49 protein-coding genes are annotated in these 50,098 nt (G+C 71.6%); 25 read left to right on the forward strand and 24 right to left on the reverse strand.

The window, feature by feature from the left end:
* Nucleotides 1-78 precede the first annotated feature (78 nt).
* The 6 genes from LQ222_RS19310 to LQ222_RS19335 are packed head-to-tail and all read right to left on the reverse strand — an operon-like array spanning nt 79 to nt 5,643.
* The gene (locus LQ222_RS19310) at nt 79-666 is read right to left on the reverse strand and encodes a DUF882 domain-containing protein (RefSeq protein ID WP_230168478.1); all 588 of its coding nucleotides are present in this window, start codon (nt 664-666) and stop codon (nt 79-81) included.
* A gap of 3 nt (nt 667-669) precedes the next feature.
* The gene (locus LQ222_RS19315; RefSeq protein WP_230168479.1) at nt 670-2,223 is read right to left on the reverse strand and encodes a murein L,D-transpeptidase; all 1,554 of its coding nucleotides are present in this window, start codon (nt 2,221-2,223) and stop codon (nt 670-672) included.
* Nucleotides 2,224-2,281: 58 nt separating this feature from the next.
* The gene (locus tag LQ222_RS19320) at nt 2,282-3,652 is read right to left on the reverse strand and encodes an NAD(P)/FAD-dependent oxidoreductase (protein ID WP_230168480.1); all 1,371 of its coding nucleotides are present in this window, start codon (nt 3,650-3,652) and stop codon (nt 2,282-2,284) included.
* On the reverse strand, nt 3,649-3,945 hold the full coding sequence (locus LQ222_RS19325) for a (2Fe-2S)-binding protein (protein WP_230168481.1): 297 nt from the start codon (nt 3,943-3,945) through the stop codon (nt 3,649-3,651). The genes LQ222_RS19320 and LQ222_RS19325 overlap by 4 nt, the downstream gene beginning before the upstream one ends.
* Nucleotides 3,926-5,041, reverse strand: coding sequence for an FAD-binding oxidoreductase (locus LQ222_RS19330; protein WP_230168482.1), 1,116 nt, complete (start codon nt 5,039-5,041; stop codon nt 3,926-3,928). Before LQ222_RS19330 ends, LQ222_RS19325 begins: the two co-directional genes overlap by 20 nt.
* Complete coding sequence (locus LQ222_RS19335; RefSeq protein WP_230168483.1) at nt 5,038-5,643, reverse strand: glutathione S-transferase family protein; 606 nt, start codon at nt 5,641-5,643, stop codon at nt 5,038-5,040. Before LQ222_RS19335 ends, LQ222_RS19330 begins: the two co-directional genes overlap by 4 nt.
* Before the next feature lie 104 nt (nt 5,644-5,747).
* Between LQ222_RS19335 and LQ222_RS19340 the strand changes: the two genes are divergently transcribed.
* Nucleotides 5,748-7,085: an aspartate aminotransferase family protein gene (locus tag LQ222_RS19340; RefSeq protein WP_230168484.1), complete on the forward strand. Its 1,338-nt coding sequence runs from the start codon at nt 5,748-5,750 to the stop codon at nt 7,083-7,085.
* A gap of 138 nt (nt 7,086-7,223) precedes the next feature.
* Here LQ222_RS19340 and LQ222_RS19345 read toward each other — a convergent pair whose 3' ends face one another.
* The 3 genes from LQ222_RS19345 to LQ222_RS19355 form a co-directional block, all read right to left on the reverse strand.
* The gene (locus LQ222_RS19345; protein ID WP_308071647.1) at nt 7,224-8,114 is read right to left on the reverse strand and encodes a transglutaminase family protein; all 891 of its coding nucleotides are present in this window, start codon (nt 8,112-8,114) and stop codon (nt 7,224-7,226) included.
* Between the two features lie 10 nt (nt 8,115-8,124).
* Nucleotides 8,125-9,003, reverse strand: coding sequence for a transglutaminase family protein (locus tag LQ222_RS19350; protein WP_230168485.1), 879 nt, complete (start codon nt 9,001-9,003; stop codon nt 8,125-8,127).
* A gap of 179 nt (nt 9,004-9,182) precedes the next feature.
* On the reverse strand, nt 9,183-9,932 hold the full coding sequence (locus tag LQ222_RS19355) for an SDR family oxidoreductase (RefSeq protein ID WP_230168486.1): 750 nt from the start codon (nt 9,930-9,932) through the stop codon (nt 9,183-9,185).
* A gap of 104 nt (nt 9,933-10,036) precedes the next feature.
* Between LQ222_RS19355 and LQ222_RS19360 the strand changes: the two genes are divergently transcribed.
* The 5 genes from LQ222_RS19360 (at nt 10,037) to LQ222_RS19380 (ending at nt 15,544) form a co-directional block, all read left to right on the forward strand.
* Complete coding sequence (locus tag LQ222_RS19360) at nt 10,037-11,446, forward strand: amidase (protein ID WP_230168487.1); 1,410 nt, start codon at nt 10,037-10,039, stop codon at nt 11,444-11,446.
* 18 nt (nt 11,447-11,464) lie between these two features.
* Nucleotides 11,465-12,250: an enoyl-CoA hydratase gene (locus tag LQ222_RS19365; RefSeq protein WP_230168488.1), complete on the forward strand. Its 786-nt coding sequence runs from the start codon at nt 11,465-11,467 to the stop codon at nt 12,248-12,250.
* A gap of 5 nt (nt 12,251-12,255) precedes the next feature.
* On the forward strand, nt 12,256-13,128 hold the full coding sequence (locus LQ222_RS19370) for an SDR family oxidoreductase (RefSeq protein WP_230168489.1): 873 nt from the start codon (nt 12,256-12,258) through the stop codon (nt 13,126-13,128).
* A 98-nt stretch (nt 13,129-13,226) separates the two neighbouring features.
* Nucleotides 13,227-14,336 (forward strand): LLM class flavin-dependent oxidoreductase, encoded by a 1,110-nt coding sequence (locus tag LQ222_RS19375; protein ID WP_230168490.1) that lies wholly within the window; start codon nt 13,227-13,229, stop codon nt 14,334-14,336.
* Nucleotides 14,337-14,395: 59 nt separating this feature from the next.
* Nucleotides 14,396-15,544 (forward strand): iron-containing alcohol dehydrogenase, encoded by a 1,149-nt coding sequence (locus tag LQ222_RS19380; RefSeq protein WP_230168491.1) that lies wholly within the window; start codon nt 14,396-14,398, stop codon nt 15,542-15,544.
* Between the two features lie 41 nt (nt 15,545-15,585).
* Here LQ222_RS19380 and LQ222_RS19385 read toward each other — a convergent pair whose 3' ends face one another.
* Nucleotides 15,586-16,836: an FAD-binding oxidoreductase gene (locus LQ222_RS19385; RefSeq protein WP_230168492.1), complete on the reverse strand. Its 1,251-nt coding sequence runs from the start codon at nt 16,834-16,836 to the stop codon at nt 15,586-15,588.
* Between the two features lie 105 nt (nt 16,837-16,941).
* Between LQ222_RS19385 and LQ222_RS19390 the strand changes: the two genes are divergently transcribed.
* From LQ222_RS19390 to LQ222_RS19405, 4 genes are read left to right on the forward strand one after another with little or no spacing between them, the layout of a single operon-like run.
* Nucleotides 16,942-17,823, forward strand: a complete 882-nt coding sequence (locus LQ222_RS19390) for a TauD/TfdA family dioxygenase (RefSeq protein ID WP_230168493.1) — start codon at nt 16,942-16,944, stop codon at nt 17,821-17,823.
* Complete coding sequence (locus LQ222_RS19395) at nt 17,820-18,713, forward strand: fumarylacetoacetate hydrolase family protein (protein WP_230168494.1); 894 nt, start codon at nt 17,820-17,822, stop codon at nt 18,711-18,713. Before LQ222_RS19390 ends, LQ222_RS19395 begins: the two co-directional genes overlap by 4 nt.
* Before the next feature lie 15 nt (nt 18,714-18,728).
* Nucleotides 18,729-19,718: a tripartite tricarboxylate transporter substrate binding protein gene (locus LQ222_RS19400; protein WP_230168495.1), complete on the forward strand. Its 990-nt coding sequence runs from the start codon at nt 18,729-18,731 to the stop codon at nt 19,716-19,718.
* A gap of 60 nt (nt 19,719-19,778) precedes the next feature.
* Nucleotides 19,779-20,201, forward strand: coding sequence for a nuclear transport factor 2 family protein (locus tag LQ222_RS19405; protein WP_230168496.1), 423 nt, complete (start codon nt 19,779-19,781; stop codon nt 20,199-20,201).
* 71 nt (nt 20,202-20,272) lie between these two features.
* Here LQ222_RS19405 and LQ222_RS19410 read toward each other — a convergent pair whose 3' ends face one another.
* Nucleotides 20,273-20,650 carry a nuclear transport factor 2 family protein gene (locus LQ222_RS19410; protein ID WP_230168497.1) on the reverse strand — a complete coding sequence of 126 codons (378 nt, stop codon included), beginning with the start codon at nt 20,648-20,650 and terminating at the stop codon, nt 20,273-20,275.
* Between the two features lie 103 nt (nt 20,651-20,753).
* On the opposite strand from LQ222_RS19410, the gene LQ222_RS19415 reads away from it, so the two are divergent.
* From LQ222_RS19415 to LQ222_RS19430, 4 genes are read left to right on the forward strand one after another with little or no spacing between them, the layout of a single operon-like run.
* Nucleotides 20,754-21,722 (forward strand): tripartite tricarboxylate transporter substrate binding protein, encoded by a 969-nt coding sequence (locus LQ222_RS19415; RefSeq protein ID WP_230168498.1) that lies wholly within the window; start codon nt 20,754-20,756, stop codon nt 21,720-21,722.
* Between the two features lie 12 nt (nt 21,723-21,734).
* A complete protein-coding gene (locus LQ222_RS19420; RefSeq protein ID WP_230168499.1) occupies nt 21,735-22,616 on the forward strand; it encodes an oxaloacetate decarboxylase in 882 nt (293 codons plus the stop codon).
* Nucleotides 22,613-23,329, forward strand: a complete 717-nt coding sequence (locus LQ222_RS19425) for a haloacid dehalogenase type II (protein WP_230168500.1) — start codon at nt 22,613-22,615, stop codon at nt 23,327-23,329. Before LQ222_RS19420 ends, LQ222_RS19425 begins: the two co-directional genes overlap by 4 nt.
* Nucleotides 23,330-23,332: 3 nt before the next feature.
* Complete coding sequence (locus tag LQ222_RS19430) at nt 23,333-24,511, forward strand: class I SAM-dependent methyltransferase (protein ID WP_230168501.1); 1,179 nt, start codon at nt 23,333-23,335, stop codon at nt 24,509-24,511.
* A 4-nt stretch (nt 24,512-24,515) separates the two neighbouring features.
* Here the strand turns inward: LQ222_RS19430 and LQ222_RS19435 are convergent, their stop codons facing one another.
* Nucleotides 24,516-25,502: a tripartite tricarboxylate transporter substrate binding protein gene (locus LQ222_RS19435; protein ID WP_230168502.1), complete on the reverse strand. Its 987-nt coding sequence runs from the start codon at nt 25,500-25,502 to the stop codon at nt 24,516-24,518.
* A gap of 106 nt (nt 25,503-25,608) precedes the next feature.
* Here LQ222_RS19435 and LQ222_RS19440 point away from each other — a divergent pair, with 106 nt between their 5' ends.
* From LQ222_RS19440 to LQ222_RS19455, 4 genes are all read left to right on the forward strand, one after another.
* Nucleotides 25,609-26,328: a DUF1028 domain-containing protein gene (locus tag LQ222_RS19440; protein WP_230168503.1), complete on the forward strand. Its 720-nt coding sequence runs from the start codon at nt 25,609-25,611 to the stop codon at nt 26,326-26,328.
* 57 nt (nt 26,329-26,385) lie between these two features.
* The gene (locus LQ222_RS19445; RefSeq protein WP_230168504.1) at nt 26,386-27,462 is read left to right on the forward strand and encodes a tartrate dehydrogenase; all 1,077 of its coding nucleotides are present in this window, start codon (nt 26,386-26,388) and stop codon (nt 27,460-27,462) included.
* Nucleotides 27,463-27,540: 78 nt separating this feature from the next.
* Nucleotides 27,541-29,049 (forward strand): amidohydrolase family protein, encoded by a 1,509-nt coding sequence (locus LQ222_RS19450; protein WP_230168505.1) that lies wholly within the window; start codon nt 27,541-27,543, stop codon nt 29,047-29,049.
* A 12-nt stretch (nt 29,050-29,061) separates the two neighbouring features.
* Entirely contained in the window at nt 29,062-29,751 is a 690-nt protein-coding gene (locus LQ222_RS19455) for a cyclase family protein (RefSeq protein ID WP_230168506.1), read from the forward strand.
* 63 nt (nt 29,752-29,814) lie between these two features.
* Here the strand turns inward: LQ222_RS19455 and LQ222_RS19460 are convergent, their stop codons facing one another.
* Nucleotides 29,815-30,612 (reverse strand): enoyl-CoA hydratase/isomerase family protein, encoded by a 798-nt coding sequence (locus LQ222_RS19460; RefSeq protein WP_230168507.1) that lies wholly within the window; start codon nt 30,610-30,612, stop codon nt 29,815-29,817.
* A 79-nt stretch (nt 30,613-30,691) separates the two neighbouring features.
* On the opposite strand from LQ222_RS19460, the gene LQ222_RS19465 reads away from it, so the two are divergent.
* Nucleotides 30,692-31,660: a Gfo/Idh/MocA family protein gene (locus LQ222_RS19465; protein WP_230168508.1), complete on the forward strand. Its 969-nt coding sequence runs from the start codon at nt 30,692-30,694 to the stop codon at nt 31,658-31,660.
* On the opposite strand, the gene pobA is transcribed toward LQ222_RS19465, so the two are convergent.
* A complete protein-coding gene (gene pobA / locus LQ222_RS19470; RefSeq protein WP_230168509.1) occupies nt 31,648-32,823 on the reverse strand; it encodes a 4-hydroxybenzoate 3-monooxygenase in 1,176 nt (391 codons plus the stop codon). The two genes, LQ222_RS19465 and pobA, sit on opposite strands and share 13 nt — an antisense overlap.
* Before the next feature lie 117 nt (nt 32,824-32,940).
* On the opposite strand from pobA, the gene LQ222_RS19475 reads away from it, so the two are divergent.
* Nucleotides 32,941-34,470, forward strand: a complete 1,530-nt coding sequence (locus tag LQ222_RS19475; RefSeq protein WP_230168510.1) for an ABC transporter substrate-binding protein — start codon at nt 32,941-32,943, stop codon at nt 34,468-34,470.
* Between the two features lie 151 nt (nt 34,471-34,621).
* Here LQ222_RS19475 and LQ222_RS19480 read toward each other — a convergent pair whose 3' ends face one another.
* The 9 genes from LQ222_RS19480 to minC all read right to left on the reverse strand — a co-directional run bounded on the left by LQ222_RS19480 (nt 34,622) and on the right by minC (nt 43,358).
* On the reverse strand, nt 34,622-35,569 hold the full coding sequence (locus LQ222_RS19480; RefSeq protein ID WP_230168511.1) for an ABC transporter ATP-binding protein: 948 nt from the start codon (nt 35,567-35,569) through the stop codon (nt 34,622-34,624).
* Complete coding sequence (locus LQ222_RS19485) at nt 35,566-36,537, reverse strand: ABC transporter ATP-binding protein (protein ID WP_230168512.1); 972 nt, start codon at nt 36,535-36,537, stop codon at nt 35,566-35,568. The genes LQ222_RS19480 and LQ222_RS19485 overlap by 4 nt, the downstream gene beginning before the upstream one ends.
* The gene (locus LQ222_RS19490; protein ID WP_230168513.1) at nt 36,534-37,385 is read right to left on the reverse strand and encodes an ABC transporter permease; all 852 of its coding nucleotides are present in this window, start codon (nt 37,383-37,385) and stop codon (nt 36,534-36,536) included. Before LQ222_RS19490 ends, LQ222_RS19485 begins: the two co-directional genes overlap by 4 nt.
* Nucleotides 37,386-37,396: 11 nt before the next feature.
* Nucleotides 37,397-38,314, reverse strand: a complete 918-nt coding sequence (locus LQ222_RS19495; protein ID WP_230168514.1) for an ABC transporter permease — start codon at nt 38,312-38,314, stop codon at nt 37,397-37,399.
* A gap of 47 nt (nt 38,315-38,361) precedes the next feature.
* The gene (locus tag LQ222_RS19500; RefSeq protein ID WP_230168515.1) at nt 38,362-39,969 is read right to left on the reverse strand and encodes a gamma-glutamyltransferase family protein; all 1,608 of its coding nucleotides are present in this window, start codon (nt 39,967-39,969) and stop codon (nt 38,362-38,364) included.
* Nucleotides 39,970-40,006: 37 nt separating this feature from the next.
* Complete coding sequence (locus LQ222_RS19505; protein ID WP_230168516.1) at nt 40,007-40,984, reverse strand: tripartite tricarboxylate transporter substrate binding protein; 978 nt, start codon at nt 40,982-40,984, stop codon at nt 40,007-40,009.
* Nucleotides 40,985-41,369: 385 nt separating this feature from the next.
* Nucleotides 41,370-41,657 carry a cell division topological specificity factor MinE gene (gene minE / locus LQ222_RS19510; protein ID WP_230168517.1) on the reverse strand — a complete coding sequence of 96 codons (288 nt, stop codon included), beginning with the start codon at nt 41,655-41,657 and terminating at the stop codon, nt 41,370-41,372.
* Nucleotides 41,657-42,475 carry a septum site-determining protein MinD gene (gene minD / locus LQ222_RS19515; protein ID WP_230168518.1) on the reverse strand — a complete coding sequence of 273 codons (819 nt, stop codon included), beginning with the start codon at nt 42,473-42,475 and terminating at the stop codon, nt 41,657-41,659. Before minD ends, minE begins: the two co-directional genes overlap by 1 nt.
* A gap of 127 nt (nt 42,476-42,602) precedes the next feature.
* Nucleotides 42,603-43,358 carry a septum site-determining protein MinC gene (gene minC / locus LQ222_RS19520; protein ID WP_230168519.1) on the reverse strand — a complete coding sequence of 252 codons (756 nt, stop codon included), beginning with the start codon at nt 43,356-43,358 and terminating at the stop codon, nt 42,603-42,605.
* Between the two features lie 391 nt (nt 43,359-43,749).
* On the opposite strand from minC, the gene LQ222_RS19525 reads away from it, so the two are divergent.
* The 5 genes from LQ222_RS19525 to LQ222_RS19545 all read left to right on the forward strand — a co-directional run bounded on the left by LQ222_RS19525 (nt 43,750) and on the right by LQ222_RS19545 (nt 47,427).
* Nucleotides 43,750-44,655: an ABC transporter substrate-binding protein gene (locus tag LQ222_RS19525; protein WP_230168520.1), complete on the forward strand. Its 906-nt coding sequence runs from the start codon at nt 43,750-43,752 to the stop codon at nt 44,653-44,655.
* A 4-nt stretch (nt 44,656-44,659) separates the two neighbouring features.
* Complete coding sequence (locus LQ222_RS19530) at nt 44,660-45,097, forward strand: thioesterase family protein (protein WP_230168521.1); 438 nt, start codon at nt 44,660-44,662, stop codon at nt 45,095-45,097.
* Nucleotides 45,098-45,158: 61 nt separating this feature from the next.
* Nucleotides 45,159-46,121, forward strand: a complete 963-nt coding sequence (locus LQ222_RS19535; protein ID WP_230168522.1) for a D-2-hydroxyacid dehydrogenase family protein — start codon at nt 45,159-45,161, stop codon at nt 46,119-46,121.
* Nucleotides 46,118-46,957: an alpha/beta hydrolase gene (locus tag LQ222_RS19540; RefSeq protein ID WP_230168523.1), complete on the forward strand. Its 840-nt coding sequence runs from the start codon at nt 46,118-46,120 to the stop codon at nt 46,955-46,957. The genes LQ222_RS19535 and LQ222_RS19540 overlap by 4 nt, the downstream gene beginning before the upstream one ends.
* Entirely contained in the window at nt 46,954-47,427 is a 474-nt protein-coding gene (locus LQ222_RS19545; RefSeq protein ID WP_230168524.1) for an MOSC domain-containing protein, read from the forward strand. Before LQ222_RS19540 ends, LQ222_RS19545 begins: the two co-directional genes overlap by 4 nt.
* Before the next feature lie 48 nt (nt 47,428-47,475).
* Here LQ222_RS19545 and LQ222_RS19550 read toward each other — a convergent pair whose 3' ends face one another.
* The gene (locus LQ222_RS19550; protein ID WP_230168525.1) at nt 47,476-49,377 is read right to left on the reverse strand and encodes a BTAD domain-containing putative transcriptional regulator; all 1,902 of its coding nucleotides are present in this window, start codon (nt 49,375-49,377) and stop codon (nt 47,476-47,478) included.
* Between the last annotated feature and the right edge of the window lie 721 nt (nt 49,378-50,098).

A 50,098-nucleotide genomic window follows, 5' to 3' on the forward strand; every position in this document is an offset into this window, starting at 1 on the left:
GCGCAGCGCCCGGGTGGCGGGCGGCGCGCGCCAGCCCTGCGCCGCGGCCGGCGGGGCGTGGCGCGGCGTGCGGCCGGCCTACCAGCGCCGGGCCGGGCCGCAATCCAGGTGGACGAAGCCGTCGCGCCGATATAGCCCGACGCCGCCGATCTGCATGTCCGCCGCCGCCCGCGCGATGCCCATGGATTGCGTGCCCGGCAGGCGCACATCCGCCGCCATGCCCGACATGTGCAGCGACACGCGTGAGACGCGGCGGGACTGGCGCGCCCGCGCGGCGTTGGTCTCGGGCGCGCGGTAGCCGCTGATCACCTCGTAGTATTCATCCGAGCCGACGTGGCGGGCGATGGTGAACAGCACGTCGAACAGGCGGGGGTCCATGGGCGTCGTCTCGTCCATGGAAGGGTCGCGGAACAGCACGTCGAGCCGGCGCAGCGCGTCGCGGTCGTAGCGGCCATCGCGCCAATAGACGCCCGAATAGGATTCGCCGGTCTGCACGCGGCGGATGCGGACGGTGCGGGCCCCCGATGCCACCGCCTGCGCCTGCGCGGCGGCCGGCAGCCCGGCCAGCGCAACGAGGCCACCGAGGCCGGCGCGCAGCACTTCCCGCCGCTTCGCGACCACGGGATCGCAGCACGGGCAGCACAGCCCGTGGAACATGCGCGCCATGGGTCAGCGTGCCGCGGCGCCGCGCGCGTTGCCCCCTTCGGCGGAGGCGACGCGTTGCGGGGTCCCGCGGTCCATCGCGCGGGCGTAGTCGGCATCCAGGCCGTAGATGTCGGAGCGCATGATCACTTGGCCTCCCTCCACGATGACGGTCGTGTAGTGCAGCCGCACCGGGACCGAGCGCGCGATCGGCGTGCTCACGGTGGCGCGACTGGCCAGGGTGCGGTCGACCCGCGTCCTGTCCCAGCCCGCTGTGCCCGAGAGCGCCTCGGAAAGCAACTCCATCGGCCGTTCGAGCCGGATGCAGCCGGAGGAGAAGGCGCGCTGCCCGCGGCTGAACAGATGCCGGTCGGGCGTGTCATGCATGAAGATGGCGTCGCTGTTGGGCATCACGAACTTGATGCGGCCCAGCGCGTTGCGGTCGCCGGCATCCTGCCGCACGAAATACGGGAAGTGGTTGCGGTTGTAGTTGGCGAAGTCGAGCGTGGTGGCATCGACCGGCACCACCTCCCCGTCGACGCGCTGGAACAGGCGATACCCGGCGGCCTGCATGCCGGCGGGGTCGCGGCGGAAGCGCGGCAGCAGGTCCTCGCGCGCATTGCGGTCCGGTGCGCCCCAGGGCGGGTTGAACTGCACCGCGGTCATGCGGACATCGAGCATCGGCGTCTGCCGGTCGCGCCGGCCGACGATCACCGCCATGTCCTGCACCACGCGCCTGCCATCGAGCAGCTGCAGCCGGTAGTGCGGGACATTGACCTCGATGCGGCGCTCGGCGCGCGCGGCGGGCTGCGCACGCCGCATGTCGAGCGCGACGCGCAGCTGCGTGATCTTGGTATCGACCGGCGTGTTCAGCACGTCCCAGGTGATGGCGCCGACGCGGCCATCGGGCTCCAGCCCCTCGCTCGCCTGGTACAGCCGCACGGCGGCGAGCAGGCGGTCGTCATAGAGCGGGTTGGCCGCGGCCGGGCCTTCCACCAGCCCGGGATCGAGCGCCGCGAGGCGCGCGCGCAGCTGCGGCACGCGCGCCGCATCCATGGTGCCCGGTTCCAGCGTGCGGCGGGTATCCCCGGTGATGCGCGGCCAGCCGCCGGCGGCGGCGATGGCGCGGTAGCGGGCGAGCTCCGCCTTCAGCGCGCGGGCATCGGGCGGCAGGTCGGCGGCACGGTCGATGACGGTCGCGGGCTCCGGCGCGGCGGCGAGCTCCGCCACCCAGGCGCCGAGCTGCACCGCGGAGGGATCGCGGCGCAGGTCGACGCGCCCGCGCAGCGGGCCGGCGCGGCCCAGCAACAGGTCGGCCAGGGCGGCCTGGGCGGCGCGCAGCGTCTCGGCCCGGTAGCGCGCCGGGTCGGCGTCGGCGAGGCCGGCGGCGGGCACCTGGTACCAGCGCGGGTCGAGCCCGTCCTCGGCCAGGCGCGAAAGGCGGTCCGCCAGGCGCTGCACGGCGGCGTCAGAGGCGGCGGCGGTGGCGAGCGCCTGGGCATCCGCGGTGCGTACCAGGCCAGGGGCCGGCAGGGCGAAGGCGGTGACCGCCAGGAGGGGCAGGGCAAGAAATGCGCGCATGAAAGTGATGTAACGCAGCCCTGCCGGCGCGCCAATGATTGTGTGCGGTGGCGCAGCGTTATTGCGGGGGCTGTTGCGCGGATTCCGCACTCGCAGCCAGTTGCCCGACCGTGATGGGCTTGTAGGGCGCGCGCGGGCGCAGCGGCGCGATGGTCTCGGGCGGCACGCCGCGGACCTCGGCGATCAGCGCGGCGACGCTGGGCGCGCAGATGCGCCCCTGGCAGGGGCCCATGCCGCAGCGCAGGTAGGCCTTCATCTGGTTCGGGCCGGTGGCGCCGAGGCGCGCGGCGGCGCGGATGGCGCCGGCGGTGACTTCCTCGCACCGGCAGGCCAGCACGTCGTCGGGCGGTGCCAGCACCGAGGCCGGCGGCGCGTAGAACGCATCCAGCAAGGGGCGCAGCGCCAGCGCGGCACGGCGCGCGGCCAGTGGCGCGGCGGAGCGCGCGGCGACTCCGGCCGCGTCCAGCGCATCGAGCCGCCGGGCGGTATCGAGCGCGGCGAGCCGCCCCGCCGCCACCGCGGCCTCCCAGCCGCCGATCCCCGCGCCGTCGCCGGCGATGGCGATGCGGTCATGCGATGACGCGCCGAAGCCGTCCGTCACCGGCCGCCAGCAGGCCTGCCCGGCATCCCAGGCGTGATCCACGCCGATCGCGCGCGACACATGGGTCTGCGGGATCACGCCCTCGTGCAGCAGCAGCGTGTCGCAGGGGGCGGCGCCGCCATCCCAGGCAATGCGTTCGACGCGGGTGGTGCCCTCGGCGCGCAGGCCGCGCACGGGTCGCACCACCCGCACGCCGCGGCGGCGCGCCTCGGCCATCAGCGCCAGGCCCTTGGCGAGCAGTCGCCGGCCCGACCACAGGCCGCCCTGCGACAGCGCCGCGGCAAGGCCGGTGCTGCGCGTCTCGAGCAGCAGCGGGGCCGCGCCCGCGCGCGCCAACTGCACGGCCAACAGCCAGACCAGCGGCCCCTGCCCGGCCAGCACCGTCCGCCCCGCCGGCACCGCGCCAGTGGTCTTGAGCATGATCTGCGCGGCCCCCGCCGTCATCACGCCAGGCAGCGTCCAGCCGGGGATCGGCACCGCGCGTTCCTGCGCGCCGGTCGCAAGCAGCACGCGGCGCGCGCGCGCTTCATCGACGCCCTGCGGGCCGGCCAGCGACAGCAGGCCTTCATCCGGGTCGAGGTGCCACAGCGTCGTCGCCGGGCGGTATTCGGCGCCGCTGGCCCGGAAGGCGGCGATCAGCGCGAGGCCGGGTGCGATCTCCGGCCCGACCGCGGGATCGGGCGCGGCCGCCTCGGCGGCGCGGAACACCTGGCCGCCGGGGGCGGGGTTGTCATCGACCACCAGGACGGACAGGCCGCAGGCGCGCGCCTCGACCGCCGCCGCCATGCCGGCCGGGCCGGCGCCGATGATCGCCAGGTCATGGATCACGGCCGCGCCGCCCGCGCGCCGTGCTGGCGCGCGATCCGCATGCCGGGCGCGACCGGCACCATGCAGGCCTGCCGGTTCGCCACGCCGTCGATCTCCGCCAGGCAATCGAAGCACACGCCCATCATGCACAGCGGCAGGCGCGGGCTGCCGGAGACCGGGGTTTCGCGGATCGCGGGCAGGCCGGCCAGCAGCACGGCAGCGGCGGCCGAGGCGCCCGCGGGGACCAGCACCGGGGTGCCGTCGACCAGCACCTCGATGGTGGCGGGGCGGGCGTCAGGCCGCGGTCTGAACATCGAAGCGCTTCGCGGTGAAGGGGGCGAGGACGGGATCGAGCGCGCCGGCCGCGATCATCGGCGCCAGCAGCCGCGCATGGGCGCCGGCCAGCGTCACGCCGGAATGGCAATTCGCCGTGAAGGCGCCGGGGAAGCGGTCGGACTGGTCGTAGATCGGCAGGCCGTCCGGCGCCATGACGCGCAGCGCCGACCAGGCGCGCACGATGTTGAGCTCGGCGATCCAGGGGAAGCACAGCGCGGCGCGTTGCGCGATCTGCGCCATCACCGGCGGCGCCTGGCGGGTGTCGAAGCCGGCCTCCTCCATGCTGTCGCCGAGCATGATGGTGCCCTCGCCGGTCTGGCGGATGGTGGTGGTGGGCATCGGCAGGATCGTGCCGGCGCGTTCGGTCACCAGGATCTGGCCGCGCTGCGGGCGCACCGGCGTATTGAGGCCGAAGACCGGCGCGAGGTCGGCATTGCCGAGCCCCGCCGCCAGCACGATGCGCGGCGCGGTGAAGGCGCCGGCGGCGGTCTCCACGCGGAAATCGTGCGGCGCCGCGCTGCCGCCGGTGACCTTGGCGTTCGGGATGTAGGCCCCGCCGGCCTCGGTGAAGGCGCGGTGCAGCGCCTGGAGCAAGGCGAGCGGGCTGGCATGGCCATCATAGGGCGTGAAGGACGCGCCGACGACCGACGGGCCGAGGCCGGGCAGCATGTCGTCCAGCTCGCCGCGGCGGATCATGCGGTGGTCGAAGCCGTGGTTGCCGGCCTCGGCCTGCATCCGCGCCATGCGGGCGGCACGGTCGTCGAACTCGGCCTCGCTGAGGCACAGGTGCACGCCACCGGGCTGCTGCAGGGCGGTGTCGATGCCGGTGCGCGCCGCGAGGTCGGCGGCAAGGGCGGGCCATTCGCCGGCCGACCCGCGGGTCCATTGCTGGTACCACGGCGCGCCGAAGCCCTTCGACTGCACCCAGACCAGGCCGAAATTGCCGCGGCTGGCGCGGAAGGCGACGTCGCCCTCATCGAGCAGCACCGTGTCGAGCCCCTGGCCGCGCAGGCCATGCGCGATGGCCGCGCCGACCAGGCCGCCGCCGACGACGATGGCGTCGCGGGCGGTCATCGGCGTGGCAGCGTGACGATGCCCGGCAGCGCGGCCAGGCGCGCCACCCAGGCCTGCACGCCAGGCCAGCGCGCCAGGTCGAAGCCGCCCTCATGCGCCACATGCGTATAGGCGAACAGCGCCAGGTCGGCGACGGTCGGCCCCGCATCGGTCAGCCAGTCATGCGATGCGAGGCGGTGTTCCATCGCATCCAGCGCGCGCGCCCCGCCCTCGTCGCAGCGCGCCAGGCGCTCGGCGTTCTGCGCGGCGGTGCCCTGGTAGGCGCGGATGTTGCGCGCCACGGCGATGAAGGGCTCGTGGCTGTATTGTTCGAAGAACAGCCATTCCATCACGCGGGTGCGCGGCAGGCCGGGGGCGGGCAGCCAGGGCGTGCCTTCCGCGACATGCAGCAGGATGGCGTTGGATTCCACCAGCACCGTGCCGTCGTCCAGCTCGAGCACCGGCACCTTGCCGAAGGGGTTGCGCGCCAGGAATTCGGGCGTGCGCGTCTCGCCGCCATTGGTGTCGACCTCGACCCAGCGGAAGGGCGTGCCGGTGAGGCGCAGGATCTGCGCGACCTTCCAGCAATTGCCGGAGGGCGCCATGCCATGGACGGTTGCCATGGCGCGAAGGGTAGCCGCGCCGGGCGCCGCCGCAAGCCCGTTTCGGGTTGACGCCCCGATGCCCCGGCGCGAGCCTTCGCCCACCCCGCCGGAGCCAGACGCCCATGAGCCCCCTCGACGCCCCGCGCGACCCGCGCAATTCCGACCTCGAGGCCGCGTTGATCGAGGCGCGCGAGGCGTATTCGAACGCACGCCCGAAAAGTGCCGCGATCCACGCCAAGGCGCGCGAGGTGATGCCCGGCGGGAACACCCGCACCGTGCTGTTCTACACCCCCTTCCCCACCGCCATGGTGCGCGGCGAGGGCGCGCGGGTGTTCGATGCGGACGGGCGCGAGTATGTCGATTTCTGCGGCGAATACACCGCGGGTCTGTTCGGGCATTCCGAGACGCGCATCCTCGATGCCGTGAAGGCGGCGATGGACCGCGGCATCAACCTGGCCGCGGTGGGCGAGAACGAAGGGAAGCTCGCGGCGCTGATCTGCGGGCGCTTCCCGTCCGTGCAGCAGCTGCGCTTCACCAATTCCGGCACCGAGGCGAACATCATGGCGCTGGCCGGCGCGCGCGGCTTCACCGGGCGCACCGATGTGCTGGTCTTCCGCGGCGGCTACCATGGCGGTGTCTTCACCTTCCCGGTCGGCGTGCCGGTCAGCCCGGTCAACCTGCCCATCCCGATGCGCTTCGCCGACTACAACGACCCGGCGGGCGCCGCGGCCGCGATCCGCGAGGCCGGCGCCGCGCTGGCCGCGGTGATCGTGGAACCGATGCAGGGTTCGGGCGGCTGCATCCCGGCGACGCGCGAATTCCTCGCCGCGCTGCGCGAGGCCACGACCGAGACCGGCGCGCTGCTGGTCTTCGACGAGGTGATGACCAGCCGCCACGGCTTCGGCGGGCTGCAGCAGCGCATGGGCATCACGCCGGACATGACCACCTTCGGGAAATACATGGCGGGCGGGATGTCCTTCGGCGCCTTCGGCGGCCGCGCCGACATCATGGCGGTGTTCGACGGCCACCGGCCGGGCGCGATGCCCCATGCCGGCACCTTCAACAACAACGTGCTGTCGATGGCGGCCGGCTGCGTCGCGATGGGCGAGATCTTCGACGCCGCCGCCGCCGAGGCGCTGTTCGCGCGCGGCGAGGCGCTGCGCGAGGCCTGCAACGCCGCCTGCGCGAAGCATGGCGTGGCGATGCATTTCACCGGCGTGGGGTCGATGATGAGCCCGCACTTCCGCCCCGGCCCGATCACCGCCGCCTACGAGGCCAGCGCCGCCGAGGAGCAGATGCGCGAACTGTTCTTCTTCGACCTGCTGGCGGGCGGCATCTACCTGGCGCGGCGCGGCATGTCGGCGCTGATGCTGCCGGTGACGGATGCCGATTGCGCACGCTTCGTGGCCGCCGTCGATGAATTCTGCGCGGCGCGCAGGCCGGTGCTCACGCCGGCCTGACCCGGCGCGGCGGCGGTCACCGGCGGCCGGCAGGCATGCGTGCCGCCGGCCGGGCGGCTCCCCTCCGGATGGGCTCAGCCGGTCGGATGGAGATGACCCGACAGCAGGCAGCAGGACGCGGTGCTGCGCGCCGGGACGCTACGCCGTCACCTCGTCGGTGAACACGCTGAAGCCGGCCAGCGTGCAGGGGCCGAAGGTCGTGGCGATCGCCACGTCGGTCGCGTCGCGCCCGCGCGCCATCAGGATGCGCCCGATGCGCGGCTGGTTGTTGCGCGCATCGAAGGTGTGCCAGCGATCGTCGAGGAACACCTCGAACCAGGCGGCGAAATCCATCGGGCCGTAGGGCGGCGGCATGCCGATGTCGCCCAGGTAGCCGGTGCAGTAGCGCGCCGGGATGTTGACGCAGCGGCACAGCGCGATCGCCAGGTGCGCGTAGTCGCGGCACACGCCGCGCCGTTCCGCGAAGGCCTCGGATGCCGTGCGTGTGGCGCGGGCGTGCTCGTAGCCGAAGGCGATGTGGTTGTGCACGTAGTCGCAGATCGCCTGCACGCGGTCCCAGCCGGCGGGCCTCTGGCCGAACAGCGACCAGGCGACATCCGACAGGCGATCGGTGTCGCAGTACCGGCTGCCGAGCAGGTAGATCAGCATCTCGTGCGGCAGGTCCTCGATCGCGCGCTGCCAGGCGGCGCGCTCCACCGGGTCGGGCAGCCCGCTGTCCTCGACCAGCAGTCGCGTCTCGATGGTCAGCCGTCCCGGCGGGGCGACGATGCGCGTGCAGGCATTGCCGAAGCTGTCGATGTAAGGCGTGGCCGGGATGGGCGGGTCGAAGCCGATATGGTGCGGGCCCACCAGGTCCGCGGCGCGGGATGGATGTGGCGTGACCATGAGCAGCATCGGCGTCGGTTGCGGGCAGTCATAGGCGATCTGGCAGCCGGCGCTGATCTGCATGGAGACATCCTTGTTGAGGCGGTGCGACGCATCGCCCGGCGGTTCGTGATGCATGACGCAGGCGGGCCATGCAGGTTTCACGCCGGAGGGGTCACGATCCTGTTTCGGCGTCGGTGACGCTCACCCGGACGGTCATGCCGAGGTCGTCGGAGGGAAACCCGGTCCATGTGCCATGCAGCGGCAGCACGTGCCGATGGTCGCGCGCGACGGCGACGCGGATCAGGTCGCGATTGCCGATGATGCCGTTGGTCGGGTCGAGTTCGACCCAGCCGGCGCCGGGCACATAGACCCGCAGCCAGGCATGCGTCGCGCCGCCGCCGATCCGCCCGCCGCGCGCGCCGCTGTAGACATAGCCCGAGACGAAGCGCGCCGCGAGGCCGAGCGCGCGCAGCGCCTCGATCAGGAAGACCGCGAAATCCCGACAGGTGCCGCTGCCAAGGCGCAGCGTCAGCAGCGGTTCCTGCACGCCGCGCTCGGAGCGCGCGATATAGGTGAAGCGCTGCCGCACCCCGTGGGTGATCGCCGAGAGCAGGTCGCGCGTGCCGGTGGTGCCGTCGCGCCGCACGAAGCCGCGTGCCCAGCGTTCGATGGCGTGGTCTGGGTCGGGGTATTGCCGTTCGATCGACCGCGCGAGGTCGGGCAGGTCCTCGACGTCGTAGGCGAAGGGATAGGTCTCGGCATCCTGGCCGATGGGTTCATCGAGCGCATTCGCCGGCGTGTGGTCCAGCAGGACGCGGCTGTCGAAGCACAATTCCCGCGCGCGCCCGCTGAAGCGCGCGATGCCGACGCTGTTGCCAAAGACATCGTGCTGCCAGCGCAGTTCGGCGGGTTCCGGCGTGATCGTCAGGGTCGACCGGATCAGGCGCTGGTCATGGCCCTCGCGCGGGCGGAACATCATCCGGTGCTCGCCGAAGGCGACCGGCTGCCGGTAGCGATACGTCGTCACGTGATGGACGCCGAGGACAGGCATCGCGTTCCTTCAGGGCTTGGCCGTGGCCGCAGCTGAGGCACGCGGGGAAGTTCGGGCAGGGATGGCGGGTGCCGCGCGGCGCCACGTCGCGGGCCGCCGCGGCTCGTCCCGCTTCAGTTGAGGTGGGCACTGCAAGGCGCGGTTGCAAGCCGCCCTGGCCTTGATGGGCGCGGGTGGCGCTACCGCGCCCCGCCGATCGGCAGCCGTGCCCCCGAGACATAGGACGCGGCATCGGAGGCGAGGAACAGGATGCATTCCGCGACCTCCAGCGCCGATCCGCCGCGCGCCATCGGCACGCCGGCGGACAGGCGCTGCACGCGGTCTGGCATGCCCGCGGCGGCGTGGATCTCGGTGTCGATCAGGCCGGGATTGACGGCATTGACACGAATGCCCTCGGCGCCGACCTCGCGCGACAGGCCGACCGTGAGCGTGTCGACCGCGCCCTTGCTGGCGGCGTAGTGGACCCATTCGCCGCCGCCGCCGATCTCGCTGGCGCGGGAGGAGACGTTGACGATCGCGCCGCCCTTGCCGCCGCGCTTCGTCGACATGCGGCGCACCGCCTCGCGGCAATGCAGCGCCACGCCGATGACGTTGGGCGCCATGACGCCGACCCAGTCGGCCAGGGTGGTGTCGGCCAGCAGGCGCTTGGGGCCGGTGATGCCGGCATTGTTCACCAGCACGTCGAGGCCGCCGAAGGTCTCGTCGCAGCGGTTGAAGGCGGCGAGGATGTCGGGCTCGGCGCCGGCATCGCCCTGCAGCAGCACCACGCGGGCGCCACGGGATTCGCAGGCGCGGGCGGTGGCCTCGGCGCGGGCCGTCTCGCTGCGATAGGTCAGCAGCAGGTCGTAGCCGCGTTCGGCCGCCAGCAGCGCGGTGGCCGCGCCGATGCCGCGCGATCCGCCTGTCACCATCATCACGCGCCGTGCCATGGCGTTCCTCCTGGTTGCGCGCATCCTCGCGCAAAGGGGCGGTGCTGTCAGCCTTGCGGCGCATCGTGGCGCAGGCAAGCATGGTGCAGCCGAGGAGACGCCCCATGCCCCTGCCCGCACCGCAGACGTACACGCCCGAGGGCTTCCGCCCGCTGACCTTCCACGATGCGGTGCCGGGCTTCCTGGAGGGCACCGACACGCCGCGCGCGTATCTGGAACGCTGCCTCGCCACCATCGCGGAGGTCGAGCCGCAGGTGATGGCCTTCGCGTCGCTGAACGAGGCCGGCGCGCGGGAGGCGGCCGATGCCAGCACGGCGCGCTACAAGGCCGGCGCGCCGCTGTCGGCGATCGACGGGCTGCCGATCGGCATCAAGGACCTGCTGGAGACGCGCGACCTGCCGACCGAGATGGGCAGCGCCTTCTACAAGGGGAACCGGCCGGGGCGCGACAGCGCGCTGGTGCAGGCGCTGCGCCAGGCCGGCGCGGTGATCGTCGGCAAGACGGTCACGACGGAGCTGGGCATGTCGCATCCCGGGCCGACGCGCCATCCCTTCGACCTGCGGCGCACGCCGGGCGGGTCGTCATCCGGCTCGGGCGCGGTGATCAGCGCGCGGATGCTGCCGGCGGCGATCGGCACGCAGGTGCTGGGCAGCGTGATCCGCCCGGCATCCTTCAACGCGAACTGGGGGCTGAAGCCGACCCAGGGCGGCATCAATCGCGGCGAGCGCCAGGGTTTCAGCCAATCCACCGTCGGCATCCATGCCGGCAGCGCACAGGACATGTGGGCCATCGCGGTCGAGATCGTGAAGCGCGTCGGCGGCGATCCGGGCGCGCCGGGGATGTATTTCACGCGCGAGGACCCGCCGGCGACGGTGGTGCCGCGGCGCCTGGCGGTGCTGGAGACGGAAGGCTGGGCGGTGGCCGAACCCAAGGCAATCGCCGCCTTCGAGCAGGCGCTGGAGGCCCTGCGCGCGCAGGGCGTGGCGATCCTGCGCCGCGGCGACCATCCGCTGCTGGAGGCGCTGGAACAGCGCGTGATGGGCGCGATGGGCCTCGCCACCGACGTCTGTGCGTATGAAAGCGCCTGGTCGGTCGCCAACATGATGGCGAAGAACCCCGATGCGCTGTCCGACAGCCTGAAGGCGCGCTTCGAACTCGGGTGTTCCGTCACGCTGGCGCAGTACCGCATGCGCCTGCTGCAGCGCGAGGAGATGCGGCGTGCCCAGGCCGCGCTGGCCGGCGAGGTCGATGCCTTCATCGGCCTGCCCGCCTGCGGGCCCTCGCCGATGCCGGGCGATACCGGCGGGTCGTCCAACCGCATCCTGCATACCACCGGCAATCCCATCATGAACACGGCGTCGTCGGGGCTCGGCTGCCCGGTGGTGACGGTGCCGCGCATGGCGGTGGAGGGGCTGCCGCTGGGCATCTCGATCACCACCCAGCCGCACCAGGATGAACGGGCCGTCGCGATTGCGCGCTGGATTGCGGCCGCGGTTCCGCCGATCATGGTCTGAAGACCACCGGAGGAAACCATGAGCGAGATCGACGTCACCGACGATGCCGGGCTGCGGACCATCCGCATCGCCCGGCCGGAGAAGAAGAACGCGCTGACGCGGGACATGTATGCCGCCATGGGCGCGGCGCTGCGCGATGCGGCGGGGGCGTCCGGCGTGCGCGCGGTGCTGATCACCGGCGGGACGGAGTGCTTCACCTCCGGCAATGACGTGGGCGACTTCAAGGCGCGCGGCGACCAGGCGGCGGATGTGCCCTCCCCGGCGCGGGAATTCCTGGCGGCGCTGCGCGCCTGCCCGAAGCCGGTGGTGGCGGCGGTGGCGGGCTACGCGGTGGGGATCGGCACCACGATGCTGCTGCATTGCGACTTCGTCTATGCGGCGGAGAACGCCGTCTTCCGCATGCCTTTCGTCGATCTCGGCCTGTGCCCGGAGGGCGGGTCCTCGCTGCTGGTGCCGCAGCGTGGCGGGCAGCTGTTGGCCAATGAACTGCTGATGCTGGGCGATGCCTTCCCGCCCGCCACGGCGCTGCGCGCAGGCATCGTGAACGCCGTGGTGCCGGTCGGTGAATTGATGGCGACGGCGCAAGGCGTGGCGCGCCGCCTGGCCGCCAAGCCGCCGGCCGCGATGGCCACCACCAAGCGCCTGCTGCGCCAGGCCGGCGAGGACGCGCTCTCCGCCCACATGACCGAGGAATTCGCCCGCTTCGGCGCCTTGCTGCGCGGACCGGAAGCGGCCGAGGCCGTCGCTGCCTTCCAGGAGAAGCGCAAGCCCGACTTCACGCGCTTCCACGCCGCGGCGGAGTAGCCGCGATGTTCCGCGAGGGTCTGTTCGACGGCGCGCGCGTGCTGGTCACCGGCGGCGGCACGGGGCTCGGGCGCATGATGGCGGAGCGGCTGGTCGCGCTCGGCGCATCCGTCGAATTGTGGGGCCGGCGCGGCGAGGTGGTGGCGGCAACGGCCGCCGAGATCAACGCCCGGCATCCCGGCCGCGCGACATCGCGCGCGGTCGACATCAAGGACCCCGCCGCGGTGGACGCCGCGGTCGCCGCGATGTGGGACGAGGGGCGGCCCGCCACGCATCTGGTGAACAACGCCGCCGGCAATTTCATCAGCCGGACCGAGGACCTCTCGCCGCGCGCCTTCCACGCCATCGCCGACATCGTCTTCCACGGCACCTTCCAGGTGACGCAGGCGGTGGGCAAGCGCTGGATCAAGGACGGCACCGGCGGGTCGGTGGTGTCGATCATCGTGACCTGGGTGCGCACGGGCGCGCCTTTCGTCGTGCCCTCCGCCATGTCCAAGGCCGGCATCGACGCCATGACCAAGTCGTTGGCGGTGGAATGGGGGCGGCATGGCATCCGGCTGAATGCCATCGCGCCCGGCACCATCCCGACCGAGGGCATGTTCGCGCGGTTGCGGCCCGGGGAGAACAACCCGGCCGAGCGCGCCGCACGGGCCAACCCGATGCGGCGCGTCGGCACGCCCGAGGATATCGGCGACCTGGCGGCCTTCCTGCTGAGCCCCGTCTGGATCAATGGCGAGACCATCGCGCTGGATGGCGGCAGCTGGCTGACCGGCGGCGGTGGCTTCCAGGACTACCTGGGCTGGAGCGATGACGACTGGGCCGCCGCGCGCGAACGCATCAAGGCACGCAACGCGGCCGACAAGTCGCAGCGCGGCTGATCTCACAGCCTCGCGCGCCACTCGCTTTCCGGTTGCATGCCGGCGCGCGACCATCGGATGCTTCCCCCAACGACAAGACCAGCAGGAGGAAGCACCCGATGGAATTCGGCTATTTCGCCATGCCGTCCCACCCGCCCGAGCGCGGCCTGAAGCAGGGCCATGACTGGGACCTGCAGGTGCTGCGCTGGCTGGATGAGATGGGCTACAGCGAGGCCTGGATCGGCGAGCACCACACCGCGCCGTGGGAACCGCACCCCTCGCCCGACCTGCTGATCGCGCAGGCGCTGTTGCAGACCAAGCGGCTGCGCATCGGCCCTGGCGGCTTCCTGCTGCCCTATCACCACCCGGCGGAACTCGCGAACCGGGTCGCGATGCTGGACCACCTGTCGGAAGGCCGGCTGAACTTCGGCATCGCGGCCTCGGGCCTGCCGTCGGACTGGGCGATGTTCAACGTGGACGGCATGTCCGGCCAGAACCGCGACATGACGCGCGAGGCGCTCGACATCATCCTGAAGATGTGGACCGAGGACGGGCCCTGGCACCATGACGGCAAGTACTGGAAGGTCGACAAGCCGGACACGATGTTCGGTTTCCTCAAGCCGCACATCAAGCCGTTGCAGGCGCCGCATCCGCCGATTGGCGTGGCTGGGCTGTCGAAGAATTCCGACACGCTGAAGCTGGCCGGCGAACGCGGCTACCTGCCGATGTCGCTGAACCTGAACCCGGCCTATGTCTCGTCGCATTGGGACAGCGTCGAGGCCGGCGCGCGCAAGTCCGGCCGCACGCCCTGGCGCGGCGATTGGCGCCTGGTGCGCGAGGTGTTCGTGGCCGAGACCGACGAGGAAGCCTGGCGGCTTTCGGTGGGCTCGCACATGGGGCGCATGATGGGGGAATACTTCCTCCAGCTGCTCGCGCAGTTCGGCTTCAAGGACTACCTGAAGCACGATCCGTCGGTGCCGGATTCCGACGTGACGGTGGACTATTGCGCGCACCACAACTGGATCATCGGCAGCCCCGCGACCGTCGCCGAGAAGATCGAGCGCATCTACGAGGAGGTCGGCGGCTTCGGGCAGCTGCTGGTCTTCGGCTTCGACTACCTGGAGAGCCCGGAGGCGTGGAAGACGTCGCTCGGGCTGCTGCAGACGGAGGTCGCGCCGCGGGTGAAGCACCTGGTGCCGAAGCGCCAGGCGGCGCTGGCGGCGGAGTAGGTTGCCGGCGCGCGCCCGCCGCCGCATCCTGCCGCTTCCCTGACGGAGGGCCCCGGGCGATGGGCGCGCACCTGCATCAATGGCCGGCCCAGGGCCGCGTCCACCATGGCGCGGCGCTGGCCGAGACGTTGCCACGCGAGGTCGCGGACGCCGCGCGCATCGTGCTGGTCACGACGCGCTCGCTGGCCGGCGGCGCGCTGGTCGCGGCCGCCACCACGGCGCTCGGCGCGCGGCTGGTCGGCACCTTCGCCACCATGCGCGCGCATAGCCCGGTCGAGGACGTGCTCGCCCTGGCGGCGCTGCTGCGCGAGAAGGATGCCGACCTGGTGGTGGCGCTGGGCGGCGGGTCGGTGATCGACGGGTCGAAGGTGGCGTGCCTGGCGGTGTGGCGCGCGATCAGCGATGCCGGCGAGCTGGTCGGCGCGGCGGCATCGCGCGGCGCGGCGCCGGGGAACTGGGACGGCGCGCCGCCCGGCCCGCGCATGGTGGCGATCCCGACCACGCTCTCGGCCGCGGAATTCGCGCCGCATGCGGGCTACACGGATCTCGCGGCGGGGCGGAAGTATCGCGCACTCGACCCGTGGATGGTGCCGCGCGCGGTGATCCTCGATCCCGCCGCGACGCTGGAGACGCCGGCGGAACTGCTGCTGTCATCGGGCATCCGCGCGCTGGACCATGCCGCGGAACGCTGGTGTTCGACGGCCCCGCAGGCCTTCTCGGATGCCGTGTCGCATCGCGCGATGCTGATGCTGGCCGAAGGGTTGCCGCGGGTGCGCGCGCATCCTGACGACCTGGCGGCGCGCGCGCTGTGCCAGCAGGCCATGTGGCTGTCGGTGATGGGCGGCTGGTCGGGCGTGCCGGTCGGCGCCAGCCACGGGCTCGGCTACATCCTGGGCGCAGCGCGCGGGGTGCCGCATGGCATCACGTCGTGCCTCATGCTGCACGCCGTGATGCGCTGGAACGCGCCGGTGAACGAGGCGCGGCAGCGCGACATCGCGCACATCTTCGGCGGCGAGGAGGCCGGCCCGGCGATCGAGGCCTTCGTGCGTGGCCTCGGCCTGCCGACGCGGCTGTCGGAGCAGGGCATCGCCGCGGCCGACATCCCTGGGCTGGCAGCGCGGTGGAACGGAGATGCGCCGATCGCGACCAACCCGCGCCCGGTGCGCGGGACGGCGGACCTCGAGGAGATCCTGCAGTTGGCGGCGTAGCGGCGCGTCGCCGGGCTGGGCCGGCACGGTCGCGACGTCGTTCAGAAGCGTTCGACGGCGAAGGGCGCGAAGTCGAAATTCGGGTTCTCGCCGGCGATCGCGGAGGCGACGAGCGCGCCGGTCGGCGCCGATCCGGTCAGGCCCAGGTGCCCATGGCCGAAGGCGCACCACAGCCCGCCCCAGGCCTTGACCGGGCCCATCACCGGAAGGCTGTCCGGCAGGCAGGGGCGGTGGCCCATCCAGGTCGTCGCACCCGCGGTCCGCGCCTGCGGGAACACCGCGCGCAGGTCACCCAGCAGCAGCTGCGCGCGGGCTTCGTTGGGCGGCGCGTCCAGCCCGGCAAATTCGACCGACCCCGCGACGCGCAGCCCATCCTCCATCGGCGTGATGAACACCTTGCGGTCGGCGGGCGAGAGCACGCGGCCGACCTGCACGCCGCTGTCGGGCAGCATCACGTGGTAGCCGCGCTGCGTCTCCAGCGGCACCTTGATGCCGAGCGGCGCGAGCAGCCGCGCCGACCAGGCCCCGGCGGCCAGCACCACGCGGTCGGCGGGGATGTCGCCGTCATCGGTGGTGACGCCGGTGACGCGGCGGCCCTCGGTGGTGATGGTGCGGATCTCGGCCTCGCGGATCTCGCCGCCCATGCGGCGGATGCCGGCGGCAACCACCTCCGCCAGGCGCGCGGGATTCACGCAGGACCCATGGTCGGGCAGGAAGACGGCGCGGGTATAGGCGGGCGCGACCTCGGGCTCGAACGCGACCAGCCCGGCGCGGTCCAGCACCTCCATCCGCAGACCGTGTCGGCGGCGCAGGTCCAGGCCCGCTTCATCCTTCGCCATCTGCGCATCGTCGCGGTAGAGGTACATCTGCCCCTGCGCGCGCAGCAGGTCGAGCGCGCCTTCCTCCTCCAGGATCTCCCGGTGCCGTTCCGGCGCGCCATACAGCAGGGACGCCAGCGCGGTGGCCGCTGCCTCGACCTGCGCAGGCCGCGCTGACGCCACGAAGCGCAGCAGCCACGGCATGGCGCGCAGCCAGTAGCGCGCCGGAATGTGCAGCGCGCCGGCGCGGTCGGTCAGCATCTTCGGCACCTGGCGCAGCACGCCGGGCATCGCCAGCGGCGCGACCGACCCATGGCTGATGGCGCCCGCATTGCCGGCATAGGCGGCGTGCGGCTTGCGCGCTTCGACGACGATCGGCTTCAGCCCGCGCCAAGCGAGGTGCCAGGCCACGCAGAGCCCGACGATGCCGCCGCCGACCACGACGATGCGCGGCTTGTCCAGGGTGTTCCACATGCCGCCATGCTGCCCTGCCCGCGCGCCGGGCGGAAGGCGTCCCGGCGCGTTGACGAGGCGCGTGCGGCGTCGCACCTTCCGCGCAAGCAAGCCGAGGAACGTCCCATGCAGATCACCCCGAACAATGCCGGGCTGGGCGCGCGCGTGGAGGGCATCGACCTTGCGCGCGCCCTGTCGCCGGAGGATTTCCGCACGGTGCTGCGCGCGCTGGGTCAGTACGGCGTGCTGTGCTTCCCGGGGCAGGACATGGATGCCGCGGCGGTCTCCGCCTTCGGTTCGCGCTTCGGCGAGCTGGAAGTGAATGTCGCGAACCTGTTCCACGCCGAGGGGCATCCGGAAGTGATGCACCTGTCCAACATGAAGGACGCGGCGGGCAAGCCGATGGGCCTGTCGGATGCCGGCCAGGGCTGGCACACCGACATGTCCTATTCGAAGGAGATCGCGCTGGCCAACGTGCTGCACGCCAAGCGCGTGCCGCGGCGCGACGGCAAGGCCATCGGCTGCACGCAGTTCCGCAACATGCATGCCGCCTATGACGACCTGCCGGCGGAAGTGAAGCAGCGCATCGAGGGCCGCACCGCCATCCACGACTTCACCAAGTTCTGGGACATGATGCGCATCCGCCCCGGTTCCATCCGCGGCCCGCTGACGCCCGAGCAGCGGGCGAAGAAGCCGCCCGTCTCGCAGCCCATGGTGCGCGTGCATCCGATCACCGGGCGGCGCGTCCTGTATTGCAACTCCGGCTACGCGATGTTCGTCGAGGGCATCGACCGTACGGAATCCGACGCGCTGCTCGACTACCTGTTCCGCCACCAGGCGCAGGCGAAGTTCTTCCACGAGCACGCCTGGAACGAGGGCGACGTGCTGATGTGGGACAATATCGGCACGCTGCACAATGCGGTGGCCGACTACGGCCCGGACGAACCGCGCTTCATCCTGCGCGTGCAGGTGATGGCGAGCCTCGACTACGCGGCGCTCGCGGCATGAGGCTGGTCACGCTGGACGGCGGCGTCCTGGGCGGCATCATCGGCGACGGCGTGGTGGCGCTGCGCCCCGCGCTGGCCGCCGCGCAGCGCGCCGCCGGGGAAGACCCGCGCGACACCATCCCCGACGACATGGTGGCGCTGATCGGCGACGAGGCGGCGATGGTCGCGGCCGGCCGCGCGCTGGCCTTCGCGGCGCGGGCGGAGAACGGGGCGTTGCGGGCGCCACTGTCTGAAGCGCGGCTGCTGGCGCCGCTGAAACCCGGAAAGATCCTCGGCGTCGGGCGCAACTACGGCGACCACGCGAAGGAAGCCGGCGGCCCGAAGCTCGAGATGCCGAAGATCTTCCTCAAGCCGACCTCCTCGGTGGTCGGGCCGGGGGCCGCGGTCCGCATTCCGCCGGCGGTGAAGAAGGCCGATTGGGAGGTCGAGCTCGGCGTCGTCATCGGCCGGCCTGCGCGCAACGTCTCGGAAGGCGTCGCCCTCGACTACGTCGCCGGCTACACCGTGCTCGACGATATCAGCGCGCGCGAATTCCAGTTCGACGTGCCGCTCGCCATGACCTCCTTCGCCAAGGGCATGGACGGCTTCTGCCCGATCGGCCCCTGCATCGCGACAGCGGACGAGGTGGGCGAGCCCTGGGCGCTCGATGTCCGCTGCTGGCTGAACGGGGAGGAAGTGCAGCACGGCAATACGCGCGACCTGATCTTCCCGGTCGCCACGCTGATCGCCTTCCTGTCGCGCTACATGACGCTGGAACCGGGCGACGTGATCGCCACCGGCACGCCGGCCGGCGTCGGGCATTTCCGCGACCCGCCGCGCTACCTGACATCCGGCGATCGGCTGCGCATGGAAGTCGAGCGGGTCGGCGTTCTCGAACACACGATCGCATAGCAGGGAGAGACAAGAATGATCCGCAGGACGCTGCTCGGCGCCGCCTTCGCGCTTGCCGCGCTGCCGGCGCTGGCCCAGCCGGCGCGCGCACCCGGCACCGACTATCCCAACAAGCCGGTGCGCGTGATCGTCGCCTTCGCCGCGGGCGGCAATGCCGACATCAATGCGCGGCTGATCTCGGCGGCGCTGTCGCAGCGGCTCGGCCAGCAGTTCGTGGTCGAGAACCGGCCTTCCGGCGGCGGCACCGTGGCCTTCGAGACGGTCGCGCAGACCCAGCCCGACGGCTACACGCTGCTGGTCGGCGCGCTCGGGTCGCATACGCTGAATGTCGGCCTGTATGGCGACCGGCTGCGGGTGCATCCGCTGACCGGCGTGGACCACATCACCATCTCCTCGCATTCGCCGATCGTGCTGGCGACGCATCCCTCGATGAATGTCCGCACGCTGGCGGAATTCCGCGCGGCGGTGGCGGCGGGCGGCGGCACGGTGGCCTATGGGTCGTCGGGCAATGGGTCGACCGGGCATATCGCCTCGGCGCTGCTGCTGCACCTGGCGGGCATCCAGGCGACGCACGTGCCCTATCGCGGGTCGGCGGCGTCCTTCCAGGACCTGATGGCCGGGCGGATCATGTTCCAGTCCGACACCATCTCCTTCATGGCCGAGCACATCCGCGCCGGCACGGTGCGCGGCATCGTCATCGGCATCCCTGCGCGCAGCCCCATGGCGCCCGACGTGCCGACCGCGGCCGAGGCCGGGCTGCCCGGCTGGCAGGCCACCACCTGGACGCCGTGGTCCGCCACGCTCGGCACGCCCGCGCCGATCCGGCAATTCCTGTACGAGCACATCGCCGCGATCCTGCGCACGCCCGAGGTGCGCGACCGGCTGATCGCCCTGGGCAACACCATCCCCGAGGGCATGACACCCGACGCCACGCGCGCCTTCATCGCGGCCGAGATCGACAAATGGGTGCCGATCGTCCGCGCCTCCGGCGCGCGGGTCGATTGAAGGCTTGATCGCCGGCGCGCCGGGCGCGAGCCTCCGTTGCTCAACCGGACGGAGGCGCGCATGACGACCGAGGCGACACGGACGACGATCGCCGCGCTGTACGATTCCTATCGCGCCGGCGACATGCCGGCCGTCATGGCCGGCCTGGCCGAGGACATCGCCTGGCTGTCGGCCGGCGAGGCACCGCTGCCCTGGTGCGGCCGTTGGCGCGGGCGGGAGGGCGTGAGCGCCTATTTCACGGCGCTGGCCGGTATCTGCCAGGTCACCGCCTATGACATCGAGCGCATCCTGGCGGATGGCGACTGGGCCACGGTGCTGGCCTCCATCCGCCTGCGCTACCACGCCGATGGATCGGAATGCGCCTATACCAAGGTGGATGTGCTGCGCCTGGATGGCGGCCGCGTCGCGGAGTTCCGCGAATACTACGATACCGCGGCCATGGAACGCGACCTGGGCCGCGCGAACACCGGCCGGCCGGGCTGACGCGAGGGGCGGCCTGCGCGCGCGCCCGGTGGGGCCGCCGCACGCCGGACACGCCCACCCGTCGCGGGCCGTCAGTCGCGCGTGTCGGTGCGGAACACCTTGCTGACGATCCGCCAGCCCTGCTGCGTCTTCAGCAGCACCAGGTAGTCGGTGAAGTAGCGCGGCGGGATCTGGCAATTCACCTTGGCCATCGCGAGCTCCGGGCCGGGCTGGTCGATCATCAGCACGCGGTCCGCGCGCGCCAGGCCCTGCGCCTTCGCGCTCGGGCGGTTGCGCACCCAGTCGAACCACTGGTCGCGCGGCAGGTCCTGCACCACGCCGTCCTTGTCGGAATACAGATGCGCGCAGGGGTGGAAGGCGGCGTCGAGCTTCGCGGTGTCACCTTCGTGCAGGCCGTCGAAATAGGTCTGCAGCACGGCCTCGATGGCGGCGATGTCGGTGGCGGGCATGGGGCGTGTCCTTGCGGTGTGGCGCGGCGCATCCTGGCGTGGAACGCGGGGCGTTTACAGGGGCGGCGCGGCGGGGGAATGTCCGCCCCAAGGGAGAACCGCCATGCACCCGCGCCGCCGCCACCTGCTGCTTGCCCCCGCCGCCCTGGCGCTGCCCGCGCCGCTGCGCGCGCAACCCGCCTGGCCGTCGCGCCCGGTGCGCGTGATCGTACCCTACGCGGCCTCGGGCGGGACGGATATCCTGACACGCGCGCTGGGCGAGGCGCTGCGCCCGACCCTGCCGCAGCCCTTCGTCGTCGAGAATCGCGCCGGTGCCGCCGGCGTCGTGGGGTCCGAGGCCGTCGCGCGCGCCGAACCCGACGGGCACACGCTGCTGGTGGTGGTCAGCACGCATGTGATGAACCGCTACCACCTGCCCTCGATGCCTTTCGACGCGGTGCGCGACTTCACGCCGATCGCGATGCTGACGCGCAATACGATGGTGCTGGTGGCGGGTGCCAGCCAGCCCTTCGACAGCCTGCGCGCGATGATCGACTACGCCAAGCGCAACCCGGGGCGCGTGGGCACCGGCAGCACCGAGGCGCTGTCCTCCTTCATCGGCCAGGAACTCGCGCGCCGCGCGGGGGTGGAGATGCCCGATGTCGCGTATCGCTCGGGCGGGCAGTTGATGAACGACATCGTCGCGGGGCACCTGCCCACCGGCTGGACCAGCACGGTCAGCGCCGCGCCGCACATGCAGACCGGGCGCGTGCGCATCCTGGCGGTGTCGACCGCGCAGCGTTCGGCCTTCTTCCCCGACGTGCCGACCGCGGCCGAACAGGGTGTCGCGGAATTCGACCTGTCGGGCTGGGTCGCGATGCTCGCACCGCCGCGCATGGACCCGGCGCTGGCGGCGACGATCGGCGCCACCGTGCAGCGTGTCTTCGACGACGCGGCGTTCCAGCAGCGCCTGGTCGCGCTGGGTGTCGAGCGCGATTTCCGCCCCGCCCCCGCGCTGCTCGAGGCGATGCAGCGCGATGACCGCATCTGGGCCGCCGCCGCGCAGGCCGGCCACATCCGACCGCAGCAGTAAGGACTGAACAGCATGGCCAATCCCGCCCTCCGCAAGGCGTTCGAACAGAAGAAGTTCATCGTCGCCCCCGGCATCTTCGACATGATCTCGGCCAAGGTCGCCGATGGCATGGGGTTCGACTGCCTGTATGGCACCGGCTTCGGCACGGTGGCGTCGCATCTGGGCGTGCCGGATGCCGGCATCGCCACCTACGCCGACATGGTGAGCCGCATGGGGCAGATGGCGCGCGGCGTGCGCACGCCGATGATCGCCGATGCCGATACCGGCTATGGCGGCCTGCTGAACGTGCGGCACACGGTCATGGGCTACGAGGCCGCCGGCATCTCGGGCATCCAGCTGGAAGACCAGGAGATGCCCAAGAAGTGCGGCCACACGCCCGGCCGCCGCGTCATCCCGGCGGAGGAGATGGTGCTCAAGATCAAGGTCGCGGCCGAGGCGCGCACCAGCCCCGACTTCCTGATCGTCGCGCGTACCGATGCACGCACCACGCTGGGACTTGAGGAAGCGATCCGGCGCGGCCGCATGTTCGGCGATGCGGGGGCCGACGTGGTGTTCATCGAAAGCCCCGAGAGCGAGGAGGAGATGCGCGCCATCGGCCGCGCGATCGACAAGCCGCTGCTGGCGAACATGGTGGAAGGCGGCCGCACGCCGCTGCTGCCGGCGCATACGCTGGCCGAGATCGGCTACGCCATCGCGATCTATCCGGCGGTGGGATTCCTGGCGATGGCCGCGGCGATGGAGCGCGTCTACGGCCACCTGAAGCAGCATGGCGACAGCATCGCCATCGGCGAATCCTACGGCTTCAAGCGCATGACGGAGCTGATGGGCTTCCCCGAGGTGTGGGACTTCGAGACGCGCTGGGCGCAGCCGCAGCCCGCGAAGGCCGCGGAATGAGCGCGCTGCCCGGCGTGAAGGCGCTGGTCTTCGACACCTTCGGGACCGTCGTGGACTGGCGCAGCGGCATCGCCCGCGATGCGCGGGTGTTCCTGGCCAAGCATGGGCGGCCGGACGTCGATGCGCTGGCCTTCGCCGATGCCTGGCGCCGGCGCTACCAGCCGGCGATGGAGGCGGTGCGCTCAGGCGCGCGGCCCTTCACGCGGCTCGATGTGCTGCACCGGGAAAACCTCGATGCCCTGCTGGCCGAACACGGCATCGCGGCGGACGAGGCCGAGCGCGACTGGCTGAACCGCGCCTGGCATCGGCTCGACCCATGGCCGGATGCGATCCCGGGGCTGTTGCGGCTGCGCGCGAAGCACTTCATCGCGCCGCTGTCCAACGGCAACATCCTGCTGCTGGCGAACATGGCGAAGCGCGCGGGCATTCCCTGGGACGCCATCCTGGGTGCCGAGCCGGTGCAGGCCTACAAGCCGCAGCGCGAGGCCTATACCCGCACCGCCGAAATTCTCGGCCTGGCGCCGGCCGAGGTGGCGCTGGTGGCCGCGCATAACGGCGACCTGGCGGCGGCGCGCAAGGCGGGCCTTGCCACCGCCTTCGTGCTGCGTGCGCATGAACACGGCCCCGACCAGGCGACCGACCTGCGCGCCGATGCCGACTGGGACGCGATCGCCGGCAGCTTCGAGGAGTTGGCGGACCAGCTTGGCTGCTAGTGGATGACCTTCCCGCACCAGGACCCCTTCTGGACGGCGCCGGCGCGCCTGGTGCGGGATCGTGCATCGCCGGGTGCGCGCATCCTCGCGCCCGACATCTTCTGGTGGGTCTTCCCGCGCATCCATCGCTACGCGCGTACCGCCATCGTGCCGGACGAAACCCATGACTGGGCGATCCTCCACAAGGGGATGCTGGGCGAGGTGACGCGCGACGCGCTGCGGCGCATCACCACCACGATGCACCCGGTGCTGGCCAACGAGGTCTTCGTGGTGTTCGGCCCGGCGGCGCCTGATAGCGAGGCGATCCGCGCCACCGACCATTTCCGCGCCTTCCAGGACGCGCTGCCCGCGCGCCTGGAGCAGCCCGACCCCACCGGCGCGAGCGAGGACGATCCCGTGCTGCCCGAACCCGGGATCATCGCGCAGTTCCCGGCCATGTCGGATGCCGAGCTGCGGCATGCCATGGACCGCTTCTGGCGCCACGGCGGCTACATGTACGAGACGCTGCGCGACCGCACCTACTACGCCGAGCTCGACCGGCTGATCGCCGGATATTGCGGCGCGGCGGCGGGCGAGCAGGTGCTGGACCTGTGCTGCGGCACGGGCCGGCTCGGCGCCTTGCTGCCGGGCGCGGCGGCGATCACGGGCATCGATATCTCGACGGTGGCGCTCGGCATCGCGGGGGCGCGCCATGCGGGCGATCCGCGCCAGCGTTTCGCGGCGATGGCGGCCGGCAACCTCGGTTTCCCCGATGCATCCTTCGACCGCGTGCTGTTCGTCGATGCGATCGAACACGTGCGCGACCCCGCGCAGGTGCTGGCCGAGACGGCGCGCGTGCTGCGCCCGGGCGGCGCCGCGATGCTGACCGTGGCGAACAGCGACGGGCTGAACCAGCGCATCGCGCGCAGGCTCGGCACCGGCGCGTTCGTCACGAACTACCAGCACCTGCACGAATTCACCTGGGGCGAGACGCAGTCGATGCTGCGTGCCGTCGGGCTGCGCGCCGAACGCGCCGACGGCATCTTCCTGTATCCGTATTGGGGCGTGCCGGGCGTGGACGACGCTGTGCGCCACCTGACCGACGACGATCCGGAGATCGTCGCCGCCATGCTGGAACTGGGCCGCCGCGCCGGGCCGGACTACGCCTATGCCTTCGCGGTGCTGGCGCGCAAGGAGAGCTGACGGATCACTCCGCGCGGATATTGCCGTCGCGGATCACCGGGCCCCACTTGGCGATGTCGCCGGTGACCAGCGCGGCGAATTCGGCGGGCGTGCCGGCCACGACTTCCGCCGCCTGGCGGGTCTCGACGAAGGACTTCACCTCGGCGCTGGTGATGATGGCGCGGAAGGCGGCGTTGATGCGCGCCACCAGCGCGGGATCCATGCCGGCGGGGCCGGAGATGCCGTGCCAGGTCATCGCCTCGAAGCCGGGGAAGCGGGCGGCGACGGCCGGCACGTTGGGCAGCGCCGCCACCGCGCGCGGCGTGCCGATGGCGATGGCGCGCACCTTCTCGTCGCGGATGAAGGGCAGCGCGGTCGAGACCGAGGGGAAGGAGAACTCCGTCTCGCCGGCGATGACGCTGCGCAGCACGTCGGCGCCACTGCGGTAGTGCACCGCGGTGAACTTCACGCCGGCCTTCTGCGCCAGCAGCTCCGACGCCAGGTGGCTGACATGGCCGACGCCCGGCGAGGCATAGGGAATGCCATCCGCGCGCGACCGCGCCAGCGCCGCCAGGTCGTCCAGCGTGCGCACGCGGCTGGCGGCCGGCACGATCACCACGATCGGCAGGTTCACCAGGTGGATGATCGGCGTGAAGGCCGTGGCGGGGTCGTATGCCAGGCCCGGCTGCAGCAGCTTGCCGATCGCATTGGCACCCAGGTCGGCCATCATCAGCGTCTGGCCGTCCGGGCGCGCCTGCGCGGTGAACTGCCCCGCGATGGCACCGCCGGCGCCGGAGCGGTTCTCGACCACCATGGGATGGCCGTTGGAATGCGGGCCGAAGGCGTTCGCCACGGCGCGCGAGAGCGTGTCCACCGCGCCGCCCGCGCCGAACGGCACGACCAGGCGCACGGGTCCCGACGGCCACGCCGCGGCCTGCGCGTGCGCCAGGCCGGGTGCGGCGGCGGCGACCGCAAGGCCGGCCAGCGCGCGGCGATGGAACTGGATGGTCATGGCGTTGTCCTCCCGTGGATTGCGCCTGTCATCGACGGGCCGGCGCCCTGCTGTCAACAGCGGCGCGACGGTGCAGGATGCAGGCGCATCCCGGAGCCCTACGCCCATGACATGGTCCATCGTCGCGCATGATCCCCCGACCGGCGCCTTCGCCGTCGCGGTCACCACCTGCAACCTGGCGGTCGGCGCGGCCTGCCCGTTCATCCGCACGGGGGTGGGCGCGGTCTCCACGCAATCCATGAGCAACCGCTACCTGGGCCCCGCGGTGCTGGAGGCGCTGGCGCGTGGGCTGTCGCCGCGCCTGGCGCTGGACAGCGCGCTGGCCGGCGACGAGGGGCGCGGGCTGCGGCAGATCCATGTGGTGGATGCCGCGGGGCGCGTGGCCGCGCATACCGGCGACAATTGCGTCGAATGGTGCGGGTCGATCGCGGGTTCGGGTTTCTCCGTCGCCGGCAACATGCTGGCCAATGGCCGCGTGATCGCGGCCACTGCCGAGGTCTTCGCCACGCGCGGCGACCTGCCCTTCGCGGAACGCCTGATGGCAGCCCTGCACGCCGGCCAGGCCGAGGGCGGCGACAAGCGCGGCCGGCAATCCGCCGCGCTGATGATCACCACCACCGAGGACTTTCCCGACATCAACCTGCGCGTGGATGACCACGCCGACCCGCTGGTGGAACTCTCGCGCCTGCTGGCGCTGTGGCGCGTGCAGGCGGAACCGACGCAGCACACCCGCCCGTCGCGCGCCAACCCCGCGGGGCTGATCGACCTCGATGCCATCGAGGCGGGTTGGCGGGCGCGCGGTGCCGACCTGCGCCTGCGTCGCTGAGGACTTGCGCGGCGCGCCCGCGCGCGCGACACGGGCGCCGTCACAGGAGGAAAGCACATGCGCCAGCACAGGATTGCCGCGATCGGCGGCGATGGCATCGGCCCCGAGGTGATCGCCGCGGGCTGCCGCGTGCTGGAAGCGACCGCCGCCGCGCAGGGCGGCTTCTCCGTGGCGTTCGAGAATTTCGACTGGGGCAGCGAGATGTACCGCCGCACCGGCAGGATGATGCCCGACGGCGGGCTGAAGGCGCTGGAGGGCTTCGACGCCCTCTTCTTCGGCGCCGTCGGCGCGCCCGACATTCCCGACCACATCACCCTGTGGGAGCTGCGCCTGGCGATCTGCCAGGGCTTCGATCAGTACGCCAATGTCCGCCCCACGCGCCTGCTGCCCGGCGTGCGCGGCCCGCTGCGCGAGGATCTCGGCAAGCAGATCGACTGGGTGATCGTGCGCGAGAATTCCGAAGGCGAATACGCCGGCGTGGGCGGCCGCGCCCATCGCGGCCTGCCGATCGAGGTGGCGATGGATGTCGCGGTCTTCACGCGCGAGGGTGTCGCGCGCATCTGCCGTCATGCCTGCGAGGTCGCGATGTCCCGCCCCCGCAAGCTGCTGACCGTGGTGACGAAGTCCAACGCGCAGCGCCACGGCATGGTGATGTGGGACGAGGTCTGCGCCGAGGTCACCGCGCAATACCCCGCGCTGACCGTGGACAAGATGCTGGTCGATGCCATGACCGCGCGCATGGTGATGAAGCCGGGGTCGATCGACACGGTGGTGGCGACCAACCTGCATGCGGATATCCTGTCGGACCTCGCTTCCGCGCTGGCCGGATCGCTGGGCATCGGCGCCACCGGCAACATCGACCCGCAGCGGCGCAGGCCGTCGATGTTCGAACCGATCCATGGGTCGGCCTTCGACATCACGGGCAAGGGCATCGCCAATCCGCTCGGGTCGTTCTGGACCGCGGCAATGATGCTGGAACACCTGGGCGAACCGGCCGCCGCGCAGCGCCTGATGCGCGCGGTGGAAGCGGTGACCGCGCGCGGCGACGTGCTGACGCCCGACCTGGGCGGCAGCGCGACGACCGCGCAGGTGACGGATGCGGTGATCGCGGCGCTGGCCGGGGCGAACGCGTAGCGGCTTGCGCGCGGCGGCGTTTCGTCATCCGCTGCGCCGGAGCGGCGCCGGCGCGCCGCGGCAAGGAGGGCAGCCAGCATGGCCGCGACCGAACCCGGCACCATCGTCATCCGTGGCGCGCTGCTGGCCGACGCCGGCCTGCGCCGCGCCGCCCCCGCCGATGTGCTGATCCGCGACGGGATCATCGTCGAGGTCGGCGCCGGCATCGCCGCGCCGCCCGATGCGAAGGTGGTCGATGCCGCGGGCTGCCTGATCCATCCCGGCCTGATCAACGCGCATACGCATGGCCATGGCGGCCTGGCGCGCGGGCAGGGCGACAAGTGGACGCTGGAATTGCTGCTGGCGGCCGCGCCGTGGATCGGCGGGTCGCGGTCCCTGCAGGACAAGAAGCTTACCACGCAGATCGTGGCGGCGGAGATGGTGCTGAAGGGCTGCACCGCCGCCTACGACCTCTACTACGAATTCCCGATGCCGTCCGCGGACGGGCTGGACGCGGTGGCCGAGGCCTACCACGGCATCGGCATGCGCGCGGTGATCGCGCCGATGGTCGCCGACCGCACCGCCTACGAAGCCATCCCCGGCCTGTACGACGCGCTGCCCACGCCACTCCAGGCGCGCGTCGACAAGCTGCGCCTGCCCGCCTGGGAACGCACCCTGGAGTCCATGCGCGGCGTGCTGGCGAATTGGCGCTGGACCGGCCACGACATCCGCGCCGCCGTCGCACCCACCATCCCGCATCATTGCTCGGACGCCTTCATGTGCGGCTGCCGCGATCTCGCGCGCGACTACAAGGTCGGCCTGCACAGCCATGTCGGCGAGAGCAAGGTGCAGGCGCTGACGGGCATCAAGCGCTACGGCAAGACGCTGGTGCAGCACATGGACAGCCTGGGCCTGGTCGGGCCGGACTTCGTCGCCGCGCACGCCATCTGGCTGGATGATGACGACCTGAAGATCCTGCGCGACCGCGGCGCTTCCATGGCGCACAACCCGGGCAGCAACATGCGGCTGGGCAACGGCATGTTCCGCTTCCGCCGCGCGCGAGATGTCGGCGTGAATGTCGGCATCGGCACCGATGGTGCGAACTGCTCCGACAACCAGAACATGTACGAGGCGATGCGCTATGCCTCCATGCTGTCGAAGGTACAGACGCCCGACCCGCGCCATTGGGCGGGCGTGGAGGAAATCTACACGGCCGCCACGCAGGGGTCCGCGCGCGCGCTCGGCTTCGACGACATCGGGGCGATCGCGCCGGGCAAGAAGGCGGATATCGTCTTCCTCGACCTCGCGAGCATCAACTGGATCCCCCACAACTGGTCGGTCAACCAGGTGGTGCACACCGAGGACGGCACCGGCGTGCGCCATGTGATGATCGGCGGGCGCTTCGTGGTGCAGGATCGCAGGCTGCTGACCATCGACCTGGCGAAGCTGGCCGTGGAAGCGGAGGCGGCGCGCGACCGGCTGGAAGCGCTGAACGCCGAGTTCAAGGACCTTTACGACAAGCTCGAACCCGTCGTTTCCTCCTTCTGCCCGGCCTTCGCGGCGCAGCCTTATCACCTGCGCCAATACCTGTGCGACGCGCCGGCCTGAAGGAACGCAGCCATGGACATCGTCGATCTCAGCCGCGAGATCTTCCACCGCACGCAGACCCACCCATCCCACCCGCCGGTGGTGATGACCGTGTGGAACGACCACAGCGAGAAGAAGCACGCCGGCAATACCACCTTCAGCAGCAAGGCGATGTACCTGTCGCTGAGCGACCACGCCGGCACGCATGTCGATGCGCCGGTGCATTTCGACCCGCGCCCCGGCGCGCAGTCGGTCGACGAAATGCCGCTGGAGAAATTCTACACCAGCGGCTTCTGCATCGACCTCTCGCATATCCCGCTCAAGACAGCGGCGACACTGGAGGACGTCCAGGCCGCCGTCGCGAAATCCGGCCAGACCATCCAGCCTGGCGACACGGTGCTGGTCTGGATGGCGACCAACGAGCGCCTGCTCGGCAAGCCCGGCTACCTGCACGACTTCCCGGGGCTTTCGCTGCCCGCCATCCACTGGCTGGCCGACCAGGGCATCGGCATGTTCGGCGTGGAAGCCATCAGCCCCGCCCCCGAGGGCGAGCCCAACTTCCAGGCGCACATGGCCTGCGCCGAACGCGGCATCACGCACATGGAATGCCTGGCGAATCTCAACAAGCTGATCGGCCGCGGGCGCTTCCGCTTCATCGGCTTCCCGCTGAAGATCCGCGGCGGGACCGCGAGCCCGATCCGCGCCGTCGCGATCTTCGAATAGGCACGCGCGGGGACCAGGCGACTGCCCGACGATGCCGGCGGTCGCGGGGCCGCGCGCGCCCAGTCAGCCGGCCCAGGCCGGCGGGCGCTTCTGCTGAAAGGCGGCGATGCCCTCCTTCGCCTCCGCCCCCGCCGCGCATTTCGCGAAAGCCTGCGCGCCGGCCTCGGCATAGCCATCGGGCGAGAGCGGGCCCAGGGCCGCGATCAGCACCTTCGTCTCCGCCAGCGCCATCGGCGCGCCCTGGCGCAGGTCCGCCAGCACATCGCCGATCGCGGTATCGAGCGCCGCCGCATCGGGCACCACCTGATGCACCAGGCCGAGCCGCACGGCCTGTGCCGCATCGATCACGTCGCCGCGCAGCACCATGCGCGTGGCGGCGCTGCGCCCCATGCGGCGCGCCAGCCACGGCAGGATCTGCGCCGGCACCAGGCCGCGCCGGACCTCGGGCGCGCAGAACCGCGCATCGGCGGTGGCGATCGCGATATCAGCCGCACAGACCCAGCCGAGCCCGCCCGCATGCGCCGACCCCTGGATCGCCGCCACCACCACCTGCGGCAGGCGCGACAGGCGTTCGAAGCGGATCCCGGTGCGCCGGTTGCGCGCCTGCTGCGCGGCGAGCCGCTCGGCCTCGGTGCCGCCCGACGCCACTTCCGACAGATCGAGGCCCGCGCAGAAATGCCCGCCGGCACCCGACAGCACCACCACGCGCGCCTCGCGATCCGCCTCCAGCGCATCCAGCGCCGCGTCGAGCGCCACGCCCATCGCGTTGCTCATGGCGTTGCGGCGATGCGGGCGGTTCAGCGTGAGGCGCACGACCGGCCCCTCGCGCGTGATCAGCACCGGCGTCTCGGTCTCGGACATGCGCTTCCCCTTGTCGGCGAGGGGCAGGATAGACCGCGCCGGCGCGGGCGGCGATACAGGCGGCGGCAGCAGGTGGGGAATGGGGATGGTCACGCTCGGCATCGTGGGCTTCGGCATCATGGGCGAACGGCTCGCGCGCTTCGCCGCGGGGCATGGGCAGGTGCGCATCGCCGGCGTGTGGGACCCGGCGCCGCACGCGGCGGCGCGGCTGGCGGCGGCGGCACCCGGCGTGCCGTTGCTCGGCTCCGCCGAGGCGGTCATCGGCGCCTGCGACTGCCTGTACGTGGCCTCCCCGCCCGCCTTCCACCTGGCGCATGCACAAGCGGCCTTCGCGGCCGGCAAGGCGGCCTTCCTGGAGAAGCCGCTGTCGGTCGACACGCAGGCCGCGCGGGACTTCGTCGCGGCCGCCGAACGCACAGGCGCGCGCGGCGCGGTGAATTTCCCGATGGCCTCCTCCCCCGCCGTCGCGCAGCTGGCCGCCTGGCGCGATGCCATCGGCACGCCGCGCGAGGCCGCCATCACCATCGCCTTCGCCGCCTGGCCGCGATCCTGGCAGCGCGATGCCGCCGCCTGGCTGGACCGCCGCGAGCAGGGCGGCTTCACGCGGGAGGTGGTGTCGCACTTCCTGTTCCTCACGCGCCGGCAGCTCGGCCCGATGGTGCTGGACGCCGCGCGCGCGCGCTTCGATGCGCCGGGGCGCTCGGAGACCGCCATCGCCGCGCGGCTCACCGCCGGCGGGATTCCGGTGGCGCTGTCGGGCGGTGTCGGCACCACGCTCGCCGACGACCACAATGCATGGCGGCTGGAGGGTCCGTCCGGCGCGATCCGCCTGCGCGACTGGTCCTTCGCGGAGCGCCGCGGCGCCGATGGCGTGTGGTCACCGGCGCCGGATGCGCTGCCCAACGACCGCATGCGGCCGCTGGTCCTGCAACGCCAGCTCGACGGCGTCGCGGCGATGACGCGCGGCGAGCCGCATCATCTCGCGACGCTGCGCGAGGCGCTGGAGGTGCAGGAGGTGGTCGAGGCGATCCTCGCTCAATCCGCGTAGGGCAGGCCCACGTAGTTCTCCGCCAGCGTGGTCTGTGCCGCGGTCGATCCGGCCAGGTAGTCGAGCTCGGCGATGCGCACGCGTTCCTCGAAGGCATCGCCGCCATCGTAGCGGTGCAGCAGCTGCGTCATCCACCAGGAGAACCGCTGCACCTTCCAGATGCGATCGAGGCAGGTGGCGGAATAGGCGTCCATCAGGTCGCCCCCCTCCCCGGCGAAGAAGGCGTCCAGCGCGCGCACCAGCACGCGCACATCGGCAATCGCGAGGTTCATGCCCTTCGCACCCGTGGGCGGCACGATGTGCGCGGCGTCGCCGGCCAGGAACAGGCGCCCGTGGCGCATCGGCTCCGCCACGAAGGACCGCATGGCGGTGACGCCCTTCTGCAGGATCGGGCCTTCCTCCAATTCGCCGTCACGCGCACCCAGGCGCGCGCGCAACGCTGCCCAGATGCGGTCGTCCGACCACGTCGCGAGGTCTTCCTCCGGCGTGCATTGCAGGTACAGGCGGCTGACGCTGGTGCTGCGCATGGTCGCCAGCGCGAAGCCATCGGCGTGGCGGGCGTAGATCAGTTCCTCCGACATCGGCCGCGACTGCGCGAGGATGCCGAGCCAGGCGAAGGGATAGACGCGGTCGAAGATGCGAAGATCGGCCACCGGGATCGATGGGCGGCAGATGCCGTGGAAGCCGTCGCAGCCGGCGATGATGTCGCAGTCCAGCACCTGGTCGCGCCCGCCGTGGCGGTAGGTGATGCGCGGGCGGGTCGTGGCGATGTCGTGCAGCGCGACGTCCGAGACCTCGAACAGCAGCGGCAGGCCATCGGCGATGCGCGCGGCGACCATGTCCTTCACCGCTTCCTGCTGGCCGTAGATGGTCACCACCTTGCCGCCGGTCAGCCCCGCCAGGTCGATGCGATGCGCGGCGCCGCCGAAGCGCAGTTCCAGGCCGCGATGCACCAGGCCCTCGCGGTGCAGGCGGTGGGCCACGCCGGCCTCGGTCAGTGTCTCGACAGCGCCCTGTTCCAGCAGGCCGGCGCGGATGCGTCCCTCGATGTGGTCGCGCGTTCGCGCTTCCAGCACCAAGGCGTCGATGCCGCGCTGGTGCAGCATCTGCGCCAGCAGCAGACCGGCCGGCCCGGCCCCGATGATCCCGACCTGCGTGCGCATGGCGGTCGCCTCCCCGGCATTGGTATGGCGGGCGCCCGGCGGCGCCGCAAGCAGCCGGGCTTGCAGGCCGGGCACCGCAGTCCTTAGGCTGTCGGCAAGGAACGGGAGACCACCGACATGACGATCTCACGACGCGTCCTGGGCCAAGGCGCGCTCGCCGCACCGATGCTGCTGGCGCAACCGGCCTTCGCGCAGCGCAGCGCCAATACGCTGCGGATCGCCTTCCGCGACGCGGTGCCGAATGTCGATCCGTATTTCAACAGCCAGCGCACCGGGCTGATCATCGGCCACCAGGCCTTCGACGGGCTGACGCACCGCGACCCCGCCACCTTCCGCATCGTGCCCGCGCTCGCGACCGAATGGCGCTGGGTGGATGCCAGGACGCTCGACTTCACGCTGCGCCAGGGCGTGAAATTCCACGACGGCAGCACCTTCGGGCCCGACGACGTGGTCTACACCATCAACACCGTGGCCGACCCCAACACGCGCGTCGCGACGCCGTCGAACTACAACTGGATCCAGGGCGCCGAGAAGACCGGCGCATGGACCGTGCGGCTGACCATGAAGCGGCCGACGCCGGCGGCGCTCGAATACCTCGCGCTGGTCATGCCGATCTGGCCGAAGGCGTATCGCGAGCGTGTCGGCGCCGATGGCTTCTCCCGCGCGCCGATCGGCACCGGGCCGTATCGCTTCACCAAGGTGGATGTCGCCGCCGGCGTCGAATTCGAACGCTTCGACGACTACTACCAGGGCGGGCCGAAGGGACGCCCGGCGATCCAGAAGCTGACCGCGCGCTACATCGGCGATGCCGCGACGGAGCTGACGGAGCTGCTGGGCCAGCGCGTCGACTGGATCTGGAACATGAACCCCGACCAGATCGCGAACGTGAACCGCCTGCCCTACCTGCAGGCGACGCGGCAGGAATCGATGCGGGTGGGCTTCCTCAACCTGGATGCCGCGGGGCGCAGCGGCGCGGGCAACCCGATGACGAACCTGAAGGTCCGCCAGGCGGTGTGGCACGCGATCGACCGCCAGACGCTGGCCGACCGCGTGGTCGGCGGCGGATCCCGCGTGCCGCCCGCGCCATGCTTCCCCTCCCAGTTCGGCTGCAACGGCGATGCCGCGGTGCGCTACGACTACGACCCCGCGAAGGCGCGCGCGCTGCTGGCCGAGGCCGGCTTCCCGAACGGCTTCGACATCGAGCTGACCTCCTATGTCCAGCCGCGCCAGTGGTCCGAGGCGGTGCAGGCCTACCTGCAGGCCGTGGGCATCCGCGCACGGCTGAACCTGATGCAGGTGGCCGCGCAGATCCAGCGATCGATGCGCGGCGAACTGGCGATGCAGATGGGGTCGTGGGGATCGTATTCGATCAACGACGTCTCGGCGATCCTGCCCAACTACTTCATCGGTGGCGCCGACGACTACGCCCGCGACGCGGAAATGATCCGCCTGGTCGAGGAAGGCGGCAACACGGCCGACGAGGCCGTCCGCAAGCGCGCCTACGACGCCGCCATCAGGCGCGCGACCGAACAGGCCTATTGGCTGCCGCTGCACACCTATGTCAGCGTCTTCGGCTTCCAGCGGCAGCTGGAATTCCCGACCTTCGCGGACGAGCTGCCGCGCTTCTACCTGGCGAAGTGGAAGTAGGAGGGAGGTTTGTTTCGCCCTCAAGCGCCGGGCGCGCGCATCCGCGCGCTTGGCTTTCGCGCCGGGCACTGACGCGCCCGGCTCGACGGATGGTTTGGGCGCGGTCGCGCTTTGCGCTCCCGGATCACGGCAGGGCCGTGATCCGCCCAAGTCAGGCGAGATGGCACTCCACGAGGCCCGCGGCGTCGTTCGCGGGCCTCGGCGCTTCGGTCGAGCACTGGCCGACCGCGACCGGGCAGCGCGGATGGAAGCGGCAGCCGGGCGGGATGTTCGCCGGGTCCGGCATGACATCGCCCAAGCCCACATCCGGCACGCCCAGCCCGGGTTCGGGCGTCAGCACCGAGGCGAGCAGCGCGCGCGTATAGGGATGGCGCGGCGCTGCGAACAGCGTCTCGCTCTCGGCGCGCTCGACGATGCGGCCGAGGTACATCACCGCCACTTCGGTCGCGATGTGCTCCACCACCGCCAGGTTGTGGCTGATGAACAGGTAGGTGAGGCCGAGGTCGCGGCGCAGCTCCGCCAGCAGGTTCAGGATCTGTGCCTGCACGGAGACATCGAGCGCGCTGGTCGGTTCGTCGCAGACCACGATGCGCGGGCGCAGCACGAGGGCACGGGCGATGGCCACGCGCTGCCGCTGGCCACCCGAAAGCTGCGCCGGGTAGCGCGTGCCCTGGTCCACCGAAAGCCCGACGCGCTCCAGCGCCTCGGCCACGCGACGGTCGATGTCGCGGCCGGCCATGTCGCCCTGCGCGATCAGCGGCATCGCCACGATGTCGCGCACCCGCCGCTTTGGGTTCAGCGAGGCGAAGGGGTCCTGGAACACCGGCTGGATCAGCCGCGCGCGCGCACGGCGGTCCATCGCGGACAGCCGCTGGCCGTCCACCACGACATCGCCGGCCGTCGGTTCCAGCAAGCCCAGGATCAGCCGCGCCAGCGTGGACTTGCCGCAGCCGCTCTCGCCCACCACGCCCAGCACGCTGCCGGGCGGCACGGCGAAGGAGACATCATCCACCGCGATCACCCGCTTGGGCGGCGCGAAGACGCCCTGGCGCACGCGGAACTCCCGCCGCAGGCCACGGACTTCGATCGCCGCCGTCATGCCGCGGCCTTCCAGCCGGGGGGCAGCACGCAGAGCGTCTCGTGGTCGGCGCCGGCCCGCTGGCGCGGGATGGTGCCGGCGCAGGCGGGCGTGGCCTGGGCGCAGCGGTCGCGGAAGCCGCAGCCGGTGAAGCCGGGCTGGATGCGCGGCACCACGCCGGGAATGCTGCCCAGCGGTTCGTCGCGCTTCACCTTGCCTGGCACCGGCACGCAGGTCAGCAGGCCGCGCGTGTAGGGATGCTCGGGTGCCGCGAACAGCGCGGCGGTCGGCGCGCTCTCGACCACCTCGCCCGCATACATGACCGACACGCGGTCGGCGACGCGCGCGACGATGCCGAGGTCATGCGTGATCAGCAGGATACCAAGGCCGAGGTCCTTCTGCAGCGTGGCCAGCAGCCGCAGGATCTGCGCCTGCACGGTCACGTCCAGGGCGGTGGTCGGTTCGTCGGCGATCAGCAATTCGGGATCGCACATCAACGCCATGGCGATCATCACGCGCTGGCGCAGCCCGCCCGAAAGCTGGTGCGGAAACTGCCCGAGCCGCAGCCCCGGCGCGGTGATGCCCACGCGCGCCAGCAGTTCCGCCGCGCGGTCCACCGCCTGCACGCGCGTGGCACCGCGATGGCGGCGCAGCACCTCGGTCATCTGCGAGCCCACCGTATAGGCGGGGTTCAGGCTGGTCATGGGTTCCTGGAAGATCATCGCCATGCGGTCGCCGCGCAGGCGGGACATCTCGCGTTCGTTGAAGCCGCCGATCTCCTGCCCGGCGAAGCGCAGCGCGGTGGTCTCGCGCCTTGACCCGCGCGGCAGCAGCCCCATCACCGACAGCGCGCTGATCGACTTGCCGCAGCCGGATTCACCGACCAGGCAATGCGTCTCGCCCTTGTTGACCGTGATCGACGCGCCGCGCACCGCGGCGGTGGAACCGATCGTCACACGCAGGTCGGCCACTTCGAGCAGCGCGGTCATCGCGACAGGTCCGTGCCCATCATGTCGCGCAGCGCATCGCCCAGCAGGTTCACGCCCAGCACCAGGATGAACAGCGCGGCGCCGGGGATGATGATGACCCAGGCCTCGAAGAACATGTATTCCTTGGCCTCGCTGATCATCAGCCCCCACGATGGCAGCGGCGGCGGTACGCCGAGGCCAAGGAAGGACAGCGCCGCCTCCAGCAGGATCGCCAGCGCCATCTCGAGCGTCGCCACCACGGCCAGGTGCGTGGCGATATTCGGCAGCACTTCGCGCGTCAGCACCCACCAGCGCGACACGCCGGCGCACCAGGCCGCCGCCACGTAGTCGAGGTTGCGGATCTGCATGGTGGTGGACCGCGCCACCACCGCGAAGCGGTCCCACAGCAGCAGCCCGAGCACCAGCACCACCAGCAGGAAGGACGACCCGCGCAGGGCTGCGACGGCGAGTGCCACCAGCACCGCAGGGATCGACAGCCGCGTCGTGATGCAGAACACCACGAAATCGTCGATGCGCCCGCCATAGAAGCCGCCCAGCACGCCAAGCGTGATGCCGATCAGCCCCGAGGTGATGACGGTCAGCACGCCGATCACCATGGATATCCGCGCGCCATAGATCAGCCGCGACAGGTAGTCCCGCCCGAGCTGGTCGGTGCCCAGGAAGTTCCGCGGATCGCCGCCCTCCATGAAGGATGGCGGCACCAGGCGGCGGTTCAGGTCGATCGCGAAGGGATCATAGGGCACGATCCAGGGTGCCAGGATCGCGACGATCGCGGTGAAGGCGACGATCGACGCGCCCAGCAGGAAGCCCGGGTTGCGCAGCAGCCGTCCGCCGCGCGTCATGGGCATGGCGGCGCCGCTCATGCCGTGCGCAGCCGCGGGTCGAGCACGGCGTTCAGCAGGTCCGCCACCAGCGTCAGGCCGATGTAGATCAGCGCCAGGATCAGCACCACCGCCTGCACCACCGGGAAGTCGTTCTTGCTGATGCTCTCCCAGGCCAGGAAGCCGACGCCGTGCAGCGCGAAGACCGTCTCGATCACCACCGACCCGCCCAGCATGAAGCCCAATTGCACCGCCGCGATCGACACCACGGGAATCGCCGCATTGCGAAAGCCGTGCTTGACCAGGATGGACAGGCGCGACAGCCCCTTCGCCCGCGCGGTGCGGATGTAGTCGGACGACAGCGCCTCGATCATGCCCGACCGCGTGAGCCGCGTGAGCGACGGGATGGCGGAAAACGCCAGCACCACGCCCGGCAGGATGTAGCCGTCCCAGGTCTCGACGCCCGAGATCGGCAGCCAGCCCAGTTGCAGCCCGAAGACGATCATCAGCACCAGGCCGAGCCAGAAGGACGGCATGGCCTGGCCGATCATCGCGACCAGCCCGACCGCGCGATCCACCCACGACCCCTCGCGCACCGCGGCCAGGATGCCGAGCGGCAGCGACACCACCAGCGCGATCACCAGCCCCACCAGGCCGAGCGTCAGCGTCACCGGCATGCGCGCGGCGATCAGGTTCGCGACCCGGTCGCGGAAGAAGTAGCTCTCGCCGAAATCACCCTGCACCGCGCGGCCGAGCCAGTCGAAATACTGCACCCAGACCGGGCGATCGAGGCCATAGACGCGGCGGATCGTCGCCACGTCCTCGGCGGTCGCGTTCGGCCCGGCGATCGAGATGGCAAGATCGCCCGACAGCCGCGTCAGCAGGAAGGCGAGCGTGAGCACCGTCAGCGCGACGAGCACCGCGACCGCGAAGCGGCGGAGAAAGAAGCGAAGCATCCCGCGCGAAGCCTAGGCGGCCCGCGCCGCATGCCGCAAGTGCCGCATCACCACGCGCCCGCCCAGCCGTCCCTGCGTGGGTCCGACGCGCCCATGCGCACGCCGTTGTCCAGCACGCGGATCGCGGCGACGGAACAGGCCCCTTCCAGATCCCCCACCACCTTCACTTGGTGGCCGCGGTCGCGCAGGCCGGCGATGGCGGCCTCGCCGAAGCCGCGCTCGATGGTGAGCACGTCCTCGCCGCCATGCGGATAGTTGGACTCCTGGCCGGGCTGGGAGGAGGTCCAGCGCGGCGCCTCCAGCGCCTGCTGCGGGTCGAAGCCGAACACCGCGCAGGAGACCAGCACCTGGAAGTTCACCTGCACCTGGTTGTCCGCCCCCGGCGTGCCGAACACCATCCAGGGCTTGCCGTCCTTCATCACCATCGGCGCGTTCATGGTGTGGCGCACGCGCCGCCCGGGGGCGAGCTGGTTCGCGTGGCCGTCCTCCAGGTGCCAGTACGACATCCGGTTGTTGAGCAGGATGCCGGTGCGCGGCCCGGTCACGCCGGAGCCAAAGGCGCCGTTGATCGACTGGATGGCGGAAACCGCGTTGCCGTGCGCGTCGACCACGCAGAAATAGGTGGTGTCGGCCTCCGCCATCGCGCGCACGGGCAGGCGCGCGGCGCGGTCGCCGATCGCCGCGACATGCGCGTCGCGCCGCGTATCCGACAGCAGCGCGGCGACGTCGGGCGCCTCGCGACCCGCCTGCGCCTCGCGGTCCAGGAAGGCGCGCTTCTTCGCCTCGATCATCAGGTGCAGCAGCGCCGCGGACCCCCAGCCCAGCGCGGCAAGGTCGGCGTGCTCGATGATCCGCAGCATCTGCAGCATCGCGAAGCCCATCGAGGGCGCGGGCGTCTGCCGCACCTCGAAGCCACGCCAGGCGATGCCGACGGGCGGTGCGAGCAGCGGCGCCACGGCCGCGAGGTCAGCCGCGACCGGCAGCGCGCCGACATCGGCAAGGTCCGCGACGAGGTCGCGCGCCACGCCACCGCTGGTGACATCCTGCGGCCCGGCCGCCGCGATGCGTTGCAGCGTCGCGGCCAGCGCCGGCTGCGCGATCACGGTGCCGACCGCCGGCACGGCGTCGCCCGGGCGCCAGATCGCGCGGCTGGTCGCATCCGCATCGATGATCGCGCGGTTGTCGCCGATGAAGTGGCGCAGCGCATGGGTGGCGGCGAAGCCGTCGCGCGCGGCCTCGATGGCGGCGCCGAACAGCGCGCCCCAGGTCTTCGCGCCATGCGCGCCATGCAGCGCCGCGAGGCCGGCGAGCATGCCCGGCGTCTGGATCGACAACGGGCCGCGGTTGGGCACGCCGCCCTCGGCACGGTAGCGCGCGAGCGTCGCGGCCGCCGGCGCGGCGCCGGTGCCGGCGTAGGTCTCGGCGTGCCCGGTTCCGGCCGACCAGTGATGGTAGAAGCCATCGCCGCCCAGCCCGGACATGTGCGGTTCCACCACGCCGAGCGTCAACGAGATCGCGACCGCCGCATCGGCGGCCGACCCGCCGGCGCGCAGCACGTCGAGCCCCGCCTGCGTCGCCACCGGATGGTTGGTCGCGACCGCGCCGCGGCGGCCCATGATCAGCGGGCGATGCGTGCGGATGCCGTCATAGGCCATGGTCGTGTCCTTCCGATGCCCGCGGCGCAGCCGCGCTTCAGTTCTGCAGCGTGATCCCCTTCACGCGGATCACCTCGCTCCAGCGCGCGAGCTCGCCTTCCATCACGCGGCGCAGGGCCGCGCCGTCGCCGCCGACGGGGGTCGCGCCCTGCTGGCGGAAGCGTTCCTGCACCTCGGGGTTCGCGAGGAAGCGGGCGATCTCCTGCTGCATGCGCGTCACGACCGCGGGGTCGAGGCCCCGTGGCGCGAGCACGCCGTACCAGAAGGAATAGGTGAAATCGATGCCCTGCTCGCGCGCCGTCGGCACGTCCGGCAGCGCCGGGATGCGCGGGCCCGTGGTGCCGATGGCGATGGCGCGCGCACGGCCGTCGCGCACCGCGCCCAGCACGGTCGGCGGTGCCGCGATCAGCAGCCCGACGCGCCCGGCCAGCAGGTCCGCGAAGGCCGGCCCCATGCCGCGATAGGGCACATGCGTCAGCCGGAAATTCGCCGCGTCCTGGAGGTATTCCATGTAGAGATGCGGCGACGAACCCGCCCCCATCGACCCGTAGAACCCGGCCTCAGGCCCGCGCGCGCGGGCGGCGGTGACGAAGTCGGTTAGCGAGCGCGCGGGGGAATCGCCCGGCACCACGAAGACGGTCGGGTAGTCCACCAGCAGCGAGACCGGCGTGAAGTCGGCCAGGATGTCGAAGCCCAGCGTCGGATAGAGCGGCGGCGCCGTCGCCAGCGAATTGTCCGTCAGCAGGAAGGTCGTGCCATCGGCCGGCGCGCGCACCGCCGCCGTCCAGCCGACCACGCCGCCGCCGCCGGAGCGGTTCTCGACCACGAAGGGCTGGCCGGTCTGCTGCTGCAGGTGCTGTGCCAGGAAGCGCGCGACGAAGTCGCTGGTGCCGCCGGGCGGGTAGGTCACGAGCATGCGCACCTGCCCGCGCGGCCAGGCGGGCGCCTGCGCCTGTGCCGGCAGCGCCGCCAGGCCGGCGCAGGCGATCAGGGCAGCCAGGGTGCGTCGGAACATGCTCGTTCTCCCGGTCGTTTCTTGTGGCTTCGGCTTGGGTGGCGGCGGGCGGCGCAGCGTGCAGAGCCAGCACATCGGCTCAGCGCCCCGGCGCGGCGGCGGTGCGGATGCCGGGGCGGCAGGCGGGATGGCACCCGGCGAAGGGCGCGCGGGACGGCGCCGCATGAAGCGGCGCGTCGCAGGCAGGCGTGTGGGCGATGCGATCGGCCATGGCGTTCTCCCTGCGGCGGAGTGTGCCGCAGGGGCGGTGGTCACGCCAGGGGATCGGCGCGCGCGGTGCGTCGGCCCGCCGCTGCCGCGCCGTGCTTCAGCGCGCTGCCGCCGCGCCTCGTTTCAGCGCGCTGCCGCCGCGCTTCGTTTCAGCGCGCTGCCGCCGCGCTTCGTTTCAGCGCGCTGCCGCCGCGACGCGCATCGCCGCCGGCGCCGGCAGTTCGATCTCGATCGCCAGCGTCGACATGTCGCCGCCGCGGTCGAGGTTCACATTCACCTTGCCCGGGTCGATCGCGACATAGCGCGCCACGACGGCCACGAGCTCCTGCTGCAGCTTCGGCAGGAAGTCCTCGCGCGTCCGGCCGATGCGCTCGTGCGCCAGCACGATCTGCAGGCGCTCCTTGGCGGCGGATGCGCTGCCATCCGGCTTGCGCTGCCCGCGGAAGAAATCGAGCCAGCTCATCACGCGGCCCTCCCGCCGAACAGCCGCTTGAAGATCCCCTTCTTCTCGACCTCGAGGAAGCGGTGCGGCTTTTCCTCGCCCAGAAAGCGGGAGACCGCGTCGGCATAGGCCTGGCCGGCCATGCTCTCGGCATCCATGATCACCGGCGTGCCGGTGTTGGAGGCCTTGAGCACGCTCTCGCTCTCGGGGATCACGCCGAGCAGCGGGATCGACAGGATCTCGCGGATATCCTCGAGCTTCAGCATCTCGCCGCGCTCGACGCGCACCGGATCGAAGCGCGTGACCAGCAGGTGTTCCTTGACCGGGTCCTTCTTCTCCTCGGCGCGCTTCGACCGCGATTGCAGCACACCCAGGATGCGGTCGCTGTCGCGCACCGACGAGACTTCCGGGTTTGTCACCACGATCGCCTGGTCGGCGAAGTACAGCGCCAGCAGCGCGCCCTTCTCGATGCCGGCGGGGCTGTCGCACAGGATGTAGTCGAAGTCGTTCGACAGCTCCTCGATGATCTTCTGCACGCCTTCGCGCGTCAGCGCATCCTTGTCGCGCGTCTGGCTGGCCGGAAGGATGGACAGCGTATCGACGCGCTTGTCGCGGATCAGCGCCTGGTTCAGCCGCGCCTCGCCGGAAATCACGTTGACAATGTCGAACACCACGCGCCGCTCGACCCCCATGATGAGGTCGAGGTTCCGCAAGCCGACGTCGAAGTCGATGACGACGGTCTTCTTGCCCCGCTGCGCGAGTCCCGTGGCGAAGGCGGCGGACGACGTGGTCTTGCCCACGCCCCCCTTGCCCGATGTGACGACGACGACCTGTGCCATGTCCCCTGCCTCCTCGTTCAATTCGTTGCCGGCATCGCCTGCGCCGCTGTCCCGACCGGCCACCCTGCGCGCCGAAATCGGCTGGGCGGCGGCATGGGGCAGCGGGCCGGTGCCGGCATCACAAAGCTCAGCCGATCGGATCGAAGCGCATGCGTTCGCCCGTGAGGCGCACCTGCACCGCCTTGCCGATCGGCGCCCCGGTCAGCCCGTCCCGCACCGCGTAGTAGCCGGCGATGGAGATCAGCTCCGGGTCGAAGTTCTGCGCGAAGATGCGCGCATCCGCATTCGCGCTGCCGCCGGCGATGGCGCGGCCGCGCAGCGCGCCATAGACATGGATGTTGCCGTCGGCGATCACCTCGCCCCCCGCATTGACGGTGGAGGTCACCACCAGGTCGCCGCCCTGCGCCCAGACGCGCTGGCCGGCGCGCACCGGCGTGTCCACCACCATGGTCGGGCGCGCCATGCCGGCGGGCGGCGGCGGGGCGGGCGGCGGCGCCATGGGTTCGGCGGCGGCGGGCGCGGGCTCCTCGCTCTCCTTGCCGCCGCTGCTGCGGATCGGCGGCAGGCCGAAGGCCATGGCGGCGTTGCGCAGCTCCGGCGTGCCGCCGGTGGTGCCGATGGGCACGATCTCGAGACCCCGCAGCCCTTCGACCAGGCCGGCGAAATCGACGCTGGCCGGCGGCACATCAAGGTCGCCCAGGCCCAGCACCACGGGTGCGAAGCGCAGGAAGCCGGGCGCGCGGCGGAACTGGTCGCCGATCGCGGGCACCACCGCCTCCGGCCGCGGGTCCAGCAGGCGCAGCACGAGCAGGTTGAAGTTCGCCCCGCGCAGGCGGAACGGCTCCAGTCGGGGCGGTGTTTCGGGCCGTGGCGCGGCGGACATGGGGCTCCCGAGGCGTTGCAGGTGCGGGGTCGCAACCATAGGGATTGTGGCCCAAGGCAACGACACACACCAGATGTAGCGTTTTCACGAGTCCCGGCGAAGGGCTCGGGGGCTCCCCCCTGTGCGGGCAGGGGGTTATGCCGCGATCTTCCCAAGCCGCGCCAGCGGCGAATCGGCGGGGCTGGTGCGCGGGGTATGCGTTGCGCAGGGTGCGCACCCGCGATTGCGACGCAGGGTGCGCACCCGCGATTGCGACGCAGGGCGCGCACCCTCGACCGGTACGAACGATGCGCACCCGCGTTTGGGGGCCAGGGCGCGCACCGGCCAAAGCCGCGCCGGTTGCGCCCGCGTCCACCCCGCGCAGAATGGCGCCATCCTCCGGGAGACCGCCGTGCAGCCCATCATCCTCAACGAACCCTTCCGCGCGGTGTTCTACGCGCCCTTCTACGTGGCCGAAGCGCGCGGCTTCTTCGCCGCCCAGGGCGTCGAGGTCCGCCGCGACACCGCGGGCGATCCGAACAAGGCCGCGGACAACCTGCTGTCCGGCGCGGCCGACATCGCCTGGTCCGGCCCGATGCGCCCGATGCTGCTGCGCGACCGCGACCCCGCCTGCCCGCTGCGGTCCTTCTGCGCGGTGGTGATGAAGGACCCCTTCCTGCTGGTCGGGCGCGGCGCGCGGCCTGGCTTCGCGCTGGCCGACCTGCCGGCGCTGCGCTTCGGCACGGTCAGCGAGGTGCCGACGCCGTGGTGGTGCCTGCAGGATGACCTGCGCCAGGCCGGCATCGACCCGGCAACGCTGAACCGCGTGGCGGATCGTTCCATGGCGCAGAACATCGCCGCGGTGCTGGAGGGCTCGCTCGACGTCGCGCAGGTCTTCGAACCCCATGCCGCACTGGCCGAGGCGCGGGGCGGGGCCGTGTGGCACCGCGCGGCGGATCGCGGGCCCTCGGCCTATACGGCCTTCTACGCGACGCAAGCGCGCATCGCCGAACGCGGCCCCGAATTCGCCGCCATGATCCGCGCCATGGCCGCGGCGCTGGAGGTCGTGAACACCGCGCCGCCGGCCGAGATCGCCGCCACCATCGCGCCGATGTTCGCCGATGTGCCGCTGGCGGCGCTGACGGCGGCGCTGGCGCGCTACCAGTCGCTCGCGCTGTGGTCGGCCACGCCGCATTTCCCGCGCGCCGCCTTCGACCAATTGCAGCGCGCGATGCGCTCTGCCGGCATCATCAAGGGCGCGCCCGCCTTCGAGTCCTGCGTGGACGAGGCCATCGTGACCCGCGCGATGGGGCGCTGACGCCATGGCAAAGGATCGCGGCACGCGCGCCGACTACCGCTTCTTCCTGCCCATCCCGACGCGCTGGATGGACAACGACGTCTATGGCCACGTGAACAACGTGACCTACTACTCGTGGTTCGACACGGTGGTGGCGCGCTTCCTCATGGACACCGGCTTCCTGCACGTCCCGACCGCGCCGGTGATCGGCCTGGTGGTGGAAACCCAGTGCCGCTACTTCGCGCCCATCGCCTTCCCCGATCACGTCACGGCGGGGCTGCGCTGCGGGCGGGCGGGGAATACCTCGGTGCGCTACGAGATCGGCATTTTCCGCGGCGAGGACGAGGTCGCGGCGGCCGAGGGCCACTTCGTCCATGTCTATGTGGACCGCGCGACGCAGAAGACACCCACGCCCCTGCCCGCGAACCTGCGCGCCGCGCTGGCCGGCATCACCCAAGGCTGACCCCCGCTTGCGCGCGGCGCGCCCGCGCGCCATGCACGCGCAACGAACCAGGAGACGACCCATGCCCGATGCCATCAAGCGCCTCGCCATCCTCGACGACTACCAGGGCGTGGCAATGTCCATGGGGCCCTGGGACAAGCTGCCCGGCGTCGAGGTCACGGTGTTCCGCGACACCCTCACCGACCGCGCCACGCTGGTGCAGCGCCTGGCCCCCTTCGACGCCATCCTGGCGATGCGCGAACGCACCCCCTTCCCGCGCGCGTTGATCGAAGCACTGCCCAACCTTCGCCTGCTGATCACGACAGCGGCGCGCAACCGGTCGATCGACGCCGCCGCCTGCGCCGATCGCGGCATCGTCTTCTGCGGCACCGCCTCCTCCGGCGACCCGACCACGGACATCACCTGGGGCCTGATCCTGAACCTGATGCGCGACATCCCTGCGCAACAGGCGGCCCTGCGCGCCGGCCAGTGGCAGACCTCGGTGGGCTGGGGGACCGAGGGGCGGACGCTCGGCATCATCGGCCTCGGCAAGCTTGGCGCGCGGGCGGCGAAGGTGGGCCTGGCGCTCGGGATGAAGGTGATCGCCTGGAGCACCAACCTCACCGACGAACGCGCCGCCGAAGTGGGCGTCACGCGCGTCGACAAGGCGACGCTGCTCGCCACCGCCGATGTGGTCACGCTGCACCTGATCCTGTCCGACCGCTCGCGCGGCATCATCGGCGCGGGTGACCTCGCGCAGATGAAGCCCACCGCTTACATCGTGAACACCTCGCGCGGGCCGCTGATCGACCAGGATGCGCTGATCGCCGCGCTGAAGGCCGGCACGATCGCCGGCGCGGGCATCGATGTGTACGACATCGAACCCCTGCCCAAGGACCACCCTGTCCTGTCGGCGCCCAACACCGTGCTGACGCCGCACCTGGGCTACGTCACGCAGCAGAACTACCGCGCCTATTACGACGGCACGGTCGAGGCGATCGCCGCCTTCAACGCCGGCGCGCCGGTGCGCGTCATCACGCCATGACATCGCCCTATGCGCTGCCGGAAGGCTGGGCCGGCTGGCCGCAGAAGCAGCGCGACGATGCCTATGACAACACCGGCCGCGTCCCCGACAGCGCCGCGCAGATCGCCGCGCGGAACGCGCTGTCCGAACCCTTCCGGGCCGCGCATCCGGGGCATCTCGACCTGCCCTATGGCGCGGCCGAGCGCGAGGCGTGGGACCTCTATCCCGGCCGCGATCCCGGCGCACCCTGCCTGGTCTTCCTCCATGGCGGCTACTGGCAGCGCAACCGACGGCAGGACTTCGCCATCCTGGCGCAAGGCGCGCTGGCCATGGGCTGGTCGGCGGCGCTGCCCGGCTACACCCTGGCGCCCGAGGCCTCGTTGACCACCATCGCCTGGCAGGTCAGCCGCGCGCTGGACTGGCTGTCCGCCGAGGGGCCGGCGCATGGCATCGCCGGGCCGGTCGTGGCATCGGGCTGGTCGGCGGGCGGGCACCTGGCGGCGCTGGCGGCGGAGCATCCTTCGGTCACCGCGGCGCTGGCCATGTCCGGCGTCTTCGACCTCGCGCCGATCCGCGACACCTACCTGAACGAGAAGCTGCGCCTGACCGATGCCGAGATCGCCGACCTTTCGCCGATCCGCCGCCCGGTGGTGAACAAGCCCATCGCCATCGCCTATGGCGGCGCGGAGTTGCCGGAGCTGCGCCGCCAGTCGCGCAGCTTCCACCGCCTGCGCGCCGAGGCGCAGGCGCCCGGGCCGCTCATTCCCCTGCCCGGCGCGGATCATTTCCGCGTGCTGGAATCCCTCTGGAGCCCGGATGGCGCCCTGCTGCGCGCCGCGGCGGAGCTGCTGCGATGAGCCACGACTTTTCCGGCGTGCTGCTGGCGATCCACATCGCGCCCGAAGCCGCCGCGCCGATGCAGGAACTGGACGCCGCGCGGCTGGTCGAGGGCGTCGGCATCGAGGGCGACCGCTACGCCACCGCGCGCGGCACCTACAGCCACAAGCCCCACGCCGACCGCCAGGTCACGCTGATCGAGATCGAGACGCTCGATGCGCTGGCCCGCGACCACGACATCGACCTGCCGCCGCACGAGACGCGGCGCAATCTGACTGTCGCGGGCGTGCCGCTGAACCACCTGGTCGGGCGGCAGTTCCGCGTGGGCGACGTGGTGCTGGTCGGCGGGCGGCTCAACGTGCCCTGCCAGTATCTCGAGGACCTGCTGGGCAAGCGCGTGTTCAAGCCGCTGATCAATCGGTCCGGCCTGAATTGCCGGATCGTGACCGGCGGCACGATCCGCCCGGGGGATGCCATCCGCCCGATGTAGCGCCACGCGGGTTCGCCGCGGCGCGCGCGAGGCGCCGCCGAGCCAGCCTCAGGTCAGGCCGGCCGCGCGCAGCCCGGCCAGGTAGAAGTCGAGCTCGGCCGGGGTCTGCAGCGGCGCCCGGTCGCGCGCCTTCTGGATGTTGAAATCGGGTTCCAGGGCGATCAGCTTGCCCAGCACCTCGACCGCCTGGTCGCGCCGCCCCATGTGGCCCAGCGCCGAGAGCCACAGCTTGTAGGGGAAGGTGAAGCCGGCGTGCAGCGCGGTCACCTGGCGCGCATCGGCGTCCACATCCTCGAAGCGGCGCAGCATCAGCAAGGGCACCAGGCGGGCGGCGTCGAAGAAGAAGGCGTGCGGGTGCAGCGGCGCAAGGCGCTTGTACCTCTCCCAGCGCCGCAAGGCTTCCTCGTGGTGGCCGCGATAGGACAGCGCCAGCGCCGAGAAAACCCAGGCCATGGGCAGGTTCGGATTCAGCGCCAGCGCGCGTTCGTACAAGGTGACGGCCTCGGCCACGCGGTGGTGCAGGAAGGCGCGCACATGGCCCAGGATGGCCAGCGCCTGCGCGTCCGACGGGTCGAGCGCCACGGCGCGCGAGGCGAGTTCCTCGCTCTTCGCCAGCACGTCGGTGCCGGCCGGCGCCCAGCCCTGCCCGACCAGGAACAGGTGCCAATAGGCATGCCAGGCATAGGCCGGCGCATAATCGGGTTCGAGCCGCGTCGCCTCCGACAGCAGGCTGCCGGCGAGTTCGTAGGATTGGCGGTCGAGCCGGTAGATCGCCGGAATCGCGCGCAGCAGCAGGTCATAGGCCGTGACATGGACCTGCGGGCGGGCGGCGGCGCGATTCGCCTCGATCAGCAGGATCTCGGGGTCGACGCGGGCCACCACCTCGGCGGCGATCTCGTCCTGCAGCACCAGGATGTCGCCGGCGTCGCGATCGAAGCGTTCGGCCCAGACCACGGCATCGGGCGGGCGGTGGTCGGTCAGGCGCAGCGTGACCCGCACCCGGTCCCCGGCGCGCTGCACCGTGCCCGAGAGGCTGAAGTCGAGTTCGAGATCCTCGTTCGCCCCTTCCTGCCGTTCCGCCGCCGCGATCGACGAACTGTCGACCAGCACAAGCCAGCGGAACCGCGCCAGCGCGGCGGTGATCTCGCCCGCGAGGCCGAGCGACACATCGGCATCCGACCCTTCGCCCAGCACGCGGAACGGCATGACGCCGAGCCGCGCGCCCCGCGCTGCGGACCGGCGCACCGGGCGCGGCGGGGGGGTCGCGACCTCCCCGCGCAGCGATTCCGCCAGCGCGGCGGTCTCGGGCGAGGGCGCGCCGCGGAAGCGTTCGGCGAAGACGCGCCGGCATTCCTCCCAGGCGGCGAAGGCGGCGCCGCGGTCACCGCGCTCGGCTTCGGAGCGGATCAGGGTGCGCCAGACCGGCTCCTGCGCGGCATCGATGGCGAGGACGCGGCGGGCCTCCTGGGCGCGCGCCTCGGGGCCGTTGGCGGCCGCCAGGCGCGCGGTTGCGGCATCGAGGGCGGAGTCGCGCAGCCGGCGGCGCTGGTCGATCAGCCAGGCATCGAAGGCGGCATCGAGGCTGTCGAGATCCGACAACAGCTCGGCCTGCATGAGGTTGAGCGCCTCGGGCCGGTCGCGCGCCATGCGGGGCAGTTCGCGCGCATCGATCCAGACGCCGGTGGTGTTGAGCGCCACCGTCTCGCGCGTTGCGACGATCAGCCCCTTGCCCCACTCGCCAAGGGCTTCCTGAAGTTCGTGCAGGGCCTGGCGGAGCGAGCCGCGCGCCTGTTCCTCGCCACGCCGGCTCCAGAGCAGGTCGGCCAGGCGCTGGCGGGACACCGGTTCGGGCGATTCGATGGCGAGCACCGAGAGCACGCCACGCGTCTTGCGCGAGCGCGGCAGCAGGGGATCGCCGGTGAAGGACCGCACGTCCAGGCGGCCCAGCATGGTGATGCGCAGCCGAATGGCTGGAAGGGCGCCCAGGGCGCCTTCGGGGAGGACGAGGTCCCGGGAAGGTTTGTCGTCCTGCCCGAAACGGCCAACGATGTCTGACATGCTCACGCTGTCATAACGTGTTGAAGGTCATTTACGAAACCCGGCATGAGCAACCCCCCGGTAGGTTGTGACCCAGGCGCCACGCTGGAGTCGGCCTTTTGCGTGGGTGCGCCATCGACAGCCACAGGATGTATGCCGCGAGGGAAGCGCAACCCGCGATAAACCCAACCTGTGAATAACTAATAGGTTGTATCCAAAACCGTTATTTTCGCGTGACCCACGTGATCGCTGCATGAATGCAGCGTTCGCCTGAGTCATGGTGAAGGCCTTTGAACGATGCAGCCGGGGATTGCAGTGATCGTTTTCCTATCTACCTATCATATTGGGAAAAAGAATACATACAAGTAGGAAAAATTACTTGCGTTGTTGCTGCCTGACCTTCACGTTCCGGGGTGTCTGGCGCTGCCAGATCAGAATTCCCAACCGGAGCATCCTCCCCATGGCTTCCATCCCCGCTGCGATCGCCGACAAGGGCACCGTCCGTATCGGCGCCGGCATCCGCGTCCCGGCCTCCGTCGCCGACAAGGGCACCGTGCGCACCGGCGCCGGCATCCGCGTCCCGGCTTCCGTCGCCGACAAGGGCACCGTGCGCACCGGCGCCGGCATCCGCGTC

This window comes from Roseomonas sp. CECT 9278, from assembly GCF_918698155.1.
Lineage (GTDB): Bacteria > Pseudomonadota > Alphaproteobacteria > Acetobacterales > Acetobacteraceae > Neoroseomonas.

Coding starts and splice junctions, on each gene's coding strand:
- LQ222_RS19310 (WP_230168478.1), bottom strand. CDS start 666: ATGGCGCGCATGTTCCACGGGCTGTGCTGCCCGTGCTGCGATCCCGTG.
- LQ222_RS19315 (WP_230168479.1), bottom strand. CDS start 2,223: ATGCGCGCATTTCTTGCCCTGCCCCTCCTGGCGGTCACCGCCTTCGCC.
- LQ222_RS19325 (WP_230168481.1), bottom strand. CDS start 3,945: ATGTTCAGACCGCGGCCTGACGCCCGCCCCGCCACCATCGAGGTGCTG.
- LQ222_RS19330 (WP_230168482.1), bottom strand. CDS start 5,041: ATGACCGCCCGCGACGCCATCGTCGTCGGCGGCGGCCTGGTCGGCGCG.
- LQ222_RS19335 (WP_230168483.1), bottom strand. CDS start 5,643: ATGGCAACCGTCCATGGCATGGCGCCCTCCGGCAATTGCTGGAAGGTC.
- LQ222_RS19340 (WP_230168484.1), top strand. CDS start 5,748: ATGAGCCCCCTCGACGCCCCGCGCGACCCGCGCAATTCCGACCTCGAG.
- LQ222_RS19350 (WP_230168485.1), bottom strand. CDS start 9,003: ATGCCTGTCCTCGGCGTCCATCACGTGACGACGTATCGCTACCGGCAG.
- LQ222_RS19355 (WP_230168486.1), bottom strand. CDS start 9,932: ATGGCACGGCGCGTGATGATGGTGACAGGCGGATCGCGCGGCATCGGC.
- LQ222_RS19360 (WP_230168487.1), top strand. CDS start 10,037: ATGCCCCTGCCCGCACCGCAGACGTACACGCCCGAGGGCTTCCGCCCG.
- LQ222_RS19365 (WP_230168488.1), top strand. CDS start 11,465: ATGAGCGAGATCGACGTCACCGACGATGCCGGGCTGCGGACCATCCGC.
- LQ222_RS19370 (WP_230168489.1), top strand. CDS start 12,256: ATGTTCCGCGAGGGTCTGTTCGACGGCGCGCGCGTGCTGGTCACCGGC.
- LQ222_RS19375 (WP_230168490.1), top strand. CDS start 13,227: ATGGAATTCGGCTATTTCGCCATGCCGTCCCACCCGCCCGAGCGCGGC.
- LQ222_RS19380 (WP_230168491.1), top strand. CDS start 14,396: ATGGGCGCGCACCTGCATCAATGGCCGGCCCAGGGCCGCGTCCACCAT.
- LQ222_RS19385 (WP_230168492.1), bottom strand. CDS start 16,836: ATGTGGAACACCCTGGACAAGCCGCGCATCGTCGTGGTCGGCGGCGGC.
- LQ222_RS19390 (WP_230168493.1), top strand. CDS start 16,942: ATGCAGATCACCCCGAACAATGCCGGGCTGGGCGCGCGCGTGGAGGGC.
- LQ222_RS19395 (WP_230168494.1), top strand. CDS start 17,820: ATGAGGCTGGTCACGCTGGACGGCGGCGTCCTGGGCGGCATCATCGGC.
- LQ222_RS19400 (WP_230168495.1), top strand. CDS start 18,729: ATGATCCGCAGGACGCTGCTCGGCGCCGCCTTCGCGCTTGCCGCGCTG.
- LQ222_RS19405 (WP_230168496.1), top strand. CDS start 19,779: ATGACGACCGAGGCGACACGGACGACGATCGCCGCGCTGTACGATTCC.
- LQ222_RS19410 (WP_230168497.1), bottom strand. CDS start 20,650: ATGCCCGCCACCGACATCGCCGCCATCGAGGCCGTGCTGCAGACCTAT.
- LQ222_RS19415 (WP_230168498.1), top strand. CDS start 20,754: ATGCACCCGCGCCGCCGCCACCTGCTGCTTGCCCCCGCCGCCCTGGCG.
- LQ222_RS19420 (WP_230168499.1), top strand. CDS start 21,735: ATGGCCAATCCCGCCCTCCGCAAGGCGTTCGAACAGAAGAAGTTCATC.
- LQ222_RS19425 (WP_230168500.1), top strand. CDS start 22,613: ATGAGCGCGCTGCCCGGCGTGAAGGCGCTGGTCTTCGACACCTTCGGG.
- LQ222_RS19430 (WP_230168501.1), top strand. CDS start 23,333: ATGACCTTCCCGCACCAGGACCCCTTCTGGACGGCGCCGGCGCGCCTG.
- LQ222_RS19435 (WP_230168502.1), bottom strand. CDS start 25,502: ATGACCATCCAGTTCCATCGCCGCGCGCTGGCCGGCCTTGCGGTCGCC.
- LQ222_RS19440 (WP_230168503.1), top strand. CDS start 25,609: ATGACATGGTCCATCGTCGCGCATGATCCCCCGACCGGCGCCTTCGCC.
- LQ222_RS19445 (WP_230168504.1), top strand. CDS start 26,386: ATGCGCCAGCACAGGATTGCCGCGATCGGCGGCGATGGCATCGGCCCC.
- LQ222_RS19450 (WP_230168505.1), top strand. CDS start 27,541: ATGGCCGCGACCGAACCCGGCACCATCGTCATCCGTGGCGCGCTGCTG.
- LQ222_RS19455 (WP_230168506.1), top strand. CDS start 29,062: ATGGACATCGTCGATCTCAGCCGCGAGATCTTCCACCGCACGCAGACC.
- LQ222_RS19460 (WP_230168507.1), bottom strand. CDS start 30,612: ATGTCCGAGACCGAGACGCCGGTGCTGATCACGCGCGAGGGGCCGGTC.
- LQ222_RS19465 (WP_230168508.1), top strand. CDS start 30,692: ATGGGGATGGTCACGCTCGGCATCGTGGGCTTCGGCATCATGGGCGAA.
- pobA (WP_230168509.1), bottom strand. CDS start 32,823: ATGCGCACGCAGGTCGGGATCATCGGGGCCGGGCCGGCCGGTCTGCTG.
- LQ222_RS19475 (WP_230168510.1), top strand. CDS start 32,941: ATGACGATCTCACGACGCGTCCTGGGCCAAGGCGCGCTCGCCGCACCG.
- LQ222_RS19480 (WP_230168511.1), bottom strand. CDS start 35,569: ATGACGGCGGCGATCGAAGTCCGTGGCCTGCGGCGGGAGTTCCGCGTG.
- LQ222_RS19485 (WP_230168512.1), bottom strand. CDS start 36,537: ATGACCGCGCTGCTCGAAGTGGCCGACCTGCGTGTGACGATCGGTTCC.
- LQ222_RS19490 (WP_230168513.1), bottom strand. CDS start 37,385: ATGCCCATGACGCGCGGCGGACGGCTGCTGCGCAACCCGGGCTTCCTG.
- LQ222_RS19495 (WP_230168514.1), bottom strand. CDS start 38,314: ATGCTTCGCTTCTTTCTCCGCCGCTTCGCGGTCGCGGTGCTCGTCGCG.
- LQ222_RS19500 (WP_230168515.1), bottom strand. CDS start 39,969: ATGGCCTATGACGGCATCCGCACGCATCGCCCGCTGATCATGGGCCGC.
- LQ222_RS19505 (WP_230168516.1), bottom strand. CDS start 40,984: ATGTTCCGACGCACCCTGGCTGCCCTGATCGCCTGCGCCGGCCTGGCG.
- minE (WP_230168517.1), bottom strand. CDS start 41,657: ATGAGCTGGCTCGATTTCTTCCGCGGGCAGCGCAAGCCGGATGGCAGC.
- minD (WP_230168518.1), bottom strand. CDS start 42,475: ATGGCACAGGTCGTCGTCGTCACATCGGGCAAGGGGGGCGTGGGCAAG.
- minC (WP_230168519.1), bottom strand. CDS start 43,358: ATGTCCGCCGCGCCACGGCCCGAAACACCGCCCCGACTGGAGCCGTTC.
- LQ222_RS19530 (WP_230168521.1), top strand. CDS start 44,660: ATGGCAAAGGATCGCGGCACGCGCGCCGACTACCGCTTCTTCCTGCCC.
- LQ222_RS19535 (WP_230168522.1), top strand. CDS start 45,159: ATGCCCGATGCCATCAAGCGCCTCGCCATCCTCGACGACTACCAGGGC.
- LQ222_RS19540 (WP_230168523.1), top strand. CDS start 46,118: ATGACATCGCCCTATGCGCTGCCGGAAGGCTGGGCCGGCTGGCCGCAG.
- LQ222_RS19545 (WP_230168524.1), top strand. CDS start 46,954: ATGAGCCACGACTTTTCCGGCGTGCTGCTGGCGATCCACATCGCGCCC.
- LQ222_RS19550 (WP_230168525.1), bottom strand. CDS start 49,377: ATGCTGGGCCGCCTGGACGTGCGGTCCTTCACCGGCGATCCCCTGCTG.